The organism is Maricaulis sp. ABE4_448 (genome assembly GCF_056160825.1).
Window position 1 is genome coordinate 834,762 of the sequence record NZ_JBSWXX010000001.1, and the last position, 57,671, is coordinate 892,432.

Genomic DNA, 57,671 nt, shown 5'->3' on the forward strand with positions numbered 1-57,671 from the left:
AATAAAGAGCGGGCCGAGAGGCATGAGGATACTCCGGAAAGACGGGCCCGCTATCTGGTATTTTCGCCCACAAGGGATAAGTATGCGGCATCGAAGCTTTCTCTTTCTGATGAGGAATAAATGGACCGGATCGATGCCTTGCGCCTGTTCTGTTCGGTGGCCGAGCTGGGCAGTTTCACCAAGGCGGCCGATCGCGAGGCGATGACGCCCGGCGCCGCGTCCAAGCAGATCACGGCACTGGAGCAGCGTTTGCAGGCCCGCCTGTTCGAGCGCACGACCCGCTCGGTCCGTCTCACCGATGCCGGCGCGGCCCTGCTCGACCGTGTCCAGCCCTGGCTTGACGAGTATGACGCGATGGAAGAGGGCGTAGCGAGCGCGCGGCTGGCACCGGCCGGCGTATTGCGCGTCACCGCACCGGTGGATTTTGGCGCCCGCCGACTGATCCCGATCATTGCCGACTTCATGACCGAATGGCCAAAGGTCGATGTGCGCCTGTCGATGGCCGACCGCATGGTCGATCTGGTCAATGAAGGTTTCGATGTGGGCGTGCGGATCGGCAATCTGCCCGATAGTGCCCTGATTGCGCGGCGCCTGGCGCCAGCCTGCATGGCCTGCGTGGCGTCTCCCGCCTATGTCGAGCGCAACGGGATGCCGCAGCATCCGGACGACCTCACCCGCCACGACATGATCATCGACCGCAACAAGCCCAGCCCGCAATTGCTGAAGTTCGAGCGCGAGGGCGAGGAGGTCGAGGTCCGCGTCAATGGCCGCCTCTCCCTGAACGGTGCGGTGGCGGCTGTGTCGGCAGCCAAGGCGGGTCTGGGCGTGGCCTGCTCGCCGCGCTGGGCGGCCGTCGATGCGCTTGAGCGCGGCGAGGTGATCGATGTGCTGGCAGACTGGGCGCCGGAACACCGCTTCCTTTGGGCGGTCTTTCCCTCCAATCGCTACATGACGCACCGGGTGCGCGCCTTTGTCGACTATCTGGCCAAGCGGTTTGACGGTGTCGTCTAGCCGCGCAGGCGCTATAAGAACGCGTGTGGATCAGGCAGAGGGTACGGTATGAGACGACAGGTCACGGGATTTCTGGCGATGGCAGCGCTGGTGGTGCTGGCAGGCTGCGCGACAACCGGAAGCGACATGATGGGCGTGGGTGGCGGAACGGACGATGTTGCCGGTTCCGTCTTCGACCATCCGCGGGCCGACCGGCGCGGCGCGCCGCGGGGTTTTGGCTATCAGCTTACCGGCCAGTCGGGCTGGTCGGGCGATCTGACCTATCAGGACGATACCGGCGGTGCCATCCGTGTCGCGCTGGTTCTTGCCGATGCTGACGGGACCGAACAGGCAGCGGATCTGCAGATTGCCATGCCCTATCTGGAAGGTGGCGTCCGGCGTTTCCACGGCACAACGGCGTCGGGCGAACCGGCCGAGCTGCAGCTGCAGGCCGGCCCCTGCGAGGCGGCGGGTGAAACGGGCTTCACGCATTTCGCGGCGCTGCGGATCGGCGAGACGGTCCAGGCCGGCTGCGCCCGGGAGCAGGCGCAGGACGATCGCTGGTCGAACTATATCATCAGCTATCTACCGGCCATTGATGCCTGCCTGGCCGAGTTCGGCGACCGGCCGGCCCATGTCTCGCTGGCCTATACAATGAGCGGCGGGGCGACGGGGGTGCGTATCGTCGATCCCGACACGCAGACCTGGGAATGTGCGACGCGCGACGAGGGCCGGGCTATCAACTCGCTGCGCCCGCTCGACTCGGCGGATGCGCTGTTCGGGGAAGGTGATCCGATATTCGTGCGCGGTGTCTTTCCCGACTTCGGCGAGGGCTGTTATGTCTACGAGTCGGTTCGCGAAGCCGACGGAACGCTGATCGGTGCGCTGGGTTATGACGCCTGCAATGCCGTGCCGGTGACGACGGCGCAGGCCGCTGTAGCTGGTTAGACGCCGGGAGCAGGCTAGCGGGACGCGACAGGTTGAGGACAAGGACGCCATGTACAGAGCCCTGCTGATCTCCACGCTCTGCACCGGCGTGTTCGCCGGCCCGGCGAGCGCTGAACTGCGCGATGTCCTCACCCGTGCCGATGGCCTGAACGGTCAGGTCTGGCTCGCCTTCGACGAACAGCCGCGGTCGGTGGAACTATCCCAGGCGGCCGGGCGCGTCAGTCTGATGATCGGCGGCGTCGCGGTGCGCACCCGTGAGGTGTCGCCCTATCGCGCCAACCTCGTCAGCCGTGTCTCGACCATGCCGGTGGCTGATGGCGCGCTGGTGGAACTCGGTCAGGCTGCGGGCTGGCAGAATGTCCGCACCGAGCTGCGCCAGGGCGGCGTGCTTGTGAGTTTCAGCCTGGATGCGCCGGTCGCCGCTGCGACCCGACCGTCCGGGCCTTCTCACGCGCCTGCGACCGCTCCCGTGGCGGCATCGCCGGCGCGCGGCGACCACGGTGCCGGCACCGCGGCAGGCCATGGCCAGCCGGCTTCGGGGGCTGACAGTCATGTAGTGCCGGACGGGGTTGCAGCGACCGGTCATGCCCCGGCAGATCTCGCGCCGGCCGATGAGGCCGGGCATGCGCCCGCGCCTTCTGCCTCGGCAGCACCGGCCAATCCGGTGGCCGCCGCCGCTTCCAGTGTGACCGGTGAATGTGCCGAGACCGGCGCGGCTGTGGCTGAAAATCCCTGGGATGATGAAAGCCTGCACCGCCATGCGGCCTGCCTGACGCGGACCGGCGAGCTGCAGCCGGCGGCCATCATCTACGAACAGATGCTTGCCTTCGCTCCCGACGATTTCCGGGCGCTGATCGCCCTGGCAGAAGTACGCGCCGAACAGGGCGAGACTGCCGAAGCCCGCGAGCTCTATTCGCAGGCAGCGTCCTATGCCATCTCCGATGCCGAGGCCGCCCGGGCGCGGGCCCGGCTGCGCGAACTCCAGCAGCGCTGATCCTTCCAGCCAGTCAGGACATTCATCATGCAAGCAGACGAACCGGCCGGCCGGGTGCTCGTCATCGCCGGCTCCGACAGTGGCGGCGGTGCCGGTATCCAGGCCGACATCAAGGCGATTTCCGCCATGGGCGGTTATGCGGCGACGGCGATCACGGCGATCACCGTCCAGAACACGCTGGGTGTCAGCGCCATCCATCCGGTGCCCAATGCCATCGTGGAAGGCCAGATCCGGGCCGTGCTCGACGATATCGGTGCCGATGTCGTGAAGACCGGCATGCTCGCCACAGTGGAGATTGTCGAACTCGTCGTCGCGGCGCTGGAAGCGGCCGACCCGGCTCTGCCGCTGGTGCTCGATCCGGTGATGATCGCCACATCCGGCGACCGGCTGGTCGATGACGGCACCGAGGCCGCGATCCGCGACCGTCTCGTGCCGCTGGCCACGCTGGTCACGCCGAACGCAGCCGAAGCGGCGCGCCTGACCGGGCTGACGGTGGAGGATGTACAGGGTCAGCTGGCGGCTGCCGAAGCGCTGGTCGGCATGGGCGCCAAGGCGGCGCTGGTGAAGGGCGGGCATCTTGCCGGCGATGCCGTCACCGATGTGCTCGTCTCCACCCGTGGCATGGAATTGATGGAACGTCCGCGCATCCGCAAGAAGCACACCCATGGCACCGGCTGCACCCTGGCTTCGGCGATTGCCGCCCGGATGGCCGGCGGCGAGCCGTTACCGGAAGCCGTGCGAAAGGCCGGCGATTATCTGCACGAAGCCATTCGCCGCGCGCCGGGCTTCGGCGCCGGCCACGGTCCGGTCGATCATATGTGGGTGGTGCGGCCCTGACCTGGCGGGCCTGGTTCAGCGGGCCGGAGTGTCAGCGGCCCGTTTCCGGGCCAGCCACACACCGGTAAGGATGACGGCGAGGGCGAGCACGGCGTGCCAGCCAATGGTCTCGCCGATCAGCACGCCGGTGATCATTGCGGCGATCGGGGTGAGATAATTGGCGATGGCGAGGAAGTTGGGGCCCGCCGTGCCCGCCACCTGCATCAGCACGACCGAGGCCAGCGCTGTCGGTCCGGCGGCCAGCCAGATGACCGCCAGCCAGGCGGTCGGGGCGACGGGTCCGGCCTGTGCCAGTTCGACCAGTCCCACAGGCAGGGCGAAGAGCGCGCCGCAGATCAGCATGCCGGCACCGGAGACCGAGGGCGGGGTTGGCGGGATCAGCCGCGCCAGGATCGCATTGATACCATAGCACACCGCCGCGGCGACCACGCCCAGCTGGGCCCAGACATCGGCGCCGCCCAGATCGGTCAGCGCGGCCGGTCCCAGCAGCAGGACGACACCGGCAAACCCCGTGAACACGCCGGTCAGGCGTCGCAGGGTGAGGTGTTCGCCGGGCACGAAGACATGTGCCATCGCCACCGTGGCCAGTGGCATGATGGCGACCAGGATGCCGGCCAGCGCGCTGTCGATATATTGCTGGCCCCAGCTGACGAGATAGAAAGGCAGGGCATTGCCGAAAAAGCCCAGCCCCGCGAACCACAGCCAGCGCGTATCGCTCAGCGCTGGCAGGCGGTGACCGCGTAGCCGCGCCCAGCCCGCCAGCAACAGGGCCGCCAGGGCGATGCGCACGAAGATCAGCCCGCCGGGCGGCAGGGTTTCCACTCCGTGCTTGATAAAGGCAAAGGCCGATCCCCACAGCACGGTGAGCAATACCAGCGCAGCCCAGTCCATCAGGCCGGGCAGATGGACATGGGCGGGCTTCACGGGAGGCTCCGGCAAGGGCTCGCCCCGCTTGCGGGGGAGCTGCCGGCGCAGCCGGCTGAGGGGGCGACGCGTAGCGGCGCTGAGCGCGTCAGCGCGCATGGACTTACCCCCTTCGACCTCACCCGGCCCAAGGCCGGGCTCGGCCACTTCCCCCGCTGCGCAGGGGAAGCCTTGCGTTGGCTTCCCACCCTCACAACACGGCCCTCAGCCCGTCGGCGAAGGCGGCGATGTCGGTGTCGTCATTGAACAGGTGCGGGGTGATGCGCAGGCGGTCGCCGCGCTGGGAGATATGGATATTGCGCGCGGCCAGCCGGGCCAGAAGATCGTCCGGGGCACCGGCGGGCAGGCCCAGGGTGAGATAATGCGGCGCGCGTTCGACCATGTCGTCAGCCAGTCCGAGCGGCGCCGTCGCTGTGGCGATGGCGGCCGTGCGTTCTGCCAAAGCTCGCGCTATGGCGCCGACGCCCCAGTGGAGCACCTGGTCGAGACTGGCCAGGGCGGCCGGTGCCAGCTGCATCGCCGAGCGCTCGCCCATATCGAAGCGCCGGGCGCCGGGGGCGTAGGCCTCGGTGTAGTCGATCAGCCGGGTGAAATTGTCGGCGCCCTCGCGGGTGATCCAGTTCTGCTCCAGCGGTTCGCCTTCGTCATGATGGTGGGGCGCAACATAGAGCAGGCCGGTGGAATAGGGCCCCAGCAGCCACTTATAGCCCGCCGCGACGGCGAAATCGGGCTGGATCGCGGCCATGTCGAATGGCAGGGCGCCCAGTGATTGCGTGAGATCCAGCACCAGGGCGGCGCCCTGGCGGCGGGCCGTGTTGGAAATGTGGGCGAGATCCAGCTGGCCGCCATCGAGCCAATGCACATGCGGGCAGGCGACAATCGAAGTCGCCGGGCCGATGGCGCGGATCAGCGCTTCCGTCCAGCCCTGGCCGGGCTGGCGTTTCACGGTGACAAGCCGGGCACCATACTGTTCGGCCAGATCGCGCCAGACATAGACATTGGAGGGAAACTGGCCGTCCAGAACCAGGATTTCCGACCGGTTCTGCGGTGCCAGATTCCGCGCGGCTGTGGCGAGGCCGTAGGAGGCCGAGGGCACGAGCGCGATGTCGCCGGCTTGCGCCCCGAACAGGCGTGCTCCGCGCTCGCGCAGCTGTTCGGGCAGGCCGAAGAAATCCTGCTGCACGTCATAGGCCCAGGGCTGACCCTTGGCGGCATAGCTTTCCTGGCCGGCCGCGATGGCGCTTTTCGGCATCGGCCCCATATAGGCCGTGTTGAGATAGACGCGGTCGCGCGGGATGTCGAAAAGGTCACGCTGGGACGGGATCATGGCCTAGCCTCTTGCCCCGGCGGGAAGAGGGCGTCAACGTGCAGCCCGTCACGAATACCCCCTTGTTTCCCGCTGCCAGGAGAGCCCTGTGGCCGACGATACGCTGACCGCCCCCGCCCGCACCGACAATCCCAAGCCGATGCTGCGGCCCGCCGATCCGCGTTTTTCCTGCGGTCCGGTGAAGAAATATCCCGGCTGGAGCTGGGAGGCGCTGGCCGATGCGCCGCTTTCGCGCACCCACCGCGCCGGCACGGCTGTGCAGCGGATCAAGGAATCGCTGGAACGCACGCGGGCCCTGCTGGAACTGCCGGACGATTATCATGTCGCGCTGATGCCGGGCTCGGATACCGGCGCGATGGAAGCGGCAATGTGGTCGCTGCTTGGCGCGCGCGGGACCGACGTTTTCTCCTGGGATGTGTTCGGCAACAAGTGGACAACAGATGCGCGCGACGAGCTGAAGCTGGACGATCTGCGCACTTTCCAGACACCGGCCGGCATCCTGCCCGACCTCTCCAGGTATGACGGCAAGCGCGACGCGGTCTTCACGCTCAACGGCACGGCGGCCGGCGTGTGCATTCCGGATTATGACTGGATCGACGCGGATCGCGAGGGTCTGACCCTGTGCGACGCGACCTCGGCCGCCTTTGCCATCGATATCGATTGGTCGAAGATCGATGTGCTCACCTTCTCCTGGCAGAAATGCATGGGCGGGGAAGCTCAGCACGGCATGCTGGTGATGGGGCCGCGGGCCATCGAACGCCTCAACAGCTTCCGCCCTGACCGGCCGATCCCGGCGATCCTGCAGCTGCACAAGAATGGCAAGGCCGATATGGCGCTCTATGAGGGCTCCACCCTCAACACACCATCCCTGATGGCGGTCGAGGATTATCTTGCTGCGCTCAAATGGGGGTCACGCATTGGCGGCCTGCCGGAGCTGGTCCGCCGCAGCAAGACGAATTTCGAGACGCTGGATGCCTGGGTGCGCCAGTCCGACTGGATCGATTATCTGTGCGAGGACGGGGGTGCACGGTCGCCGATCTCGGTTGCGCTGAAATATGTTGCACCGGAAGCCGCCGCGCTGGATACCGAACAGCAATGGGCGCTGACCAAGGGCATCACGACGCTGCTGGAACGCGAGAATGCGGGGCTGGACGTCAACATGCACCGGGCTTCGGTACCGGGAATCCGTATCTGGTGCGGCCCGACCATCGAGGCCGACGATCTGGCGGCGCTTGGGCCGTGGCTCGACTGGGCCTATCGTGAAGCGCTGGACGCATTGTGAGCGGCGCGCTATCGCTGCGCCGGACACACTCTTGAGCGAGGGGATAATGATGACGCGTTTGGGACTGGCCGCACTGGCCGCAGCATGCCTGGCCGCTCCGGCCTTTGCCGATGAAGAGCGCGGGACGGAAATCCGTCTCGGCGTGACGGCCCACGATCTGGCCGACCATGTCGAGGACGGGCCGAACATCACGGTCGATGCCCTGTTCGAGTCGCCGGACTTCCTCGAATTCATCTGGTCGCCGCGGCCTTACCTCTATGGTTCGTTCAACACGAACGGGCTGACCAATTTCGGCGCGACCGGTTTCGCCTGGAGCTGGGAGTTCTCCGAGAACTGGAATTTCGAATTCCGCACCGGGCTCAGCTATAATGATGGTGTCAAGGATATTGATCCCAACTCTCCGCCGGACGATCCGACGCGTATCCGCCTCGCCACGACGCGCTCCCTGATGGGCAATGAGATCCTGTTCCACAATGCGATCGGGCTCGACTATGACCTCAATGATCACTGGTCGGTCGGCGCCTATTACGAACACATCTCCCACGGCCAGATCCTGGCCTCCGGCCGCAACCAGGCCCTGGACAATGCCGGCATCCGCATCGGTTATCGCTGGGGACAGTAGGTGAATTTCCTCCCCATTTCATGGGGAGGGGGACCCGCGAAGCGGGGGAGGGGCCGCCGTTGCCCTCAAGCCACCGCGATACTTCACATCTGCCGTCACCCTGACGAAGGTCAGGGTCCAGTTCACAAGACCGGATGGTCGCGAGTTCGCGCTTGTCTTGGATGACGCGAACTCGCACCGGAACTCATTCAGCCCAAATCCCGCTTTATGATCTGGGTCCCGACCTTCGTCGGGATGACGGTTTGGGGCATGAGGTCTGACAAAAGCTCAACCCGCCCGCGCCGCTTCGGCCTCATCCGCCCGCGGATCGTCTTCCACGCGCACATAGATGCCGGTGAACCAGTCGGCCCATTCGCCGTCTGCGCCCTGTTGCTGGAAGTGCTGGCGCACCGTGCCGTCCTCCCGGAGCGTCCAGGTGCCGCGGAAGGCCGCGCGTGTGCCATTGCCCGGATAGAAGATCTCGCCTTCCAGCACCATCGCGCCGGCCTCGTCCAGCCCGCCGGTATAGTCGATGAAGGCACCGGGGCTGACCCAGACCTGCCGCCAGGCGCCGGCCAGCGGGTCATAGGCATTCAGGCTCTCGCCCGTCGAGCCACTCGCGCCCTGCCAGCGCTCCGTGATCAGGCAGCCGCCCTGGGATTTCGTGATCGAGTTATGGCCCTGATAGGGCCCGCCATCGGGGGCGTAGACATTCCACTCGCCCAGCCAGAAATCGAAATCGTCGTGCACGTCCTCGACGCAGCCCGGTGGCGGGCCGGACTGGCCCCATGCCATCGTGACGGGCGCTGCAGCCAGTGCAGCCGCGCCCGCCAGTATCCGAAAGATCGTCATGCCGTGCCTCCCCGCTCGGTCCAGACATCACGCTGGCACGCGGGCTGGAGGCCGGCAAGCGGGGGCCCATCCGCTTACCGGCAAATCGGCGCGGCTTGTCGCAGAGACTATTCCGCGGCGGTCAGTTGCAGGGGCGCGGTCTCGTCGATCCAGTGACGCAGATGCCGGCGGTAGTTGCGGGCGGCACGCTCCAGCCCGGCCGGCTTCAGCCGGTTCGCCTCGTAGAGCAGGAAGGGCGCGGCCCAGCGCAACCGGCAACGCCGCGCCGTGGCCTGCAGCGGGGTGAGCAGGGTGTCCAGCGCAAACCCGTTCTGGCCGCTTGCGGAATAGGCGGAGGGCACATTGCCGGCCGTCGCGGCGACCAGCAACGGCTTGCCCTCGAGCCAGCGGCCCTCGGCTTCGGCGTTGATATAGAACATCCGGGTCAGGACGGCCGCTTGCCAGTCCTGCAGCAGGGCAGGCGGGGCATACCAGTGCACCGGGAATTGCAGCACCAGCCGGTCGGCGGCGAGCAACTCGGCGACCTCCCTGTCGGTATCGACACCGCTGCGGCCATAGCGGCCATACATGTCGACAATCTTGACCCCGGGCATGCTCCAGGCCGCCTCGGCCAGCGCGGCATTGGCGGTGGAGCGGGAAAGATCCGGATGGAAAAGCATGATCCGTGTATGCGTCATCGCAACCTCCTGTCTTGCGGACAGACTGGTCGCGGCTGCATAATCAATCCAATGGATATCCGGTATTGGGCACTATTCGTTTCATGAATTTACGGTCGATCGATCTCAACCTCCTGGTCGTTCTCGATGCTCTGCTCGACGAGCGGCATGTGTCGCGGGCTGCCCTTCGCCTGGGCATGTCCCAGTCGGCGGCGTCGAACGCGCTGGCACGCCTGCGCGACCTGTTCGGCGATCCGCTGCTGGAGCGCACGCGCAACGGCATGATGCTCACGGCCCGGGCCGAAGCCCTTCGCGCGCCGCTGAAAACCTTGCTCTGCGATGTCACCGGCGTGCTGGATCCGCCGCCGCCGGACCTTGAAACGCTCGAGCGGACGGTGCGCTTGGTGATGGCGGACATGCCGGCGCGCGAGGTGGTCTCGCCCCTGCTGGAGCGTCTGGCGGCGACCGCGCCCAGAATGGATCTGGTCGTCCTGCCCTGGCGCGGCGCCGACCGGACCCTGGACAGCCTGCGGCAGGGCGACACGGACCTGGCGCTTTCCGTCTTTGATTGCGAGGAACCGGACATTGCCCGTGTCGATCTGTTCGAGGAGCGTTACCGGGCGATTCTGCGCCGTGGCCATCCCGCTGCAGACGCGCTCACCCTGGAGCGCTGGCTGTCCTGGCCGCATGTCATGGTGTCCGGACGAGGCGAACGGCACAGCCATCTCGACGAGCGTCTCGCCGAACAGGGCCTGCAGCGGCGGATCGGTGTCGTCGTGCCCAGCTTCCTGGTCGTGCCCGACATTGTCGCCGCGTCCGACATGGTGGCGCTGCTGCCCAGCGCCTGCCTGCCGGGCCGGCCCGAGCGTGACCTCATTGTCTGCGATCCTCCGCTGGCGGTGCCCGGCTTCATGGTGAGTCTGGCCTGGCACCGGCGCAGCGATGCCGATCCGGGTATCCGGCATGTCGTGGAGACGGTGCGGGATATCGTGGCGGCCTACTATCCGCCGCCTGCGGATACCGGTGAAAAAGTCCGGGCATGACAGTGTCCGGCGCATCCGGCCGGGCCGGTCCATGCATCCAGGGTGGAAGGACAATGTTTGGAGACACCGGACGATGACATTCCGCTCGCGCCGCATATTCGAGACCGCAGGGCTCAATGTGAAGATGAGCTATTACGGACCCGGTCTTGCCATGCCGGCGCACAGCCACGACTTCCACCAGGTCTCCTTCCTGCTCGCCGGGGGGCTGAGCGAGGCGCATGGGTGTGCGGCGCGCGAGCTGCACCAGCAGGGCGTCGGCGTGAAGCCGGCGGGGCTCGTCCACGACAATCGCTATCACAGCCGCGACGGTGCGCTGATTCTGGCCATCAATTTCCGCCCTGGCGCGGGCGAGGCCAGGGCCGGGCTGACGCCGCAGGACTGGCATTGGGCGCCGCACATGCCGGCGGCGCGACTGGCCGAACTCCATGCCCTTCTGGCGGCGGACGGCGTGGCGGCAGGCGATGCGGTCGTCGACCTGCTGGCCCGGCTCGACGGGGCGCCGCCGAAGCGGCGTACCGATGCGCCGCCGTGGCTGGCGCGCGTGCGCGAACGCCTGGACGACCCCGCCGACGGGACGGACATCGCTGCGATCGCGGCCGAAGCGGGTCTGCACCGCGTCTATCTCTCCCGGGTTTTCTCCGCCCATTACGGCGCTTCACCCAGCGTCTACCGCCTGCGCCGGCGGGTTGGACGCGCGCTGTGCCTCCTGGCCGGCGGGATGAGCCTCAGCGAGGCGGCGGCGGATGCCGGCTTTGCCGATCAGGCGCATATGACGCGCAGCATGAAGCTGCAGACCGGGCTGACCCCGAACGTCATGCGCGGCTTTCTGGCCGCGGCCTGAACGGCAGGTTGCTTCCATTCAATACGGGCCGCCGCGTGCCGGGCTAAGCCATGCGGCAGGACCACAGGAGATCGTCATGCGTTTACATTCCGCCCTGGCCGCCGCGGCGGCCGCCCTTCTGAGCACGACCGGCACCCTGGCCGAAACACCCCAGGGTGCCGCCGGCCGCCTGGACGCTTTTCTGGACCGTTTCGAAGGTATCGAACCGGGCTATGCCGTGGTCGCCGTGACGGCCGACGAGGTCTTGCTGAACCGGGTGGAGGGCGTGCGCCACACCGCGACGGGCGCGCCGCTGACGACCGATACGCCGATCTATATCGCCTCGCAGACCAAGGCCTATATGGGCCTGCTGGCCGCCTGGCTGGACCGCGAGGGCATTCTCGCACTCGACAGCACGATCGCGGATCACTGGCCGGACATCGCCTTTCCCGAAGGCGTCGATCCCGCGGACTGGACGATGCGCGACCTGCTCACCCACCAGGTGCCGATCTCGGTCGACGAGCTGGTGATGCTGGAAGCCTATGTCACCCGCGTCGATCCGGCGGACTATCCGGCCCTCATTGCGGAATACGGCACGGCGCGTGAACCGGGCTTCGACTACGACAATCTGGGCTATAATATCTATGGCGCCATCCTGGAGACCGTGACCGGCCGCACCTGGCAGGCCTGGCTGGATGACGTGATTTTCGAACCGACGGGCATGGACCGCACCTCGGCGCGCACTTCGGACTTCCCGCTCGACGAGATCGCTTGGAACCATATCTGGCAGGGCGAGGCGAACGGCTGGTTCGACCTTCGGCCCAAGACCGACGGCATGATGCAATCGGCCGGCGGCATCGTGACCTCGTCCCGGGACATGGCCGCCTGGCTGCAGCTGCAATTGCGCGGGCACGGGCCGGCTGGCTCCGGGCTGACGGCGGACCTCGTGGACGCGACGCACGCTTCCGGTGTGCAGACCCATCAGGAAGACGGCCGCAATGCCTATGAACTGTCCTGTTCGGGCTATTCGCTGGGCTGGAATATCTGCGATTTCGATGGCCATGACCTGCTGATTCATGGCGGCGGCTATACCGGTTCGCGCTCGGTGATGGCGTTTTCGCCGGACCTGGGCGTGGGGATTGCCGTCTTTTCCAATTCCGACGCCATGACGGGCTGGCTGTCCGGACGGACGGCGGTGATGTTCCTGCAATTCTTCACCGAGCATGAGGATGCCGAACGCTGGGCAGACCGGCGGGTTGAATACTATCCCCAGCAGGTCGCCCGTCAGCTTGAGCGCAACACGGCACGCCGGGCCGAACGGCGCAGCGACGAGGCCTGGGGCGGCTGGAGCTGGCAGCCGGACGCGTTGGCGCTGGAGGCGTATGCCGGTCGCTATAGCCGCGGCGGGCGCTACGGCACGGTGGAGATCATCGTCGAGGACGGTATGGCGATGGCTCGATACGGCGACATGGCCCTGGCCCTCGAACCGGCCCGGCCCGACCTGTTCGGCGGCACGGTCCACCCCTTTTACGGACCCGACCGTTTTGCCTTCGAGCGCGACGCCTCCGGCACCATCGTCTCGCTCGACTGGGACGGGGATGTCTACGAACGTGTGGATTGATCCACAGGACGCCGGTTGCGGGGCTGATCCCTCTCTTGTGAGCCCCCGCAATCTGTTCTAAGCCTGCCGCCCGTTCGAGCCCGCCGTTTCATTGATCTGACGACTGACATCCGCCGCCTCGCGGCACCCGTCCGGACCGCGCGGTCTGGCAGGCGATGTCTCTCGGGCGGCGGGCATAGTCGCGGAGGCAGAAATGGCCAATGTTACCGTCGTGGGCGCCCAGTGGGGCGATGAAGGCAAGGGCAAGCTGGTCGACTGGCTGTCGCACCGCGCCGATGTGGTGGCGCGCTTCCAGGGCGGTCACAATGCGGGCCACACGCTGGTCGTCGGCGAGAAGGTCTACAAGCTCTCCTTGCTGCCCTCCGGCGTGGTGCGCGGCAAGCTCTCCGTGATCGGCAATGGCGTCGTCGTCGACCCCTGGGCCTTTGTGGCCGAGGTCGACCGGATCGCCGAACAGGGCGTGAAGATCACCCCGGAAGTCGTGAAGATCGCCGAGACCGCCGCGCTGATCCTGCCGATCCACCGCGAACTGGATGCCCTGCGCGAGAACCGCGATGACGGCGAGGCCATCGGCACCACCCGCCGCGGTATCGGTCCGGCCTATGAGGACAAGGTCGGCCGCCGCGCCGTGCGCGTCATCGACCTGGCCGACGAGGCGGCGCTGCGCGCCCGCGTCACCGAAATCCTGCACCATCACAACGCCCTGCGCCGCGGCCTGGGGCATGAGGAATATCCCGCCGACAAGCTGGTCGCGGAACTCCTCGATATCGCGCCGAAAATCCTGCCCTATGCGGCCCCGGTCTGGCGCGTCCTCAAGGACGCCAATGACAGCGACCAGAAAATCCTGTTCGAGGGTGCCCAGGGTGCCCTGCTGGACGTCGATCACGGCACCTATCCCTTCGTGACCTCCTCCAACACCGTTTCCGGCCAGGCCTCGGCGGGCACGGGCGTGGGTCCCAAGGATGTCGGCTATGTGCTCGGCATCGCCAAGGCCTACATGACCCGCGTCGGTTCCGGACCCTTCCCGACCGAGCTGTTCGACGCCGACGGCCAGCGCCTGGGCGAGAAGGGCCATGAGTTCGGTGTCGTCACCGGGCGCAAGCGCCGCTGCGGCTGGTTCGATGCCGTGATCACCCGCCAGACCCTGCAGGTCGGCGGTGTGCACGGTGTCGCCCTGACCAAGCTGGACGTGCTGGACGGGTTCGAGACGATCAAGGTCTGTGTCGGCTACGAGCTCGACGGCCGCCGCCTCGACTACCTGCCCGCCGGCAAGGAAGCCCAGGCCAAGGTGACACCGGTCTATGAAGAGCTGGAAGGCTGGCAGGGATCCACCGCCGGCGCCCGCTCCTGGGCCGATCTGCCGGCCGAAGCGGTGAAATATGTCCGCCGCCTGGAAGAACTCATCGAATGCCCGATCGCCCTGGTCTCCACCAGCCCCGAGCGCGAAGACGTCATCCTGATGCAGGACCCGTTCAGGGGATAGGGCAGCACCACTCGTTGTCATCCCGGATGAACGCCCCGCGCAGGCGGGGCAAAAGTCCGGGACCCATAACCCCGGCGATCATCCAGTTGTCGCTGACGGCAAGCCTGCTTCTGGCCAAAAGCGAGCGTATAGGTCCCGGCCCTGCGGCCCGCCTGCGCGGGCCATCCGGCCGGGATGACAATGGTTTGGGATCAAGCCAAGCCCCTAAACCGCCGCTACACGCACCTTCCGCCGCGGCTGCAGCCTGTCCTTCCAGGCCAGCGCCGGCTTTTCGACGGTTTCGCGCAGCAGCCAGCCGGCGAGGATGGCGGCGGGGGCCATGATGAGGGCGAGCTGGGTCGTGTTGAGGCCCGGCATCAGGGCGAAGGCAACGAGGCCGATGGGCCAGTGCAGGATGTAAATGCCGTAGGAGACGTCTTCCACATTGCGCACGGCTTGGCCGATCCGGCCGCCGATATGCGCATGGCCGAGCCACAGGAAGGCCGAGGCCAGGAAGATGTCGAGCATCATCCAGCCGATCGCCAGCTCGTGGGCGGCCAGCGCGGCCACGCCGGCCAGGGCGATGAAGGCCGGGGTTATGCGCACCAGGTCGCGGGCGGCGAAGAAGAAGGCGCCGATCATGAAGGCCGGGCCGAAGCGCGCCAGCGTGGTGATCGTGCCTTCGCCGATGCCGGTATAGCCGAAGGTCGCGACCAGCGCCCCGAAGACGCAGGCCAGGGCGGCCCAGAGCACGACCAGGCGCCGGTCGGAATACAGCCCGACCAGGGCCAGGATGCCGACACCCAGATAGGCCATCAGCTCATAGCGGATCGTCCAGAGCGGACCGTTGGCGCTGTGGCCGACGGGCGAGTTCTCGAACGTGCCCGGCAGGCCGGCCAGCGGATCGACCTGGCCGATCAGCTTCAGCGGGAAGGTCCAGGTTTCAGCGCTCGACCAGTATTCCGCCTGCGAGAGCGAGGTGAAGAAGGGGTAGACCGCAAACACGATCAGCACGGCCGCGATCAGGCCCGGGAAGATGCGGAAGATGCGTGCCGTGGCGTAGCGCGAGATCTCTTTCGTCTTCATCGCACTGGCGGTGATCATGTAGCCGGACAGGATGAAGAAACCGTCCAGCGCACACTGCACGACGAAGTCGACCGTCAGGCTCCAGCTGCCGGTATAGGGCTTGCCCAGCGGGATCAGGATGGCGTGTCCGTACAGCACCATCAGCGCGAAAACGATGCGCATCGCAGTGAAATTGTTGGACTTGTCTTCAAGACGGCCAAGGCCGTCGCGGAACAAAAAAGCGAGCTTGCTCATGTGATCCCACTCCCGGTTATCCCCGGTCGCGGTGCAAGCGGCGTGCGGGCTGGCGGGTCTCGCCAAATCCGTAAACGAAACATGAAGATAGCCCGGCGCATTCGAGGCTTTCCGGTAACCGGCTCTCAAAACAGGTCACCGCGCTGACCCAAAACGGGATGGAATGCCAAGGGCTTGGCCTTGCCTTCGCTCCGCGGCCCCCTAGACTTCGCGGCCAATGCTTTGGAGGGGATATGTCATGCGGGTTGATCGTTTCGGAGTGTCTGCGCTGGTTCTGGCTTTGGCCCTGACCTCAGCGCTGGGGGCGTGCGCGCCTGCCGGCGAGGAGCAAGCCGGAGCGCCGGCCGGAGAGGCGCCTGCTGCGGCGCCGGAGCCTGTCGCGGACAGCACCGCCACGCCGGCCTCGCCGGAGGGCAATGATTATCCCGTTTCGTCCGCGGCGCAGATCCATGACCGCATTTTTACCCTCGACACCCATGTCGATATCGGCGCGGGCTATGGCACTGACGCGCTCGATCCGGGTGAGCACACCCACGCCCAGGTCGACCTGCCGAAAATGCTCGAGGGCGGGCTCGATTCGGCGTTCTTCATTGTCTATGTCCGCCAGGGCGATCTGACCGAAGAGGGCTATGCCGCGGCGCGCGAGGCGGCCGAGGAGAAGTATCGCGGCATCTCGCGCATGCTGGCCAATGATCCCGACCGCATCGCCCTGGCGACCACTGCTGACGAGGCCGAAGAGATCGCCGCGTCCGGACGCCTGGTCGCCCTGATCGGTATGGAAAACGCCTATCCGCTGGGGCCGGGCATCGAGGGCGTGCCCCTGTGGGCCGGGCGCGGCGTGCGCTACATGTCGATCACCCATTTCGGCAATAACCAGTTCGGCGGCTCTTCCAATCCCGACACCGGGGCCGGCGAGCCGGCAGAGGATCCGGGCTTGAGCGATCTGGGCCGTGAACTGGTCGCCTCGCTGAACGATCACGGCATCATCATCGATGTCTCCCATGTCGGCAAACAGACCATGCTGGACGCCATCCAGCTGTCGCGGGCGCCGGTCATGGCCTCGCATTCCGGCGCCCGTGCCGTCTACGACAATGCCCGCAATCTGGACGATGAACAGCTGCGCGCGATCCGCGATAATGGCGGTGTGGCGCACATGGTCGCCTTCCGCCGCTATATCGGCGATGTGCCGCAGGCCGTGACCGACGGCCAGCGTGCCCTGGCCGCCGAGCTGGGTCTGGATACTGCCGAGGGCCGCGCCGCCGCCACGCCGGAAGTCATTGCCGCCTACCGCCAAGGTCTGGCCGCACTGCGTGCCGAGCATGGCGATGTCGATATTTCCGTGCTCGCCGATCATATCGACCACGCCGTCGAGATCGCCGGGATCGAGCATGTCGGCATCGCGTCCGACTTCGATGGCGGTGGCGGTGTCGGCGGCTGGGAAGATGCCAGCGAGACCGCGGCCGTGACCGAGGAACTCCTGCGCCGCGGCTACACGCCCGACGAGATCGAGATGATGTGGTCCGGCAATATCCTGCGCGTGATGCGGGTGGTCGAGGAGGCCGCGGCTGCGGCGGAGTAGGGCTCCCCTCTTCAGGGGAGGGCGTGTTGCCGGGCGGATGGCTAGTCTGGCCGCCGATGAAAGCCATGCTGAAACTTCTCCTGCCCGTCACGCTGCTGGCCGCCGTGATCATCGCGGTGCTGGTGCAGTCTGGGCAGGCACCGCGTCTCGCAGCGGGCATGGCGATGGGCGGACTGACAGGGGTCTGAGGGGATGAATCCAGCGATCGAGGCGGCCGTGCGGCCGGAACTGGCAGCGGGCGAAAAACTGTTGTGGACGGGGCGGCCGAATATCGTCCGGCTGGGCTGGCTGCGCGGCGGCAAGACGGCGCTCTTCGCCATTCCCTGGACCGCCTTCTCCATCCTGTGGACCGGCATTGCCTGGCTGTTCTCCGCCGGGCGCGAGGACAGCCAGCTCTTCTTCCGCGCGGCGATGGTGATCGGCCCGCTCTTCTTCCTGTTCGGCGTCTGGCTGTTCGTCTCCTCGCTGATCAAGGCCTTCGCCGTGCGCGGCACGCTCTATGCGCTCACCGACAAGCGGGCGATCGTGCTGACCGGTGGCGGCCGGTCGCGCAGTTTCGGCGCCGGCGATCTGGGCTCGCTGTTCCGGCGCGGCACCCGCCGCGGCGACATCATCTTCCGCGATGCCCTGCCGCGCGGCAGCGGCGATCCGGAAGAGCAGGCCGGCCATCTCACCGATTTCGGCTTCTTCGGCATCGCCGACCCGCGCGGTGTCGAACGCCTGATCCGCGAGCAGGTCGCCAAGGCCTGACCCGGTTGCCAAATCGGCCGCGCTTCTCCATCCTCGCCGTCAACAGTTCCAAGGGGTGTCCCGCCACAAGGGCGGGGCTGAGACTTCACCCTTAGGACCGGATCCGGGTCATGCCGGCGTCGGGATGGAGCAAGAGACGTGACGACCGCCCACACTCAGGCCGCCTTGCGCGGCGCGCTGGACTGCTTCGATGGCAAGGCTGTCAGCCTGTTGTCGGAGACGGCTGTGCGATGGTCTGATGCACCGGATTATCTCGACAGCCTGATCGCCCTGTGCGGCGACGATGCCCCCATGGTGGAGAGCGGCGCCAGCTGGCTGTTGCTCGACCATGCGCGCCAGGGCGGCCGGCTGACCGCGGGCCAGCTTGCCGCGCTGGGGACCCGGCTTGGCGGACTGCAGGACTGGTCGTGCGTGCTGCACGTGCTGCAGCTGCTGGAATACCAGCCCGTGCCGCCGGAGGCCGTTTCACCCTTCGCAGACCTGGCGCGGCAGTATCTCGATCATGACCGGCCCTTCCTGCGGGCCTGGTCGGTCAGCGCGCTGTGCCGCCTGGCCGCCCGCCACCCTCATCTTCTCGCCGAGGCCGAAGCTGCGCACCGCGCAGCGCTGGACGATCCGGCCGCCTCCGTTCGGGCCCGCGCGCGCAAGTGCGCCGTGCCTTCACCGTCAAACCAGCAAGAGACCGCCCCATGAACAAGCCCACCACCCAGTCCGAATTCGAGACTCCCAAGGTCACCACCGGGCCGCTGCCGGGCTCGCGCCGGGTCTATACCTCGCCGTCGACCGCGCCGGCGCTGAAAGTGCCGCATCGCGAGATCGACCTGCATCCCACGGCGAATGAGCCGCCGGTGCGCGTCTATGACACGTCCGGTCCCTATTCCGATCCCGATCACAAGCTGGATGTCGAACACGGCCTGCCGCGCCACCGCCTGGACTGGTATGCCGACCGCCAGGTCGAGACCTATGAAGGCCGCCCCCTCTCAGCCCTGGATAATGGCGGGGCGACCGGCAAATACCTCGCCCGCGAATTCCCGGTGCGCAACCAGCCGCTGCGCGCCCGCACCGAAGCGGCGCCGGTGGAAAGCGCCTCCTCGCCCTGCTCGATGGGCGAGGATACCAGCTGGGACAGTACGAAACGCGCGCCGCTCACCCAGTATGAATTCGCCCGCGCCGGCATCATCACGCCGGAAATGGTCTATGTCGCCGAGCGGGAGAATCTGGGCCGCAAGGCCGCGGTGGAAGGCGCTGCCGCACGCATCGCCGACGGCGAGAGCTTCGGCGCCTCCATCCCCGAACACGTCACGCCGGAATTCGTGCGGGACGAGATCGCCCGCGGCCGCGCCATCATCCCGGCAAACATCAACCACCCGGAACTCGAGCCGATGATTATCGGCCGCAACTTCCTCACCAAGATCAATGCCAATATCGGCAATTCCGCTGTTGCCTCCAGTGTCGAGGAAGAGGTGGAGAAAATGGTCTGGGCGATCCGCTGGGGCGCCGACACGGTGATGGACCTCTCCACCGGAAAGAATATCCACAACACGCGTGAATGGATCCTGCGCAATTCGCCCGTCCCGATCGGCACCGTGCCGATCTACCAGGCGCTGGAGAAGGTGAACGGCATTGCCGAGGACCTCACCTGGGAGGTGTTCCGCGACACGCTGATCGAGCAGGCCGAGCAGGGCGTCGACTATTTCACCATCCATGCCGGCGTGCGCCTGGCCTATGTGCCGCTCACGGCAGACCGCGTCACCGGCATCGTCTCGCGCGGCGGCTCGATCATGGCGAAATGGTGCCTGGCGCACCACAAGGAGAGCTTCCTCTACACGCATTTCGAGGACATCTGCGACATCATGCGCGCCTACGATGTCTCCTTCTCCCTGGGCGACGGGCTGCGTCCCGGCTCCATCGCCGACGCAAACGACCGCGCCCAGTTCGCCGAGCTGGAAACCCTGGGCGAGCTGACGAAGATCGCCTGGGCCAAGGGCTGCCAGGTGATGATCGAGGGGCCGGGCCATGTCGCCATGCACAAGATCAAGGCGAATATGGACAAGCAGCTGAAGGAGTGCCACGAGGCGCCCTTCTACACGCTCGGACCGCTCACCACCGATATCGCCCCGGGCTATGACCACATCACCTCTGGCATCGGCGCCGCGATGATCGGCTGGTTCGGCTGTGCCATGCTCTGCTATGTCACCCCGAAAGAGCATCTCGGCCTGCCCGACCGCGATGACGTGAAAGTGGGGGTGGTGACGTATAAAATTGCGGCGCACGCGGGGGATTTGGCCAAGGGCCACCCCGCCGCGAAGATCCGCGACGACGCCCTGTCACGCGCCCGGTTCGAGTTCCGCTGGGAAGACCAGTTCAACCTGGCGCTGGACCCGGAAACCGCCCGCGACTTCCACGACCAGACGCTTCCCAAGGAGGCCCACAAGGTGGCGCATTTCTGCTCCATGTGCGGCCCGAAATTCTGCTCGATGGAGATTACAAGGGAGATCCGGGATACGTTCGGGTCTGCGCGGGCGCCGAACCGGGCTGAGGCCGAAGCCGGGATGGCGGAGAAGGCCGAGGAGTTCAAGGCGCTGGGCGGGGAGATTTATTTGTCGGAGGACGGCAGCGTGCGGGAGCCGATTGATTGAGGGGGGTAAAACCCGCGAGTCAGTCCCTTAGTTGCAGGTTTTGGCTCGACCGAAGGTGGTTGATTGCTGCCCGAAACTCTGACAGCGTGTTGGCATAGTGGTTGGGTCGCACTAGTTTTCTTGAGGTGGGTCGTTGTTTTCTATTGCTTTTTTCAACAACAAAGGGGGCGTAGGCAAGACGACTCTCATTTGCAATCTTGCGGCGTACCTGTCTTTAAAGTTAGGCAAAAAAATTCTCGTTGTGGATGCCGATCCACAATGTAATGCCACTCAATTAATGCTGTCAGAAAATCGAGTTTTGGATATTTACGAGAACAAGAGTTCTTTTACTATCCACAGCATCATTCACCCATTGGCGATAGGCAAAGGTTATGCGGGCGAGATAGAGCCCATAACTATAAGGGATTTTGGCGTTGATCTTGTGCCAGGTGACCCTCGGCTCGCGCTCAAGGAAGACCTGCTGTCCACTGATTGGCAGTCAGCTATTTCAGGCGACATTCGAGGCTTAAGGACAACTTTTGTTTTTGCTGAGTTTCTGAAAAAATGCAGTGATTATGATCTTGTTCTTTTTGATGTTGGTCCTTCACTGGGGTCAATAAACCGCGCTGTATTGCTGGCGTGCGACTTCTTTTTAAGTCCTATGTCAATTGATATTTTTAGCGTAAAGGCGATAGAAAATATTTCTGTTGCTATAATGGAGTGGAAAAGCCGACTGGAAACGGGCTTAAAACACGCTGATAAAGAAATGATGGAAGACATCCCTAAGGTAAATAATTTTGATATCAAATTTCTTGGCTATGTCGCCCAGCAGTATAAGCAAAAAACCACAAGGGGCGAAAAAAGAGCTGTTGATGCATACGAAAAAATAATGAAACAAATTCCAAGAACTATAGAGCGATCTTTTGTTAAAAAATTTGATCAGGATAGAGTTGAGGTAGAGTACCGCATCGGATCAATTCCTAATCTGCACAGTCTGGTTCCGATGTCTCAATCGGCGCGCAAGCCAATATTTGAGCTTAAAGCGTCAGATGGTGTGAGGGGGGGGCACTTTAACCGAGTTCAGGAGGCCAGCGAGATATTTGGTCTCGTCGCGGATAACTTACAGTTCAATATCGAGCATTTGTCTGATGTCGATTGATTGGCCTGTTGATTTGGTGCGTGCGATTGCGAGGCGGCGTGCTGTAATTTTGATTGGGTCGGGAGTATCAGCAAACGCCAAAAATCAGCAAGGAGCCTCACCGCCGACATGGCGAGCGTTTCTTGAGGAGGCAAAGTCGGGTCTGAGCAAAACGACGCACATTGGCAAGGCGATTAAAGAGGGGCGGTATTTAGAAGCGTGTGACTTTCTCAAAACGGCGCATGGTGATGACAATTGGAAGCGCCTTGTCCGAGAAAGTTTTCAAACCCCCAATTATAGAGCTCAAGAAATTCATCAAGCAATTTTCGACCTTGATAGTCGTGTTGTTGCATCGCTAAATTTTGACCAAATATACGATAGGTACGCGATATCTCGGTCTCAGGGCACTTTTGTAATAAAGCGATATTGTGATGGAGATATTCGTCAAGTTGTGGCCGGTGAAGATAGATATTTGTTGAAACCGCACGGTTCTATTGATGATGCGGATAGAATGATATTCACGCTGAGTGATTATGCGGCTGCGCGTGTAGGTCATGCGCATTTCTATGAAACTTTGAACGCATTAATTCATACTCACACATTCCTGTGTTTAGGTTGCGGTTTGTCGGATCCTGATATGGCGTTGTTATTTGAAGACTATAGGTATAAGCACAACGAATCGCCACATTATATGACGCAACCAAGTCCTGTCTCTGGGCCAGAAAAGGACTTAATAAGAAATACTAGGGGGATAAATATTTTGACCTATTCACCGAAGGATCATCATAAGGCATTGACCGTTGGACTGCAGAACTTGGTTTCATTGGTGCGTCCGATGAGGGATGAAATTTCCGACGCGCAAAGTTGGTAGCATAACGACACGCTCATAGGTCCTATGTCTCCCCATAAACCCCATGCCGAGACCCAGCCGTATTGAATTCCCGCGGTCAAGGGCGGCGGAGCCGCCGCTTCGCGGTTCTCACCCTTGACCGCGGGAATTCAATACGGCCCCCTGCTGGCAAGGGCTTTATGGCTGGCTGCGCGCCGGGCGCGCGCTTCTTCACACACGCACCCGCTTTCCCCGGACCCGTCCCGGGGCCTCGTGAGCGTCGCGATTTCGCGATTTGGTGCCTGGACGGGTGAGGGCGGCGGGCCCCGGAACGGGGTCCGGGGGAAGTGGCGCTTTTTCCTTGAACATCACGGCGTGTCATCCCGGCCGGATGGCCTGCGGAGGCAGGCCGCAGGGCCGGGACCCATACGCGCCCGAGACAGCCGCAAGCAGGCTCGATATCCGCGACATCTGGATGAGCACCGGGCGTATGGGTCCCGGACTTGCGCCCCGCCGTCGCGGGGCATTCATCCGGGATGACAAGCTCACTCACCCCCGCCATCCCCCTTCGCGCGTCCCATCGCCAGGAAGATCAGCGTGGCGGTGATGCCGGCGCCGATGAGGCCGGCGACGGGCAGGAGTTCGGGGTCCCAGCCGGCGAAGGCCTGCATCAGGGCGAGCCCGGTCAGGACGGCGATCGAGGCCGCGGCTGCCAGGATGACGCGTTGCCAGGCGGCGGGGATGGATGCGGCGGGCGGGGTGGATGTCTCGGGCGTGGCCATGGCGGCGGGCTCCTCCGGTGTGTCGATCAGCTCCCGCAATTGCGCCGGGGAGAGGTCGAAACTGGCGGCCAGGGCGCGCACGGTTTCCAGGCTCGGGGTTTCGCCGCGCTCGGCCCGCTGGATCGTGCGGTCGCTCAGTCCGCTGATCGCGGCGAGCTGTTCCTGTGACCAGCCTTTCTCAAGACGCAGTGATTTCAGTCCCATCGGTCGAGCATTCCGTTCAATTGCGGCCTCGTCTTCTAGCCGCCGCGCCCCCTGTCGCCCACGACAGGCAGGCGACACGAAGGTGACAAGGACAGCCCGTCCAGGCAATGCGCCTTCTGTTTGTGGCCGGGAATGGCGCCCCTCAAGCCACCCGCACCTCGCGCACTTTCTCGCCCAGAATGCCATTGGCGCGAATCGCCTTGCCGCATTCGAAACTGCCCGCGCGGAAGGCGCGGCGCCTGCCCATCCTCCCAGACGCGGGGCGACGGGCGCCGGGCATGGCGATGAAGCCGGGGCCGGCCCACTTATCCCCACCCCCTCCGGGCCGTGCGATGCTGAGGCCGTTCTTTCTCAGTGCTGCACATCGAAAACGCGTCCGCTCGGGCGGAGGGAACCAATTCCGCCGCCGCGAATTTATTATGCATGCGCCGGCCTTCCCTGCCGGTCCCCCGGTTTCCGGCGCAGCAGCAGAGTACCGATCCCGGCGGCCGCCCGGCCGCTCATAAAGCCAGGAGGCGTACATGTCGGAAGAAATGCTGAAGCTGGCCATGCTGGCCGACAAGGTTGAACACGAAGACCAGCCCTGCCGCGCGGCGTCCGCGCCGGTCAGCCCGGTCGACACCTTTCTTTTCTGGACCGGACGCACGCCGGCCCAGCTCGCTGCCGCCGCCGAGGCCGAGCGCGAGGTCGAGCGCGTCTGATCCACACGCGTCTCACGAAGTCCCCCCCCGAAATCCCCCAAGGAAACGCCCGTGTCACTGGCTGTGGCACGGGCGTTGTCTTTATGGGGCATCTATCGGGCAGGTATGGAGCACCTATGGCTCCAGTGCGGCACCCTCGCGGCGCGGGTCTGCCCCGCCGGTCAGCGAGCCATCCTCCAGCCGTCGCACCGCGTGCAGGCCGGAGTTTTCCCCGCGATTGGCATCGATGCTGAAGCCCAGCTCGCGCAGCCCGTCCAGCACCTCTGCCGGCATCCCGTCCTCGATCCGCACCGTGTCGCCACGCGCCACGACATTGGGCAGGGCTACGGCGTCCTGCGGTGTCAGCCCCCAGTCCAGCATGCCGACCAGGCTTTTGGCGACATAGCCGATGATGGAGGAGCCGCCGGGCGAACCGGTGGCCAGTTCGAAATGGCCGTCGGCATCGAAGACGATGGTCGGCGACATGGAGGAGCGCGGCCGCTTGCCGCCATCCGGCGCATTCGGCACCAGGCGCCCGTCGGCATCACGCGGGTCGCGCGAGAAATCGGTCAGCTGGTTGTTGAGCAGGAAACCGCCGGCCATGCGATGGCTGCCGAAAATACTCTCCACCGTCGTGGTCATCGAGACGACATCGCCATCGCTGTCCACAATCACGAAATGGCTGGTCCCCGGCACGTCGGCCGTGGCATCGGCACCCGGCGCGTCGACGCCCTCGGGAATGCCCGGCACGGCCCGTTCGATCGCCGTATCCCGGTCGATCAGGGCCGAGCGGGTGGCGATATAATCCGTGTCCAGCAGGCCCTCGGAGGGCACGAAGACAAAGTCCGGATCGCCGATATAGGCGTCGCGGTCGGCATAGGCGAGGCGGCTCGCCTCGATGAAGCGGCGCCAGCCCTCCACCGTGTCCGGACCGGTCTCGCTCATATCATAGGGTTCCAGCAGGCCGAGGATCTCGTTGACCGACACCCCGCCCGAGGCCGGCGGCGGCATGCCGCAGACCGACCATTCCCGGTAATCCCGGCAGATCGCCTCGCGCCGCACCGGCGCGTAATTCGCCAGATCTTCCAGCGTCAGCGTGCCCGGGCGCGGCCCGGCCTGCACTGCGGCGACAATCTCCTCGGCGATGCGGCCGGTATAGAGATTGCGCCAGTCCTCGGCCAGCGCCCGCGTGGTCGCTGCATAGTCCGGATTGCGCAGCACATGGCCGACCGGCAGGGCCTCGCCTTCATCGGTGAAGAAGTAGTTCCGGGTGGCTTCCCACTCGTCCAGCGGCGTACGCGAGGCAACGCCGGCGATCAGCCTGTGCAGGCGCGGGGAGACCTCGAACCCGTTCTCGGCCAGATCCGTTGCCGCGGTAAAACCCTCGGCCCAGTCCAGCGTGCCGTGGTCGCCATGGGCCATGGCCAGCATCGCCACTGCGCCCGGCGCGCCGACCGAATGGCCCGAGAAGACCGCGTCGAAAAAGCCCAGCGGCTCGCCGGTCTCCGGATCGATGAAGAGATCGGGCCCGGCGGCGGCCGGCGCCTTTTCGCGGCCGTCATAGGCGCTCAGCTGGCCGGTCTGGGCGTCGTAATAGAGCATGAAGGCACCACCGCCCAGGCCCGAGCTTTGCGGCTCGACCAGGCCCAGAACCGCCTGGACGGCGATCGCCGCATCCACCGCATCGCCGCCATTGCGCAGCGCTTGCAGTCCGGCTTCCACGGCCAGCGGATTGGCTGCAGCCACCATGGCCGGTCCTTCAGCAGGCGCTTGCGCGGTGCTGTCCGGGGCCGGGGCCGGGGCAGGTGCAGCCGGTCCGGCGTCCTGTCCCGACTGGGAGCAGGCGGCCAGCAGCAGGCTGACTGTGATGGCAGTGGTGGTCTGGACGATACGCAACATGTGACTTGCCCCTCATTCTCTTCCGGTCACGATAGACACAGCGTTTGCAACAGGTAAGAGGCCAAACATGGCGATGCCAGGAAAAACCAACAGTTTGACAGATGTTTCCGGCATTGCCGTCGGCCAGGCCGAGGCCGCAGGCGCAAAGACCGGCGTCACTGTCATCCTGCCGGACAGCCGGGCTGTCTGCGCCGTCGATGTCCGTGGTGGCGGTCCCGGTACGCGTGAAACCGACGCGCTGGACGCCCATACGCTGGTCGATGCCGTCGATGCGGTGGTGCTGTCCGGCGGCTCATCCTACGGCCTTGCCGCGGCGGACGGTGTGGCGGCGGAGCTCGGCGCGTCCGGCCGCGGCTTTGCCCTGTTCGACATGCCCGGCGTTCCGCGCTCGCCGGTCGTGCCCTCGGCCATCCTCTACGATCTCGCCAATGGCGGCGACAAGGCCTGGGGCGCCAGCCCGCCCTATCGCGATCTCGGCCGCGATGCCCTGGCCGCGGTCTCGTCCGGACCGGTCGCCCTGGGCCGCGCCGGTGCCGGTTTCGGGGCGATGGCCGGCACGCATCCCGGCGGCACCGGCACAGCCAGCCTGGTGACGGGCGAGGGCTATACCGTCGGCGCCCTGGTCTGCGTCAACGCTTTCGGCTCGGTGACCATGCCGGGGCTGGACGATGTCTACTGGGCCTGGCCTCATGAAATCGACGGCGAGTTCGGCGGCGCCCGCCCGCCGGCCGGCTGGCAGGCCTCCCCGGCCGACTGGGGTGCGGCCAAGGTCAATCCCGGCGTGCGCGAAAACACGACCATCGCCGTCGTGGCGACCGATGCCGCCCTCTCGCCCGCCCAGGCCCGGCGCCTGGCCATCATGGCCCAGGACGGGCTGGCCCGCGCGATCCGGCCGGTGCACACGCCCTTTGACGGCGATGTGGTGTTTGCCCTGTCCACCTCGGCCCGCCCGCTGCCGGAGAGCGGTGCCGAGCTGGCCCTTGCGGCGCTGGGATCGGCCTGTGCCGACACGCTGGCCCGGGCCGTGGCACGCGGTGTCCACGCCGCCCGCTCACAGGCGGTATGACGCCGCTGCACACGGGTGTGCATTTGCCGCTTTGCAGGACTTGCATTCGGTGAAAGCCGCGGCTAGTTTCCGCGCCTCTTCGGGGCTCGCCCCCGACAGACGGCCTGCACCGGTAGCTCAGCTGGATAGAGCACCAGACTACGAATCTGGGGGTCGGGAGTTCGAATCTTCCCCGGTGCGCCATTTTTTCCTTTGTTCCCGCTCCGCTCGACCCGAGCCTGTCGCTGACTTCGGTGATGGGGTCGATGCTCACATGGAACGCGCTCAAGGCTGCAGGGTTTGAACCTGATCTCGCGAGGCGCGCCATTTCCCCGATCTCACGACGACGCCCACGGTAAGGTCCGCGATCGCGCTTGCAAAAACCGCGGGTTCGATCCGCACCCGCGCCTCTCGTCGCGCCCGGGCCGTCGTTCGTCGCAGGTTGACGCGTTTGCCGCAACGTCCCGTTGCCTGTCTCAAAGCGTTGGAAGTCACCGGCCGGGTTTGGTTTTTTCAATCTCGACAGCCGGGGGCGGCGCCGATCCAGGCGCCACGCTTGGCCGACCATGTTCGTTGCGGTGTTTATAAGGTCTGTATCCCTCCGAGTAGGCGCCAACGAAGAAGGGGGTTTTAGCCCCCGGATCTATGCGGCAGTGCTCACGACACTGCCGCATTCTTTTTTGGACGATGTTCGTTTTTGCTGCGGCTGTGAAAACAGCGTCGCGCAAGCTGCGGTCCGCACAATCCTGTCATAGCGCGTGCAGCCCTGCAGGGGCGGCTTCCGCTATGCCTTGAGCCCTGTTCGGGCGAATAAAATATGCCCTAACAGCAGGTTACCGCCGGAGGTCCGGAAAGGAAGGTTTAACCGTCTCGGTCGCTACTCGTTCGTGAACGCAGCCCGCTCACGCCGGTGTCCCGGACCGGCCCCACGCGTGGCGATGAACATGTTGCGAGAAGAAGGGGGCATAGCTCCGATGCTGACCAGTCTGAACCGTCTTTCCCTCAAGGCCCGCCTGTCGCTGCTCGCGGTGGCCTCCGTCGCGCTCATGCTGGTCTATGTCGGCGCGAACGGCGTTGTCCGAAGCGCCATGGCGAAGGCTGAAGCTGAAGCCGAGCAGGCGACGCTGACCCTGATCGCCGCCAATAATGTAGAGAAGGATCTCACCTCCCTTCTGCGCGATACCTATCTGATGACCGCGACACCGACCGCCGAACGCATCGAGGCGGCCCGCGGCAATCTCACCGATTTCGGGATATCGCTGTCGGACGCCGAGACTGTGGTTACCGACGCCGCCTATGCGGCGACCCTGTCGGAAATCCGTGCAGACTATGGCGATCTGGAAATGCTGATGAATGACCGCATGTCGCGCATCGCCGGAATGAGCGAGAGCGATTTGCAGGGCTTCATTGACCGGCTCGCCGTGTTCGACGATGCCATGGACACCGCGATCGAGAGCGTCCGCGACGGTGCCTGGGGCGATCTCGAGTCGGCCTGGGCGCGCCGTGATCGCATGGCGCAAGTCTCCTTCTGGGTGGCCGTGATTGCGGTGTTGCTGACGGCAGGCGGTCTCTATGGCCTGACCCAGGTGATCGGCGGCACCATCCGTGCGTCCGTGTCCCGGGTTCAGGACGTCGTCGGAGGTCTGGCCCGCGGTGAACGCGGTATCGAGGTTCCGGGCACTGAGCGGACCGACGAGTTCGGCAATCTCGCCCGGGCGCTGGACACGCTGCAGGGTGCGCTGACTTCTGCCGACGAAATGCGCGAGCGTGAAACGGTCGAGTCCCGCGCCAAGGCGGAACGTGCGGCGTGTACGGAAGAAGCCGTGGCCCGTTTCGAACAGGCCTCCACTGCACTCCTGGCGAGCGTGATGGAAGCGTCCGAACAGCTCTCCGCATCCGCGACCCAGATGCAGGCAACCTCCGGCGAGGCGGCTACCGTCTCCGGATCGGCCCGCGATGCGGCCAGCAACGCCGCCTCGAGCGTGCAGGCCGTGGCCGCGGCCTCGGAAGAACTCGCGGCCTCGATTGCAGAAGTCTCGACCCAGGTCACCAAGACGAGCGAGCTGTCGCAGGTGGCTGGCCAGGAAACCAGCGCCAGCGCCGAAGGCATCCAGGAGCTGGCGGAATCGGCCCAGGCGATCGGCGCCATTGTCGACCTGATCGACACGATCGCCAGCCAGACCAACCTGCTGGCGCTCAACGCCACCATCGAGGCGGCGCGTGCCGGCGAGGCCGGTCGCGGTTTCGCGGTCGTGGCGTCGGAAGTAAAGGCGCTGGCCGAGCAGACGACCACAGCCACGCAGCAGATCGCCGAGCGGATCTCCAAGATCCAGTCCTCCACGGAAGCCTGTTCGCTGTCGGCGTCCAAGGCTCTGGATGCGGTGTCGCAGCTGGGCGAGCTGGCCGTGGCCTCGGCCTCGGCGATCGAGCAGCAGCGTGTCGCAACCTCGGAGATCGCCCAGTCAGCCCAGAAGGCCCAGGACGGCACCACGCACGCCGCCTCCAATGTGGACCGCGTGGCCGAGTTCACCCGCCAGACCGATCAGGTTTCCAAGTCCGTGCTCAGCGCGTCCGAGGAAATGTCTGGCCGTTACACCGCCTGGAAGACCGACTTCGAAGCCTTCCTCGAGAATATTCGCGCGGCGTAGGGCTGCAGCAGGAGATGACCCCATGAAGACCATGACCGTTTCGTTTGCGGCCGCGCTGTTCGTTGGTGCTGCTGCAACGCCGCTCGCTGTGGCCGATGACAGCCTGCCGGGCGATATCCTCGTCGACATGCGTATGCGCTACGAAAATGTGGCCCAGGACGGCAAGCTCGGCGCCGACGCCATTACCCTGCGCACCCGCCTCGGCTGGACGTCGCCGGAATGGAATGGTTTCACCTTCCTCGGTGAAGTCGAGAACGTCACGGACGTCGATGGCGATGACGACTATAATTCCGGCCTTAACGGGCTGGGCCAGTATGCCGGCATCAAGGATGGCGGGTTCACCGAGCTCAACCGTCTGCAGGTGGCTTTTTCGCCGTTCGAGAATGTCTCCGTGACGGTGGGCCGGCAGTATCTGCAGTTCGACGACGGCCAGTTCGTCGCCTCTGCCGGTCACCGTCAGGACAAGAACTCGCATGACGCGATCCAGTTCGGCTGGGCGCATGGCGCGTTCGACGCCAGCTATGTCTACCACGACCGCATCAATCGCGGCCCCGGCGATGATTCAGACTGGCAGAGTGACAGCCATCTCTTCCATGTTGGCTACGCGATCAATGATGCGCTCGACGTCTCGGGTTTCGCCTATTTCATCGACATCACGTCGGCCGGCGGGCGCGATCGCTCGAACACGACGCTCGGCGGCCGTCTGGCCGGAGAGCGCAGCTATGGCGATCTGGGTGTCGAATACGCCGTCATGTACGCCCACCAGAGCGACTATGGCTCGGCGACAATCGACTTCAATCTGGCTTATTTCGCCGGCGATCTCGCCTTCAGCTATGGCGGCGCTGAACTGGCGCTCGGCTATGATGTGATCGAGGGCAATGGCTCGACCGGCTTTGCCAATCCGCTCGGCAAGAACCATGGCGTTCTGGGCTGGGCCGATGTGTTCTCCGGCGGTGGCCGTCAGGGCACGGTCGACGGCGTCGAGGACTTCAACATCATGCTGTCCTGGGGCCGCGAATGGGAGGCGGGCTTCATCCGCGGCCTGTCCACCGGTGTGCGCCATCACGAATTCGAGGCCGAGCGCACGGGGGCCGACCTCGGCAGCGAATGGGACGCTTTCGTCGAATTTGACCTGCCGCAGGGCCTCTCTCTCGCCCTGGAAATGGCGGATTATGACGGGCCGGGCGTTGCACCGGCGCCGGCCGATGTGTCCAAGACCTGGGTCGTTCTGAGCTACCGCCGCTAGCGCGTGATCAGGTGAAGTGGGAATCGGTTCACCGGTTCGATCACGCGACCGCTCAAGTCGAGCGTGATCAGGTGAAGTGGGCACCGGTTCACCGGTTCGATCACGCGCCCGTCAAGGTTTCGCGAGCAGAACCGTTTCTGCTCGCGGCGGAGTGCATCGGGCACAGAAAAAGGGGCATCGCGGTTTCGCGGTGCCCCTTTTTTGTTGTCAGCGGCCGCCTGCGTCAGGCGCCGGCGCGCTCCAGCTGATGCGTGTCCTGCAGCGTTTTCAGCTTTTCGGAAATGGCCTCGAGGATCTTCCAGTCGGCATCGTCATCGGTGACTTCATAAAGATCGCCCTCGACAATGGCCGAAGCCGTGTTCTCGCCCGGACCGGTATCATTACCGGAGATTTCCGACAGTAGCGGCGCGCTGCCGGTGAGGGCGACGACCGGCTTGCCGGCATCGCCGAAACGCTTGGCGAGCTTGGTTGCACTGGGTGCCAGCTTGGCAGCCCCTTCCATCAGCACCAGGGCGTCATACGCGTTCGGCTCGATGTTCTCCGTCGTTTCGGCGACCGCGAAATTGATCTCGGCGGAGCCATTGTAACCGCGCAGCAGGGCGTGCTGGTCCGAGACCAGGACGGCGCGGCGGTTGTGGCGCTGCAGTGCTTCGGATGTGGTCTGCAGCTGGCGGACATTGACGGATTCAGCGACGAAAGCGGCGACCCTGCGCGGGCGATGGGAATGTCTCATATAGTTTATCGTACTCCGTTTACAGAAAATGGGGCGTGAAGGTCACGCAGAAGTCAATTTGTCGATAGGGATAGTCTTTTTGCACCGATAATCAAGGTCGCACGGTGCGCATAAAATAGAATCCAGCCGTAATGGAACCTTTTTCGTTTGAAAAGAGTTGTGACGACAGGCCGCGTATTATGCGCTGACTTGGCGATTGCTCTCGACTGCGCAGAACGGGGCCTGCAATGCAGATTTAATACAGGGGGTAATATAGCATGTGCGGGATCGCCGGCGACTTGTCGTTCCAGAACTCTCCTTCTGACTCCCAAGCACTCGAGCGGATGAGTTGGGCCATGCGCCGGCGCGGGCCGGATGGCGGCGGTATGGTCATTCGCGACGGGGTCGGTCTGGCCCATCGGCGCCTGAAGATCATCGACCTCACCGAAGCCGGTGCCCAGCCCATGCATGATGCCCAGCTGGGCCTGACGCTCGCCTTCAATGGCTGCATCTACAATCACCGCGAACTGCGCGCCGAACTGGAAGCCAAGGGCTATCGCTTCTTCTCCACCAGCGACAGCGAAGTGATCCTGAAGGGGTATCACGCCTGGGGGCTGGATGTAGCGAAACGCCTCTCCGGCATGTTCGCCTTTGCCATTGCCGAGCGCGACAGCGGCAAGGTCGTGCTCGGGCGCGACCGTCTGGGCATCAAGCCGCTCTACCTGTCCGAAACGCCGGGCCGGCTGCGTTTCGCCTCAAGTCTGCCGGCTCTGCTGGCCGCCGGCGATGTGGAGCGCGAGCTCGACCCGGTCGCCCTGCATCAGTATTTCAGCTTTCATGCCGTCGTGCCGTCGCCGCGCACCCTGTTCAAGGGCGTGCGCAAATTGCCGCCGGCCACGCTGATGGAGATCGACCGCGACGGCACGCGCCGCGAGCACCGCTACTGGTCCTGTCCCTACGACATGCGCGAGGAAGAGCGCGGGCTCGATGCCGATGGCTGGCGCGAGCGGATTGCCGAAGCCCTGCGCGGGGCGGTGAAGCGGCGCATGGTCGCCGACGTGCCGATCGGCGTCCTCCTGTCCGGCGGGCTCGACAGCTCGCTGATCGTGGCCCTGCTGGCCGAAGCCGGCGTGAAGGATCTCAACACCTTCTCCATCGGCTTCGAGAGCGTGAATGGCGAGGCCGGTGACGAGTTCCACTATTCCGATATCGTCGCCAAGCATTTCGGCACGCAACACCACAAGATCGAGATCCCGGCCTCGCGCGCCCTGCGGGCTCTGCCGGAGGTTATTGCCTCCATGTCCGAACCGATGACCAGCCATGACTGCGTCGGTTTCTTTCTCCTGTCCGAGGAAGTGTCCCGCCATGTGAAAGTGGTCCAGTCCGGCCAGGGCGCGGACGAGGCTTTCGCGGGATATCACTGGTACCCGCCCATGGCCGGTGCCAACGACGCCTTCGGCACTTATCGCGACGCCTTTTTCGATCGCTCCCATGACGAGATGGCCGAATTGCTGCAGCCCTCCTGGATGGGCGGCGATCATGCCGGCGATTATGTCCGCGACCATTTCCAGACGCCGGGCGCGGCTTCGCCGCTCGACAAGGCCCTGCGGCTGGACACCCATGTCATGCTGGTCGACGATCCGGTGAAGCGGGTCGACAATATGACCATGGCCTGGGGGCTGGAGGCGCGCGTGCCCTTCCTCGATCACGAGGTGATCGAGCTGGCGGCCCGCTGTCCCGCCGGGCTGCATCTCGAGCAGGAGGGCAAGGGCGTGCTCAAGCATCTGGCCCGCCAGGTCCTGCCGCACGCGGTCATCGACCGGCCGAAAGGGTATTTCCCCGTCCCGGCCCTGAAATACCTGCAGGGCGATTTCCTCGACATGGTGCGCGATGCGGTGCGCAGCCGGTCCTTCCGGGATCGCGGCATCGTGCAGGAGACCTATGTCGATCATCTGCTGAAGGACCCCGAAGCGCACATCACCAAGCTGCGCGGTTCCAAACTCTGGCAGATCGGCGTGCTGGCATTGTGGCTACAGACCCATGATGCACCGGTGAAGCCCGCACGGACCGAGGTGGCCGCATGACGCGGACGGGGACCCGACCGCCGGCCGGGGCGATTTCGCACCGGTTGCGGCGCAAGCGTGAACAGGCCCTGCTGCCGGCCGACGAGGCCATCCCGCCCACCGAAGGCGAGGGCGAGGCGATTGTCAGTGACGCGGCGATCGATTGCGGCTGGGGCCAATTGCTGTTTGCCCATACTTTCCGCGACCAGAACACGCTGATCGACCGTTTGCTTGCGGAAAAGCCGGACCGGCGCGATATCGCCTTCTATGTGCGCGATCCGCACGTCCTGCTGGCGCTGGCGCCGCAGGAGATTTTCCTCGACCCGTCACACACCTACCGGCTGGAACTGCCCACCTATCGCGATGCCGGCGATCCGCCGCGCGGTTTCCAGGTGCGGCGCATGGCAACCCGGTCGGATGCCGATGCGGTGAACCGTATCTACGCGGCTTGCGGCATGGTCTCGGTCGATCCGGAGTTTTTCTGGCAGCACCGCGACAGCCGCGAGATCGTTTATTTCGTCGCTGTCGACGAGGCGAGCGGCGAGATCATCGGCTCGGTGACGGGGATCGATCACGCCCGCCTGTTCAACGACCCGGAATGCGGTGCCTCGCTGTGGTGCCTGGCGGTCGATCCGCGTGCCAATCACGCGAAGGTCGGCGAAGCGCTGACCCGGCATCTGATCGCGCATTTTTCGGCGCGCGGCTCGCGTCATGTCGACCTGTCGGTGATCCACGACAATGAGTCCGCAATCCGCCTCTACGAACGCCTCGGCTTCGAGCGCACGCCCTTCTTCACGGTCAAGCGCAAGAACCCGATCAATGAAAAGCTCTTCACCGGCGGCAAGTCGCTGGAAGACGGGCTCAACCCCTATGCCGAGATTATCGTCGCCGAGGCCCGCCGCCGGGGCATCGCGGTGGATGTGCTCGACGCAGACGGCGGGTTCTTCCGTCTGACTTTCGGCGGCCAGTCGGTCGTGTGCCGGGAATCCCTGACCGAACGCACCTCGGCCATCGCGATGAGCCGGTGCGACGACAAGGCCGTGACGCGCCGCCTGATGACCGAGATCGGCCTGGACGTGGCCGAAGCGGTTGACGGTAATGATGCCGACGCGGCGCAGGCGTTGCTCGCGAGGGCCGGGTCCGTCGTCGTAAAGCCGGCGCGCGGTGAGCAGGGCAGGGGCGTGGCCGTCGATATCCGCGACAGCGACAGCCTGGACGCCGCCATTGCCAATGCCCGCAATTACTGTCCCGACGTGCTGGTGGAAACCTATGTGCCCGGCGACGACCTGCGCGTGATCGTGATCGACCGGGCCGTGGTTGCCGCTGCCCTGCGCAAACGGCCGGTCGTGGCCGGCGATGGGCGCAAGACCGTGCGCGAACTGGTCGAGGGGCTCAGCCGCCGGCGGGCGGCTGCGACCGGCGGCGAAGCGCGCATTCCGCTGGATGCCGAGACCGGGCGCTGCATCGCAGCCGCCGGCTATGGCTGGGACGATGTCCTGCCGTCCGGCGAAACGCTGGAAGTGCGTCTGACCGCCAATCTCCACACCGGCGGCACGCTGCACGATGTGACCGACCTGCTTCACCCGCAGATCGTCGAGGCCTCGATCGCGGCTGCCAAGGCGCTGGATATTCCGGTCGTCGGGCTCGACTTCATCGTTAAGGCGCCGGTGCTGGACGAGTTCGTTTTCATCGAGGCGAACGAACGTCCGGGACTGGCCAATCACGAACCTCAGCCCGTGGTGGAGCGTTTTCTCGACCTGCTTTTCCCGCGCTCCGCCCGTATCGAAAACCTCCGTCCGGGAGCTGACCGTGTCCGAGCTTGAAATCGACGAAACCTATCTGCGCGAAACCCTCAAGACGCTGCTCACCATCCCCAGTCCGAGCGGCTATACCGACAAGATTGCCCGCTGGTGCTGCGAGGAGCTGGAGCGGTTGGGGGTCGAGTATGAGCTGACCCGGCGCGGCGCGATCCGCTCCCGCTTGGCCGGGCGCGAGGAACAGCCGGCCCGCGCCATCATCTCCCATGTCGACACGCTGGGCGCCCAGGTCTCCTACATCAAGGATAATGGCCGCCTGTCGCTGGCACCGATCGGGCACTGGTCGGCCCGTTTTGCCGAGGGTGCGCGCTGTACCCTGTTCACCGAGCATGGCAGCTATCGCGGCTCCATTCTGCCGCTGAAGGCCTCGGGCCATGTTTACAACAAGGAGATCGACACCCAGCCGGTCGCCTGGTCACAGGTCGAACTGCGTATCGACGCGCCGGTGCATAATGACATCGATGCGGCCGCGATCGGTGTGGCCTCCGTCAGCATGAATTCGCTGGGGATTTCCGTCGGCGACTTCGTGGCGATCGACCCCTGTCCGGAGTTTCTGGGCAATGGCTTCATCGTTTCGCGCCATCTGGACGACAAGGGCGGGGTCGCCGCCATGTTCGCTGTCCTGAAGGCGCTCAAGGAAAGCGGGGCCGAACTGCCGGTCGACACGCTTTTCCTGTTCTCGATCTCCGAAGAGGTCGGTGTCGGCGCGTCCTCCATCCTGACCCACGACGTGGCCTCGATGGTGGCGGTCGATAATGGCGCCGTCGCGCCCGGCCAGAATTCCAAGGAGACCGGCGTTACCATCGGCATGGCCGACATGACCGGTCCGTTCGACTATCATCTCACGACCAAGCTGATCCATCTCGCCAGAGACCGGCAGATCCCCTTCCAGCGCGACGTGTTCCGCTATTACCGCTCTGACGCGGCGTCGGCTATCGAGGGCGGGGCGGATGTGCGTACGGCGCTGGTGACGTTCGGCATCGACGCATCGCACGGCTATGAACGCGTGCACGAGAACGCACTCATTTCGGTCGCGCGCCTGTTGAAGGCCTATGCGCTGAGCGCCGTCGAGATCGAGCGCGATGCCGAGCCGTCAGGCGATCTGGAAGGGTTCACCGACCAGCCCACCGAGCCGGCTGAAGCGGGCGAATAGGACCCGGCATTTTCAGCAAAAGTGGGAACCGGCTTTGCGGTTCGAAAATGCGACCACAGAAGAGCCAGGGCCATTTCATCGATGCTGAGGTCGATGAAATGGCCCTAGGAGCGCCAGTATCCGTCTTCCTCGTCATCATCATCGAGGGCGTCGTCGTCGATATCGTCCTCGTCATCCATGACCAGGCCGGAATCGGCGAAGGCCATGGCGGCATCGTCCTCCTCTTCGGCCTCGGCCTCTTCGCTGGCGATCTCCGTGAGATCATAGACCGAGACACTGGTCGCCGACGTCGCCTCGAAGTCGGACTTGTCGGTCTCGCTGACCGGCGCTTTGCCGGTGCGCCGGAAGAGCATGGCGCCGAACAGGCCGAACAGGACAAGCGCGGCATAGAGAAAGAGGCCGGATGTGCCGATCAGGCTCATCGTGGCACCTGCCATCAGGGGGCCGATCATGGCGCCGGTGGCATAGATCGTCAGGATGCCTGACATCATGTTGGTTGCCTGGCCCTCGTCGGCCCGGTCGGCAGCGTGCGCTGCGGCAATACCGTAGTAGGACTGGGCGCCCGCGCCCCAGAAGCCGGCCACCGCGAAGATCGCGATCATCGGGAGAACACTGGAGAACAGGCCCAGCACAATGCCGGCAATTCCGGCCGTCAGCGCGAGGGCCGCGATGACCAGACGCCGGTCGATCCGGTCGGAGATCATCCCCGCGGGCCATTGCGCGATTACGCCGCCTCCCACCATGAAGGCGGAGAAGACTGCTGCCGTGGCCGCGACGGACTCGGTCCCCATCCCGCCGATATAGACAGCGTAGAGCTGCGTCACAGCGCCATTGACCAGGCCTGCGCAACCTGCAGCGATCACAGCGGACGGCGCTGTTTTCCAGATGCGCAGCGGGCCAAAGGGTTCGGCCGATGGCGCGGCCGGCTGGGCGCGGTTGGTGGCGGTCGCGGGGATCAGGCTGGCGGTGTAGAGCGCGGCCACGATCATGAAGCCCAGGGCGGCGCCCGGCGGGACGGACGCGACCAGGAAGGGGCCGATGATGAAGCCGATCTTGGCGGTGACCAGGTAGAAGCTGAGAATGGCGCCGCGCTTGTCGCTGGGGGCAGCATCCGCCACCCAGCTTTCACCCGAGGCCAGGAAGCCGGCGACACACACGCCCATGACGAACTGCATGATCATCCACCAGGCCAGTGCGTCGCTGACGTAAAGAAGGGCGGCGGCAATCGACGTCACGCCGGCAAAGGCGGCGACAGCACGGATATGGCCGATGCGGCGGATTTCGCGCGGGGCGAAGTGTGCACCCAGCAGAAAGCCGAAGGCATAGCCGGACACGATGGTACCGATCTTGAGGGTCGAGGCGCCTCCGGCGATCAGCGCCAGCGGTCCGACCACGGACAGGGCGCCGGACGCCATCTGCAACATCGCCAGGGCGATGACGATCGCGGCAACATTGCGGTAGCTTTCGCCGCGGCGCCTGTGCTCCGGGCCCAGGTCGGTATCGTCAGTCAGATCGGTCATGATTGGTATCGCGGGGTCAGCTCTCGGACAAGGCGAAGCTTCGCCCATCGCGTGCCCCGTATCAAGCATGCCAAGTGCCCGTCAAATGGGAAGTTTTGTCGTGTTCTTGATCGCTTCCATGGCGAAGCTGGCGCTGACATCGGACAGGGGCGCGATGGCGATCAGCTTCTTGTAGACCTCATCATAGGCCCGCACATCGGGCAGGCAGAGCTTGATCAGATAGTCGATGTCGCCACTCAGGCGGTAGAATTCCACCACTTCGGGCATGCGGCGGACGCCTTCGGCGAAGCGTCCGAGCCATTCCGCATCATGGCGGCTGGTGCGCACGGCGATGAAGAGGGTGGCCTGCAGGCCCAGCGCTTCCGGGTCCAGCAGGGCGACATGTTTCTGGATAATGCCGGCCTCCGCGAGGCGCTTCAGGCGCCGGGCGGTCGGCGTCGCGCTGAGACCGATCAGGTCGGCCAGTTCCTGTACGGTCCGGTCGGAGTCGCTCTGAATTTCGCGCAAAAGCCGGCGGTCATAGTCGTCGATCTCCACAAATAGTCTCCTTGCTAGTGAAAATCACCATATTGGCGCCCGGGGCCGGTTTCAATTGGCGAAAATAGCCCCGGAAAACATGGTCTAGTTGTTCCTCAGCCAGACGGGACCCCAGCCATGTTCGACGAAAGCCGCACCGACACCCTCATCGACCGGGTCCGGGCCGGACTTGCGGGCGGCGATGTGCGACTGGAAACGCCTTTCGGCTCGCGACCGCTCTTCTATGCCGACTACACGGCATCCGGCCGAGCCCTGGCGGACATCGAGGCGGTGATGCAGCGCATGGCGTCGGACTATGCCAATCCCCATACCGAGGACAGCGCGACCGGCCGGGCCAGCAATGCCTGGATGCGCGAGGCCGAGCGGATCATCAAGTCGGCCGTCAATGCCGGCCCCGGCGATTGCCTGATCCCGTGCGCCGCCGGCGCGACCGGCGCGATCCACAAGCTGCAGGAAATCCTGGGCCTGGCCATTCCGCCTGCCACCCGCGCCGCGCTGGGCGGTCTTGATGATTACGAGCCTGACACCGTTGTCTTCGTCGGTCCCTATGAACACCACTCCAACGAGCTGACCTGGCGCGAGAGCCTGGCCGAGACGGTCACCATTCCTCTGGCTGCCGATGGCGGGATCGACCTGTCGGCCCTCGCCGCTGCCCTCGCGGATCCGCGCCATGCCGGCAAGCGCAAGATCGGCGCCTTTTCCGCAGCGTCGAATGTCACGGGAGTGCGCACCGATGTCACCGCTCTGGCGCGCTGTCTGCACGCGCACGGTGCCATTATGTGTCTGGACTGCGCCGCCAGTGCGCCCTATCTGCCGATCGACATGCACCCGTCCGATCCGGAAGCCGCGATCGACGCCGTGTATTTCTCACCCCACAAATTCGTCGGCGGTCCGGGCAGCTGCGGCCTCCTCCTGTTCAACAGTGCGCTTTATCCCGAACACCTGCCCCCGACCCTCTCCGGCGGTGGCACGGTGCGCTATGTCTGGCCGGGCGGGCATGATTTCATCGACGATATCGAAGCGCGCGAGCGGGCCGGAACGCCGGGCCTGCCGCAATTCGTGCGCGCCGCTCTGGCTTTGAAACTGCAGGCCGAAATCGGCCATGAGAGGATCGCGGCGCGCGAACATCGAGCGCTGGAAACGGCCCTGCCCCGCTGGACGGCCAATCCGCAGATCGAGGTTCTCGGTCCGGCCGATCCCACCCGCCGCATCGGTATTGTCTCCTTCAACCTTTTGAGCCGGAACGGACATCGCATTCCGCCGCGCCTGGTGACGGTGCTGCTGAACGATCTGTTCGGGATCCAGTCCCGCGCCGGCTGTTCCTGCGCCGGCCCCTATGGTCACCACCTGCTCGGCATCGGGGATGACGAGACGATGGCGATCCGCGAGCGGGTTCTGGCGGGTGAAACCGGCGCGCGTCCCGGCTGGTGCCGCGTCAGCCTGCACTGGACAATGAGTGCGGACGATGTCGATTTCCTCGTCTCCGCCGTCGAGTTTCTCGCCGAGCATGCCGACGTGTTTGCGCGTTTCTATGATTGCGACGAGCGGACGGGCAGCTGGGCCTGGGGAGGCGACATGCCGGTGCGTCAGGAGACAGGCTTTCCCAGGCGTCTTCTGTCAGCGCCGCAGATAGCGCGCTCTTTTGAAGCCGTGCGGGATGTGGTCGCGCTCCGGCGGGAGGCCTTCGCGATCGCGCACGAGGTGCTGATGCGGTTCAGCGACCCGGTCCACTAGACCTCGACAGGGCGCCGGTACTGCAAAACGCGCTCGCTTGCCAGCAGCCGGTCGATGGTCTCGCGCTGGCCAGCCGTCGCCGGTGTTCGCCGCGGATAGAGCGGTGAGCCGCTGTCACGGTCATCGATCCAGGGCGCATCCCACAATTCGGTGTTGCGGATGAAGGCCCGGGCCCGGGCCGCGCCGCCGGTTTCCAGGCAGCCGACCAGACAGGTGTCGACATAGGATTGCGGGATGGGGTGGCTGGCGTCGGCCCGGACCTGTTCGCGGTTAACCACGATCCAGTAGCGGCCGTCGGGCAGGGCGCCGTTTTCGGGATCGGCCGGCAGCACCGTGTCGCGCGGCAGTTCGGTAAAGACATAGCCGCGCTCGCGGTGACGCAGGGCATCGGTTATCTCCGTGGGCACGAGAGCCGCATCCAGCGCGTGGCCCGGCGCTGCACGGACGCCGGCATAGGTCGCTGCCTCGTCGGTGTATCGAACCGTCCAGCCCCGGCGCCAGCCCAGCGCGATCACGGGTCGCGCCTGTTCGGTCAGGCCGGAATAGGTGGTGCGGCTGTAGCTGGAAAGCAGGCTGCCATAGCCGACGACATAATCTCTAGCTGACATGGTCGTGTCCCGGTCTGCTGCGGCCTGAAACCGCGAACGGCGCGAGCTTGCGCCCGCGCCGTTCATCTTGGGTCCGGTGCCCCCCGGATCCAGACCCTAATTGCAGTCCGTGCGCGTTAATGCGCCCGGCGGCTGGTGCGCGTGGAGTAGGAGGCCTGTGCCACCGGAACTTCTTCCGAATAGCTGCCGTCCTGCACCTGCACGTCCGTGCCGTAGAGATAGGTGTTACCGCGTTGCGCTGCCGGAGCGGCCCGGTTGTGGGCGACGGCGGGCACTTCGGTGCTGGTCGGCGGATTGTAGCCCGGCAGCTCGATGTCCTCGCAATCCATCAGACGCCATTCCCAGCGCTCTTCGGTGCGCAGGGAGTAGCGGGTGACGGTTTCCGTCTCCATCGGCACGACATGGCTGTCTACCGAGGCGTGCTGGTCGATGACCTGGATGTTGTAGGTGTCGCGCAGTTCCTCGATCGGCACCTGTTCGAAGCGCGCTTCCTGCACGAGCACATCCCGCGTGATGGTTGAATACTCCGCCGGGTGCTCGACTTCGCGGATCTGGGCCGGCTGCACCACGATATTGCGGGTGACCGTACGGTACTCGCCCTCTTCCTCAACCAGACACCAGACTTCGCCGGTTTCGCTGTCAAAGCGGGTCATCTGGGCACCCGGGGTGTAGCCCCGGCGCCAGACCATGCGCGGCTCGCGCACCATGACGGTTTCGGTCACCGTGTCGTGGACTGCCGGCTCGACGACGTATTCCACATAGGCCGGGCGGACCTGCACCGTTTCGGTGACGGTCTCATAGACCGGCTCGGTGACGATGTACCGCATTCCCGCTTCGCGGGAGATGTATTCGCGGCGCTCGTCGCGCAGGCGCGGCGGGGCCACATTGTAGCGCTCATAGCTGTCCTGCGTGGTGACCTGTTCGGAATAGGCGTCGTATTCCGGCGCGATCCTGACGCGGGCATAGCACTCGCCGGCGGCCGCACTGTTCGGCGGATCCGGCGGGAACCATTCAGCATCACCGGCAAAAGCGGCGGACGCCGAGATGAGTGCGGCGGTGGAGCCGCACAGGAGCGTGTGTCGGAACATGTGATTCCCCCTCTGTCGACACTACGGCGACCGCTCTCACGGCCTCGTAAATCGAAGACATGCTAGCGCAAACTACACGCATCGTTAAGGAATATTAACTCAGTTCACCGAAGAAACACCCAAGAGGGGAATTCTGTTCAAGTGTTCTCCGACGGGTTGTTGACCTGTACTATGGTGTAACGGTCGCTCCCACCATCGTCATCATGATATAGCCGGTAAGCATCGCCGCGCCTGTGCCGACGATATAGCCCACCACGGCCAGCATGACACCGACCGGTGCCAACGAGGGATGGAAGGCTGAAGCGACAACCGGTGCCGAGGCAGCGCCGCCGATATTGGCCTTGGAACCGACCGCGATGAAGAAGGTTGGTGCCTTGATCAGCCAGGCGACAGCGAGCAGCAGGATGACATGCACGGCCATCCAGATGAGGCCGATGACGAAGAATTCGGTGTTCCGGAAAATCGCCGTGATGTCCATGCGCAGGCCGATGGTGGCCACGAGTATGTAGATAAACACCGAGCCGACTTTCATCGAACCGGCACCGGTCAGCTGGCGCGCCCCTGTGAAGGACAGGATGACGCCGGCGACCGTGGCCGTCAGCATCAGCCAGAAGAAGCCGGAGTCGAGCCCGAAATCGACCAGGCCCGGCATGTTGGCCCCGATCCAGGGACCCATGATGTCGGCGATGACGTGCGCCAGGCCGGTCATGCCCAGACCGATGGCGATGATGATGATCAGGTCCTTGAGCTCGGGCACGCGCGCGTGCTCCTGCTCGAATTTTTCGGCCTTGGCGCGCAGTTCGTCGACAGCGCCGGCATCGGCCTTGAGGAAACCATCGATCTGCTTGGCATTGGCAACGCCCAGCAACAGAAAAGCCATCCAGATATTGGCGACGATGATGTCGACGGCAATCCACGCGGAATAGACTTCGCTGCCAGCGCCGAAGAATTCGTACATCGCGGCCTGGTTCGCGCCGCCGCCGATCCAGGTTCCGGCCACCGTCGCCATGCCCCGCCAGACAGCATCCGGTCCGGTGACGCCGATCGCATCGGGGAAAAGGATGCTGGCGATAAAGAGTGCGACAGGGCCGCCGATCACGACACCGATCATGCCGGTGAAGAACATGATCAGCGCCTTGGGTCCCAACCGCATTGTCGCTGGGAGGTCGGCAGACATGGTCAGCAGGACCAGGGCGGCCGGGAGAAGATAGCGCGAGGCGACGAAATAGGTCTGCGACTCTTCCGGGTCGACAATGTTGAAGAGGTTCAGCAGCGAGGGCAGGAAGTAGCAGAGCAGAAGCGGCGGAAAGATCCGGTAGAAGGTCTTTGCGGCCTTGTTCTGGAGGCTGGAGGTCCAGAAGATGGCGCCCAGAAGCAGGGCGAGCAGGCCCATGACAACGGCATCATTGCTCACCAGCGGTGCGGTTTCGGCTTCCATGATCTCCCCTCGCGGATCGCGTCTGTTCTATGGGGCGGATAAGACCGGGTTTGAAACTTGCCGGCAAGGGCGCAACGCAAAACGGCCCGGTCTTGCGACCGGGCCGTTTCGTGACTGCCGTCAACCGCCTACCAGATGGAGACGCGCTGTTCCGGGGGCAGGTAGAGGTCGTGCGCCTCGGTCACGCCGAAGGCCTCGTACCAGATGTCCATATTCCGCACGACGCCATTGGTCCGGTACTGGCCGGGGCTGTGCGGGTCGGAGAGCAGTTGCGCCCGGGCCGCATCCTCCAGCTGCAGGACGCGCCAGACCTGTGCCCAGGACAGGAAGAAGCGCTGGGCCGGCGTGTAGCCGTCGAGCTCTTCGGGAACATCATGCTCGGCGGCATACATCTGGAAGGCCCGCCAGGCCATCGAGAGACCGCCGATGTCGCCGATATTCTCGCCCAGGGTGAGACGGCCGTCCACATTCATGCCCTCAACCGGCGAGAACTGCTCGTATTGGGCCACGATCTGGTCGGTGCGGGCATCGAACTGCTCGCGCGAGGTGTCGGTCCACCAGTTGCGCAGCACGCCGTCGCCATCGGACTGGCTGCCCTGATCGTCGAAACCGTGACCGATTTCGTGACCGATCACCGCGCCGATACCGCCGAAATTGACCGCCGGGTCGGCATTCGGGTCAAAGAAGGGACCCTGCAGGATGGCGGCCGGGAAGACGATCTCATTGCCGGTGGAGTTGTAGTAGGCGTTCACTGTTTGCGGCGACATGCCCCACTCCCAGTGGCGGATCGGCCCGCGCAGACGGTCGCGGCTGTCCGCACGGAACCAGGCATTGACGCGCTCGGCATTGCCGAACAGGTCATCCTCGCGGATCTCGATGCTGGAATAGTCGGGCCAGACATCAGGATAACCGATCTTCGGCAGGAAGGTTTCCAGCTTGGCCAGCGCTTCGGTCTGGGTCTCCTCGTCCATCCACTCGAGCGTTTCGATACGCTCACCCAGGGCGGCACGAAGATAGCCGACCAGTTCTTCCATCTGGGCCTTGTGCTCAGCCGGGAAGTACTGCTCGACATAGATCTGGCCGATGGCCTGACCCAGATTGCCGTTGACGAACTGGATCGCCCGGCGGTCGCGCGGCCGCGGCTCCGCTGTACCGCTCAGCGTGCGGCCCCAGAAGTCGAAGGACCGTTCATAGACCTCTTCGCTCAGGAGATTGGCCGTCGCGTTGAGATAGCCGAAGGTCAGATAGTCCTGCCAGGTCTCGACCGGCGTGTCCTGGAAGATGGCGGCCGCGGCGTCGATGGCGGACGTCTGGGAGACGATGAAATTCGTCTGGTCGGCAAAATCGCTGCCCTCGAGGAAGGCGGTCCAGTCAAACTCCGGCGCAAACTCGCGCAGCTCGTCCAGCGTCATCGGGTTGTAGGTCGCAACGCGGTCCCGGGTCTGGGCGGGTGTCCAGTAAACCTCGGCCAGCGCCGTTTCCAGCGCGATGATCCGGTCGGCCCGGGCTTCGCCATCCTCATAACCGAGGAAGCCGAACATGTCGGCGATATAGGAGTGGTAGGCTGTGCGGTATTCCACGAAACGCTCGTCGTCGAGCAGGTAATAATCGCGCGTCGGCAGGTGCAGACCGCCCTGATTGATGTAGACGATGTAGTGGCTTGGATCGCCTTCATTGCGCGAGATACTCGTGCCGATCATCGAGGGATAGCCCGGCAGGCCGAAGAGGCGCGCGATATCGGCATGCGTTTCGGCGTCGGCGATCGGGGCCAGGCCGGGCCGCACCGGATCGATGCCGCGGGCATTGATCGTGTCGACATCCATGTAGCTGGCATAAAGATCGCCGACCTGCTGGGCGAGCGTACCGGCCTCGGCGTCGGAGGCAGCGGAGTCCTGGATGATCCCCTCGATCCGGTCTTCTGAACGCAGATAGAGCTCGTGGAAGGCGGTGTAGGACGAGAAGCCGGCCGGGATTTCGGTGTTCTCGAGCCAGCCTTCATTCACATAGCGGAAGAAGTCATTGCCGGGATGGACCGTGGTCGAGATGTGCCGGGTCTCGACGCCCCACTCCCCCAGTTCTGCGTCCTGGGCCTGGGCCCAGCCGGACACTGCAAGGCAAAGCGCAAGGCCGGCCGTGCCGGCGCGCAGGATGGATTTCATGGATTTTCCCCATTTGAAACTAGACAGCATGGGGAAGATGCCGGGCGAATCCCGTCGGCCGTGTGGGGATTTCCTTACGGTTCAGCAAGAAAAAGGCCCGGTCTGGAGACCGGGCCTGATCCTGTGAGCCTTGGCTCGCTTACCAGATGGAGACGCGCTGTTCCGGCGGCAGGTAGAGGTCGTCATCTTCGGTCACGCCGAAGGCTTCGTACCAGACGTCCATGTTCCGTACGACGCCGTTGACGCGATATTGCGACGGGCTGTGCGGGTCGGTGGTCAGACGCGAAACCAGGGCATCCTCCGTGTAGAGGCGGCGCCACACCTGGCCCCAGGCCAGGAAGAAACGCTGGTCCTGGCTGTAGCCGTCCAGTTCGGCCGGGACCTCATTGTCCGCGGCGTACAGCTGGAAGGCCCGGTAGGCCATGGAGAGACCGCCGATATCGCCGATATTCTCGCCGAGCGTCAGACGGCCGTCGACATGCATGCCCTCAACCGGCGAGAACTGCTCGTATTGGGCCACGATCTGGTCGGTGCGGGCATCGAACTGCTCGCGCGAGGTGTCGGTCCACCAGTTGCGCAGCACGCCGTCGCCATCGGACTGGCTGCCCTGATCGTCGAAGCCATGGCCCATTTCGTGACCGATCACGGCACCGATACCGCCGAAATTCACGGCCGGGTCGGCATAGGGATCGAAGAAGGGACCCTGCAGGATCGCAGCCGGGAAGACGATTTCGTTGGAGGTGGAGGAATAATAGGCATTCACCGTCTGCGGCGACATGAACCATTCCCAGTTGCGGATCGGGCCGCGCAGGCGGTCGCGGCTGTCGGCACGGAACCAGGCATTGATCCGCTCATTATTGCCCCACAGATCGCCTTCGCGGATCTCGATGCTGGAGTAGTCGGGCCAGACATCGGGATAGCCGATCTTCGGCAGGAACTTGTCCAGCTTGTCGAAGGCTTCGACGCGCGTCTCGTCGTCCATCCATTCAAGCGTCTCGATGCGTTCGCGCAGGGCAGCGCGCAGATAGCCGACCAGCTCGTCCATCTGCTCCTTGTATTCCGGCGGGAAGTAGCGCTCGACGTAGATCTGGCCGATCGCCTGACCCAGATTGCCGTTGACGAACTGGATCGCCCGGCGGTCGCGCGGACGCGGCTCTTCGGTGCCGTTCAGCGTGCGGCCATAGAAGTCGAAGGAGCGGTCGTAGAAGGCTTGCGTCAGCTGATCGCGATGGCTCTCTATCCAGTGGAAGGCGAGATAGTCCTTCCAGGTCTCGACCGGGATTTCGCTGAACAGCTGGGCTTGCGACTGGATCGCCGTGTTCTGGCGCACCACGAACTCTTCCTGGTCGGCAAAGTCGAGGGCCGAGAAGAAGCTCTCCCAGGGGAAGCCGGCCGCATAGCCGCTGACATCCTCGGCGGACATGAGATTATAGGTCGCGACGCGGTCACGGCTCTCGGCACGCGTCCAGTGGATTTCCGCCAGCGCCGTTTCCAGGTCGAGGATCGCCTGGGCCCGTTCGGCGCCATTGTCCATGCCGATCATCCCGAACACGTCGGCGATGTATTCCAGATAGGCCGTGCGGTAGGTCTCGAAGCGCTCGGTGTCCTGGAGATAGTAGTCGCGGTCCGGCAGGCCGAGGCCGCCCTGGCTGACCGAAACGATATAGCGCTGGGGATTGCCCGGGTCGCGGCCGACATAGGCCCCGAAGATCGACTGGGTGCCCGGCGCGCCCATCAGGCCGGCAATGTCGTCGTGCGACTGCGCAGCGGCGATGCGCTCGAGGCCGGGACGGGCCGGGTCGAGACCCAGTTCTTCCAGGCGTTCGGTGTCCATGTAGGAGGCGTAGAGATCGCCCACCTGCTGCGGCAGGGTGCCGTCGGCGGCGTCGCTCTCGGCGGATTCCAGGATGATGCCCTCGATCCGGTCTTCGGAACGCAGATAAAGTTCGGTGAAGGAGCCGAAATTCGAGAAACCGGCCGGGATCTCGGTCGTGTCGAGCCAGCCTTCATTGACGTAGCGGAAGAAATCGTCGCCCGGATCGACGGTGTCGGAAATGTGCTGGGTCTCGACGCCCCAGTCGCCCAGTTCCGGAGAATGCTCATTGCTCGCGGTTTCGGTCGCGGCATCATGGCTCTCGTTGGATGCGCCGGTCTCGGCGGCTGGCGTTTCGTCTTCCGGCTGTTCGCTTGCCGGCTGGCAGGCGGCGAGCAGAGCAAGGCACGCCGTGCCCAGAAGCAATTTCTTCATGGTGACACTCCCCAATCGGTCTGATTCACAAAACTTGCAGGAACACTAGGGCGGGACGGCCGGGCCGCAAAGGCATGGCCTGTGTTTTCCGGCGGACGCACAAAGAAAAACGGCCCGGCTTGGGGAAGCCGGGCCGTCAATTCTCTACCAGATGGAAACGCGTTCCTCGGGCGGAAGATAGAGGTCGTCGTCTTCCGTTACGCCGAAGGCTTCGTACCAGGCATCAAGGTTCCGCACGACACCGTTGGTGCGGTATTGCGACGGGCTGTGCGGGTCGGTGGTCAGGCGCGAGATGAGATTGTCCTCGCGATAAAGACGCCGCCACACCTGGGCCCAGGCGAGGAAGAAGCGCTGGTCGCCGGTAAAGCCGTCGATCACCGGGGCTTCGCCGTCACAGCAGGCGTCGAGATGACGGTGATAGGCGGTGTAGGCCATCTGCAGGCCGCCCAGATCGCCGATATTCTCGCCCATGGTGAAAGTGCCATTCACGAAACGGCCTTCAATCGGAGAATACCCGTCATACTGGGCGCCGAGCCGGTCGGCCCGTTCCTCGAACCGTTCATTCGTCTCGCTCGTCCACCAGTCGCGGATCGCGCCGCTCTCGTCGAAGCGGCGGCCCTGATCGTCAAAGCCGTGGCCGATCTCGTGACCGATCACCGCGCCGATGCCGCCATAGTTGATGGCCGCGTCGGCGTGCGGATCGAAGAAGGGCGGTTGCAGGATGCCGGCGGGGAAGGTGATTTGGTTCATCAGCGGGTTGTAGGACGCGTTCACCGTCTGCGGCGGGTAGGGCCATTCGCCCCGGTCCACCGGCCCGTCGAGATCCGCGACCTGCTCGTTCCAGCCGAACTCGCGCAGGCGCACGATATTGCCGAAAATGTCGTCGGCGCGGATTTCCAGCGCGGAATAGTCCTGCCATTCATCGGGATAGCCGATGCGCGGCTCGAAGGTGGACAGCTTGGTCAGCGCATTGGCGCGGGTCTCGTCATCCATCCACTCGAGCGATTGCAGGCGCTCTTCGAAGGCGGCGGTCAGGTTTGCGACCAGTTCTTCCATCGCGTCCTTGGACGAGGGCGGGAAGTGGCGCTCGACATAGATCTGGCCAACGGCTTCGCCCAGCTGGCCGCCGACAAGGTTCACGCCGCGGCGATCGCGCGGGCGCTGTTCCTCGGTGCCGTTCAGGACCGCGCCATACATGTTGAAGCTGGCCTGGTCGAAAGCGGCCGGCAGCTGGGCCGCATTCGAGCGGAGGAAGTGGAAGGTCATATAGTCCTTCCACACATCGACCGGCGTTTCCTCGAAGATCGCGCCGGCGCCCTCGATGGCGCTGGGCTGGGCGACCAGATAGGTGGCAACACCGTCGAGGCCGAGCTGGGCCATCGCCTGCGGGAAACCGAATTGCGGTGCCAGGGCGTCGAGCTGGTCGATCGGCATGGGATTGTAGATTTTCTGGATGTCGCGGCTGTCTGCCTGGGTCCAGTGGACCTCCGCCATCCGCGTTTCCAGTTCCACGATCGCGTCAGCCCGCGCTTCGCCACCATCAATGCCGGCAAGCTCGAACACTTCCGCGATGAAGGCGCGATAGGCGTCCCGGTATTCCGCGTTTTCGTCTTCCAGATAGTAGTCGCGGTCGGGCAGGCCCAGGCCGCCCTGGCCGACGAACACGGTGTAGCGCGTCGTGTCGGCCGGATCGGGGATGATGCCGACGCCGAACGGGCTTTGGTGGTGGATCGTGGCGAACAGCGCATTGATATCGTCATGATTCGATGCTGCGGCGATCTCGTCGAGATAGGGCTGGGCCGGGGCCAGTCCGCGTTCCTCGATTGCTGCCGTGTCCATCCACGAGCCGTAGAGGTCGCCGACCTTCTGTTCGACCGTGCCGTCCGCGGCCTCACGGGCGGCCAGCTCGGTGATGATTTCCTGCACGTGCACTTCTGCTTCCAGCGCGAGCTCGGTGAACATGCCGTAGTTCGAGCGGTCGGCCGGGATCTCGGCCTCGTCCAGCCAGGTGCCGTTGGCGTACTGGTAGAAGTCGTTGCCGGCCTCGATCTCGGTGTTCATGCCCGCGAGATCGAAACCCCATTCGCCGATCTCGGGCTGACCGGCTGGTTGTGTGACGGCGGCAGAGTGTTCCGGTTGTGCGGTATCGGTCTGGCCACAGGCGGCGACCAGCGCCAGCACCGTAGTACCAAGCAGCAGCTTCTTCATAGGATGCATCCCCAAAATACGCTTCGCGAAAATGTTTCGCCCCGCGTTGTGTACAACGCGGGGCGAGACTTGGCTATTCAGCGGATGTGTTGTCCGCGGCCTATTCGGCAGGCGTTTCTTCCAGATGCCCCGGAAGCTCGCCGTGTGCGAAGTCGGTATCGGTGTAGTGCTCCCCCAGCCGCGGCTGGCGCTCGCCGGTCCACATGGCGCGGAACAGGCGGGCGATATCGACCCCGATTGCGTACATGGCCGGGACCAGCAGCAGGGTCAGGAAGAGCGCGAACACCACCGCAAAGCCCAGAGCCACGACCATCGGCTTGAGGAACTCGGCCTGGGTCGAGGTTTCCGCCATCATGGGGAAGATGCCCAGGAAGGTGGTCACCGAGGTCAGCAGGATCGGACGGAAACGCTGCACGCCGGCGTCGACCAGGGCTTGGAAGGCACCCACACCGTTGGCCCGTAGGCGGTTCACGAAGTCCAGCAGCACCAGGTTGTCGTTGATCACGACCCCCGCGGCTGCCCCGACACCGAAGTAGGAGAACAGGGCGATCGGCATGTCGAACAGGAAGTGTCCGAAGATCGCACCCGTCAGGGCGAACGGGATCGCCACCATGATGGCCAGCGGCTGGAAGTAGGACTTAAAGGCCACGGCCAGCAGGATGTACATCGAGCCCAGGGCCAGGATGAGCAGGTTGATCAGCTCGGCAACGAACTCGCGTTCGCCTTCGGCCTGACCGATCTCGTCGCGCGACAGGCTTGAGAATTGCGCGTCAAAGGTCGGGAAAAAGTCCTCGTTCAGACTCTGGTTGATGTCGCCGCGTGCGGCTGGATCGGACAGTTCGGCCGACACGGTGACGGTGCGCATGCCGTTGCGGCGGTTGATCCGGTTCAGACCCGGGGCGAAATGCGCCTCGGCGATCGAGGACAGCGGTACTTCGCGGCCGTCGCTGGTGCGGATGCGGATCTCCTGCAGCGTATCCAGCGAACGGCGGGAGGCTTCGTCCATGCGGACGATAACCCGTACATCCTGGCCGTCACGCGGCAGGCGCTGGGCCTCTTCACCGTAGAAGGACTGGCGCACCTGGCGGGTAACGTCCTGCAGGGTCAGGCCCAAGGCTTGTGCGTTCGGGCGCAGGCTGAACTGCAACTCCTCGGTCGAGGTCTGCAGACTGTCCACCACGTCATAGAGCGTGTCATAGCTGCGCAGTTGCTCTTTCAGGACATCTGCCGCTTCCCGAAGGGTCGCCAGATCCGGGTGGGACAGGGCGAAGGTCATGCGGCTGCCGCCATCATTGATGGTGGAGTCCAGGCGCACTTCCTCAGCATCCGGAATCGGGCCCAGGAATTCGCGGATTTGTTGAGCGACCTCTGCCGTGGGCAGATGGCCCGGACGTTCGGCCGGCGTGGCCAGCTCGATCCAGGCACGCACTCGCCCATCCGACGCGATAGTGGAACGGCTTTGGACCATGTCGGTCTCGCCGGGGTACTCCTGGCGATAGTATTCCAGAGCCTCTGCCTGAGCATCGTCCAGCTGCTGGCGAACCTGTTCGGTCCGGTTCCAGGGCGTGCCCTCGGCCAGCTGGATATTGACCTGGATCGTTTCGTTCTCGATCTGCGGCATGAAGACGGAACCCACGCGGTTCGTCATCAGCAGGGCGATCGAAACGAAGAAGATCATGAAAAAGCCGACCAGTGTCGCATACCGGTTACGGATCGCCAGTTTCGCGGTCGGCCGGTAGACGTTGCGGGCGAACCAGATCAGCGAGTTGGCGATCGACCGCTGGAACTTGATCAACGGGCCGAAGAAGCCTTTCTCGGACTGCGGCTTAATGTGCGACAGGTGGGCCGGCAGGATCAGCAGGGACTCGATCAGCGAGAAGGCCAGGGCGGCGATCACGACCAGCGAGATCTGACGGGTGAACTGCACTTCCGGACCGGTCAGCAGCATCCATGGCGAGAACATCATGATCGTCGTGATGACAGCGAAGACGACCGGTTTGGCCACCATCTGGGCGCCGATGATCGAGGCCGTCAGGCCCGGTTCGCCGCGTTCGACCCGGTCGTGGATGTTTTCCCCGACCACGATGGCGTCGTCGACCACGATCCCGATCACGATCAGGAAGGCAAACAACGACAGCATGTTCAGGGACACGCCCATCATCGGCAGGATCAGGAAGGCGCCGCCGAACGCGGTGAAGATGCCGATCGTCACCCAGAGCGCCACGATGGGGCGCAGGAAGAGGAAGAGCGTGATCAGAACCAGGATGCCACCGAACAGGGCCGAGCTGGAAATGGTCTCCATGCGGTCGGAGTACATTTCCGAATTGTCCCACCACAGCGAGATGCTCACGCCTTCGGGCAGTTCGGCCTGCTTGCGTTCGATGTAGCCGTGGACAGCGGCGGCAGTGTCGACGACGTCGATGCCGGGCGACTGCTCGACCACGATCAACACCATGGTCTCGCCGTTGTAGGTGGCTTCCATATTGCTGTCGACGAAGCCGTCGGTAACCCGGGCAACGTCATTGACGCGCAGCGTGCCGCCGGCGCTGGTTTGCCGGATGATGATGTTCTCGAACTCGGGTGCGGTATCGGCCAGCTGGCGCGCCGTCAGGCCGAATTCACCCAGCTCGGTCCGCACGGTGCCGGCGGAGGCGTTGAGGGACGACGCCCGCACCGCCCGCACGATCTCGTCGAAGGACAGATTGTAGCGGCGCAGGTTTTCCTCTGAGATCTCGATCGAGACCTCTTCGCCCCGTGATGCCCAGAGATTGACGATGGAGGCGCCGGGCAATTGGGCAACTTCGTCGCGGACTTCGCGGCCGATCGCCTGCAGGTCACGGCGGTCGATATCGCCGTGGACGGCAAAGCCGACGACCTGTTCCTGGTTGCGCCACTGCGACACGATCGGACGGTAGGCCGATGGCGGCAGGTTGTTCACCGAGTCGACTTCAAGCTTGATGTTGTCGATGAACTCGCCGATGTCGACGTTGCGCTTGCCCTCGATATTGACGAAGCCGACGCTTTCACGGGCGGTCGAGGTGATCGTCTCGATCCCGTCCATGTCCGCGAGGGCTTCCTCGATACGGACGACAATCTGTTCTTCGATATCCTGCGGCGAGGCACCCGGCCAGGAGACCGAAACCGTTGCACCGTTGAAGGACGCCGTCGGGAAGACTTCCCGGTTGAGCATGTTGTAGCCTAGGAAGCCGCCGACGATGGCGACGATCATCAGGAGGTTGGCGGCGACGGAATTGCGTGCCCACCAGCTAACGATGCCCCCGGGCACCTGGTCGTGTGTCTTGTTGGGATCGGTCATGACCGCTTCCTCTCCTGCCTTCGGGCCTAACCGGCGCTCGCCACGGCGTTCTCGCCGTCGGCAATGCTTTCACCGGTTTCCTCGCCTTCCGGCGCTTCCTCATAATTGGCCGAGTAGTCGGCGAGCTGTTCGCCACCGGCATTGTAGGTGTGAACACGCATGCCCGTGCTGGCGCCGCGGATCGGCGAGACCACAACCAGGTCGCCCGCTTCGACACCGCTGGAAACGATGACGCGCTCGGGGCTGGAGTCGATGATGTCGACCGTGTGGATTTCCAGCGTGCCGCCCTCGCGGACGATATAGACGCTGTCCTCGCCGCGCAGGGCGTTGCGCGGGATGATGTAGGCACTGTCGACTTCGCGACCCTGGATGGCAGCGTTGACGAACAGGCCGATCGCCAGCGGAGCGCCATCATCGGCACCCGAGCCGTAAGGATCGGTCACTTCCGCGATCGCGTACAGGACGCGGGTCTGCGGATCGATGGCACTGTCCGTGCGCGTGATGCGGCCTTCCCACTCGTGATAGCCGCCGGCAACGGTCGCAGACAGGACCACCGGGACGCCGCCGCGTTCATCATTGGCGGCGTTGTAGGCGACGGGGATGCCCAGCAGTGACAGGTCATGATCGGTCAGCGGCAGGCGCACCATCACGGTGTCGGTCGCGAAGACTTCACCCAGATTGGTGCCCGGCGAGACATACTGGCCAAGGCCGGCATTCTTCGAGCGGACCCGTCCGGCGAACGGTGCAGAGATGCGCGTGCGCTGCAGGTCCAGGCGGGCCGATTGCAGGGCTGCCTGGGCCGCGGCCAGCTGGGCGCGCGCTTCCGCGAGTTGCGGCTCGCGCAGGGTCAGGGCCGAAGCCTGGCCTTCGCCCAGCTCTTCCCACTCGCTGGCTGCCAGTTCGGATTCGGCCTGTTCGCGTGCCAGCGCCTGCTGGGCCTGGGCGACCTGGGCAGAGGCCCGGGTGACCGCCAGACGGTAGTCGGCATCATCGATCTGGATCAGGGTTTCACCGGCTTCGAAGAAACCGCCCTCGATGAAGTCGGGGTTCACGAATGTGATACGGCCCGCCACCTGCGGCACGAGGTTGATCTGGTTGCGCGGCTGGGCCTCACCCTGGGAGTCGACAGTGAGGGCAATTTCGCCCCGCTCGGCTTCCGCGACAAAAACGGCGACCGGCCGCGGCGCCGAATTGGCCCGCTGCGGCTGCGGTTGCGTTGCGAACAGCATGAAGAGAACTGCAACACCGACGACGGCAACACCGCCGATGATGACGAAACGTCCGATGAGCTTACCCATGATTATTCTCCTGTCGGGGCGGCCGGGTCTGCGGACTGGGCCGCGGAGAAATCGCCGGCGATGGCGAGATAGAGGTCGACACGATTGGCCGCGCGCTCGCGGCGTGCCGAGATGTACTGGCTTTCGGCGCTGATACGCCGGGACTGGGCGTTGAGCAGGTCGAAAATCGTGGCTACGCCGCTTGCATACTGGCGGATCACGAGATTTTCGGCCTCGGCGGCCTCTTCATAGGCCTGGCGCAGATTATCCACGCGCTGGGCCAGGATCGCGTCCGCGTCGATCGCGTTTTCGGCTTCCTGCCAGGCGGTCAGCACGGTCGAGACGTAGCTGGCCAGCTGACCTTCGGCATTCGCCTGGGCCTGGTCCCGGGCGCCGCGCAGGGCGCCGCCATTGAAGATCGGGCCTGTCAGGTTGGCCGTCAGGCTGGAAACCAGCGAGTCGAGGTCGAACATGTCGTCGACATCCGCGCCGGCCGTGCCCGAACTGCCATTGAACGACAGGCTGGGATAGAGCGCCTTGCGAGCGGCATCGGCGCGCAAGCCGGCTGACTGCAGGCGGCGCTCGGCGGCGCGCACGTCGGGACGGCGCGTCAGCAGGGCTTCCGGCGTACCGATAGCGCCGACCAGGCCCAGTTCGGGGAAGTCGCCTTCCGGAGCGAGGCGGGCAGCGGGGTAGCGGCCGAGCAGCGCTTCGAGGCTGCGCGAGGCCGCCGCTTCGGCGCGGCGGCGCGAGGCCAGGGCCGCTTCGGATGATGATAGGGCCGAGCGGGCCGTGCGCACGTCGGAGCTGCGGACCAGGCCACGGGCAAAGCGGCGTTCTGTGAGGTCGAGCGAGGATTGGCGGGTTGCCAGGTCGCGTTCGGCCAGTTCGGTCTGGAGATGCGCCTCGATCAACGAGAACCAGCCCTTGGCAACCAGGCCGGCCACGGACAGCTGCGAGGCGCGAACATCGTCGGCGGCCGCTTCGGCGTCCAGCGCACTGGCGTTCGCGCCGTCGGCGACCCGGCCCCACAGATCGGCTTCCCACGCGGTCGACAGACCCAGCGAAAAGCTGTCACTGCCCGAGCCGGTGTTGCGCTCGGTGCGGGTGTAGTCCATCCCGCCGTTCAGTGAAGGCAGACGGTCGGAACCGGCAATCCGTGCCGAAGCCCGCGCCGCGCGATAGCGGGCGAAGGACTGGTTGAGGCTCGGATTGGCGTCAAACGCCTCGTCGATGAGTGCGGACAGCCGGGCATCGCCCAGCTCGGCAACCCAGTCCTGGGAAGCCTGCGCACCCGTATCCCTTGGTGCTGCGGCCCATTGCGCCGGTGCGTCCGGAAGACCATCCCCGGCCTGGTAGGCCGGAAGGCTGGCGCAGGACGCCGTGGCAAGGGCTGTAGCCAAAACTAACAAACTTTTACGCATGCGTTGTCCCCGCACGTCACGATCTCGATGATTTTTGCATCCTAGAAAGGGCATCTCGAAAGTCAACAGATTTTTATCGAAAAACACTAAATCTATAGCGAATGGCATGAAAACTCTCTCGATTCTCGAGATGCAATCCTGGTGCGTCCCGGTTTCCGGTGGCGTGACGGCTTCGCGTGGCACTGCGAATATGCGATAGAGCTTCACCTAGCCCGTGGGCACTTATTTTTTTGTTAGATGCCCCGGCTTGCCGGATCGGATGCAAACGGAGTCAGAATGAGGCAGCCTTCTGCAGACGAACGGCCCCTGATCCGGATCCGGCGCCGGGATACGGCAGCCGTTGCCGCCCTTGGCGCGATCGTCATCCTCTTGTTCTGGATGTTCGGTGAGCTCGGCTTTGTCGAAACGATCGCTGCCATCGCGACTATAGCAGGATTGTCGACCTTTTATTACCTGACCGTGTCGACCACGCTGAACCCTGCGCGGGCTCCGGACGTGGATGACAATGCGCCGGCACCGGTGGATCCGCAGGCGCGTGCCCAGCACATGCTTGACAGCCTGCCGATCCCTGTCCTGCTGATCGGGGCAGGTGGCCGGATCGAGCTGGCCAATCCTGCCGCGCGGGAATTCCTCGGTCTTGGTTCAGCGGCGGGACACCTGTCGGCCGTGCTGCGTCAGCCGCAGGTGCTTGAAGCGGTCAGTACGGCGCTGCGCGGCCAGGCCGTCGACCCCGTCGAATACTCCATGATGGCGCCGGTCGAGAGTCATGTGCGGGCCTTCGTGGCACCACTGCGCGCCGAGGATGACCGGGTGATGCCCTGGCGGGCCATGCTGGTCCTGTCCGACGAAACCTCAATCAAGCGCGCCGACCGCATGCGGGCGGACTTTCTGGCCAATGCGAGCCATGAATTGCGTACGCCTCTGGCCTCGCTCGCAGGCTTCATCGAGACCCTGCGCGGGCATGCGCGTGATGACAGCGAGGCGCGCGAGCGCTTTCTGGGCATCATGTTCGACCAGACCGAGCGCATGCAGCGTCTGATCAACGATCTCCTGTCCCTGTCTCGCGTCGAGATGGACGAGCACGTGCCGCCCAGCCGCGAGACGGATCTGTCGGCCCTGGTCGAGGATGCCCGCGACCATCTGCGTCCGCAGCTGGAGGAGAAGGCGATCCGCCTTACCGTCAGCAAGCCCGCCTCGGCACCCGCCATTGGCGACCGCGATCAGCTGATGGAAGTGCTGCTCAACCTGATCGAGAACGCGATCAAATACTCCCC

The 57,671-nt window shown here is 64.8% G+C and carries 46 protein-coding genes, 1 tRNA gene and 1 riboswitch (2 of these 48 cut by a window edge); of the genes, 27 read left to right on the forward strand and 20 right to left on the reverse strand.

Features of this window, described 5'->3' with window-relative positions:
* Window positions 1-24 carry the beginning of a DODA-type extradiol aromatic ring-opening family dioxygenase gene (locus ACXAJV_RS04015; RefSeq protein WP_475082187.1) on the reverse strand. 801 nt of this gene lie to the left of the window's left edge, so the window shows 24 of its 825 coding nt (coding positions 1-24); its start codon is at window positions 22-24; its stop codon lies off the left edge, out of view.
* A gap of 96 nt (window positions 25-120) precedes the next feature.
* On the opposite strand from ACXAJV_RS04015, the gene ACXAJV_RS04020 reads away from it, so the two are divergent.
* Genes ACXAJV_RS04020 through thiD form a run of 4 tightly spaced genes read left to right on the forward strand, consistent with a single transcriptional unit; the run spans window position 121 to window position 3,769 of the window.
* Window positions 121-1,011 (forward strand): LysR family transcriptional regulator, encoded by an 891-nt coding sequence (locus ACXAJV_RS04020; protein WP_475082190.1) that lies wholly within the window; start codon window positions 121-123, stop codon window positions 1,009-1,011.
* A gap of 48 nt (window positions 1,012-1,059) precedes the next feature.
* Window positions 1,060-1,938 (forward strand): hypothetical protein, encoded by an 879-nt coding sequence (locus tag ACXAJV_RS04025; RefSeq protein WP_475082193.1) that lies wholly within the window; start codon window positions 1,060-1,062, stop codon window positions 1,936-1,938.
* Between the two features lie 49 nt (window positions 1,939-1,987).
* Window positions 1,988-2,932, forward strand: a complete 945-nt coding sequence (locus ACXAJV_RS04030; RefSeq protein WP_475082197.1) for a tetratricopeptide repeat protein — start codon at window positions 1,988-1,990, stop codon at window positions 2,930-2,932.
* A gap of 27 nt (window positions 2,933-2,959) precedes the next feature.
* Window positions 2,960-3,769, forward strand: coding sequence for a bifunctional hydroxymethylpyrimidine kinase/phosphomethylpyrimidine kinase (thiD, locus tag ACXAJV_RS04035; RefSeq protein ID WP_475082200.1), 810 nt, complete (start codon window positions 2,960-2,962; stop codon window positions 3,767-3,769).
* 15 nt (window positions 3,770-3,784) lie between these two features.
* Here the strand turns inward: thiD and ACXAJV_RS04040 are convergent, their stop codons facing one another.
* Window positions 3,785-4,693 (reverse strand): DMT family transporter, encoded by a 909-nt coding sequence (locus tag ACXAJV_RS04040; RefSeq protein ID WP_475082202.1) that lies wholly within the window; start codon window positions 4,691-4,693, stop codon window positions 3,785-3,787.
* Between the two features lie 190 nt (window positions 4,694-4,883).
* Window positions 4,884-6,020 (reverse strand): aminotransferase class V-fold PLP-dependent enzyme, encoded by a 1,137-nt coding sequence (locus ACXAJV_RS04045; RefSeq protein ID WP_475082204.1) that lies wholly within the window; start codon window positions 6,018-6,020, stop codon window positions 4,884-4,886.
* An 88-nt stretch (window positions 6,021-6,108) separates the two neighbouring features.
* Between ACXAJV_RS04045 and ACXAJV_RS04050 the strand changes: the two genes are divergently transcribed.
* Together ACXAJV_RS04050 and ACXAJV_RS04055 are read left to right on the forward strand one after the other, a co-directional pair.
* The gene (locus ACXAJV_RS04050; RefSeq protein ID WP_475082207.1) at window positions 6,109-7,302 is read left to right on the forward strand and encodes a phosphoserine transaminase; all 1,194 of its coding nucleotides are present in this window, start codon (window positions 6,109-6,111) and stop codon (window positions 7,300-7,302) included.
* Between the two features lie 49 nt (window positions 7,303-7,351).
* A complete protein-coding gene (locus ACXAJV_RS04055; RefSeq protein ID WP_475082209.1) occupies window positions 7,352-7,924 on the forward strand; it encodes an acyloxyacyl hydrolase in 573 nt (190 codons plus the stop codon).
* Between the two features lie 267 nt (window positions 7,925-8,191).
* Here ACXAJV_RS04055 and ACXAJV_RS04060 read toward each other — a convergent pair whose 3' ends face one another.
* Both ACXAJV_RS04060 and ACXAJV_RS04065 read right to left on the reverse strand, forming a co-directional pair.
* Window positions 8,192-8,755, reverse strand: coding sequence for a hypothetical protein (locus tag ACXAJV_RS04060; protein ID WP_475082212.1), 564 nt, complete (start codon window positions 8,753-8,755; stop codon window positions 8,192-8,194).
* A 107-nt stretch (window positions 8,756-8,862) separates the two neighbouring features.
* On the reverse strand, window positions 8,863-9,432 hold the full coding sequence (locus ACXAJV_RS04065) for an NAD(P)H-dependent oxidoreductase (protein WP_475082214.1): 570 nt from the start codon (window positions 9,430-9,432) through the stop codon (window positions 8,863-8,865).
* An 83-nt stretch (window positions 9,433-9,515) separates the two neighbouring features.
* Here ACXAJV_RS04065 and ACXAJV_RS04070 point away from each other — a divergent pair, with 83 nt between their 5' ends.
* From ACXAJV_RS04070 to ACXAJV_RS04085, 4 genes are all read left to right on the forward strand, one after another.
* Entirely contained in the window at window positions 9,516-10,454 is a 939-nt protein-coding gene (locus ACXAJV_RS04070) for a LysR family transcriptional regulator (protein ID WP_475082217.1), read from the forward strand.
* Between the two features lie 73 nt (window positions 10,455-10,527).
* Entirely contained in the window at window positions 10,528-11,295 is a 768-nt protein-coding gene (locus ACXAJV_RS04075) for an AraC family transcriptional regulator (protein ID WP_475082221.1), read from the forward strand.
* 76 nt (window positions 11,296-11,371) lie between these two features.
* The gene (locus ACXAJV_RS04080) at window positions 11,372-12,895 is read left to right on the forward strand and encodes a serine hydrolase (RefSeq protein ID WP_475082223.1); all 1,524 of its coding nucleotides are present in this window, start codon (window positions 11,372-11,374) and stop codon (window positions 12,893-12,895) included.
* A 193-nt stretch (window positions 12,896-13,088) separates the two neighbouring features.
* Window positions 13,089-14,378, forward strand: coding sequence for an adenylosuccinate synthase (locus ACXAJV_RS04085; RefSeq protein WP_475082226.1), 1,290 nt, complete (start codon window positions 13,089-13,091; stop codon window positions 14,376-14,378).
* Window positions 14,379-14,582: 204 nt separating this feature from the next.
* Here ACXAJV_RS04085 and ACXAJV_RS04090 read toward each other — a convergent pair whose 3' ends face one another.
* Window positions 14,583-15,677, reverse strand: coding sequence for an acyltransferase family protein (locus ACXAJV_RS04090; RefSeq protein ID WP_475082229.1), 1,095 nt, complete (start codon window positions 15,675-15,677; stop codon window positions 14,583-14,585).
* A 238-nt stretch (window positions 15,678-15,915) separates the two neighbouring features.
* Between ACXAJV_RS04090 and ACXAJV_RS04095 the strand changes: the two genes are divergently transcribed.
* The 7 genes from ACXAJV_RS04095 to ACXAJV_RS04125 all read left to right on the forward strand — a co-directional run bounded on the left by ACXAJV_RS04095 (window position 15,916) and on the right by ACXAJV_RS04125 (window position 22,633).
* Window positions 15,916-17,256 carry a dipeptidase gene (locus ACXAJV_RS04095; protein WP_475082232.1) on the forward strand — a complete coding sequence of 447 codons (1,341 nt, stop codon included), beginning with the start codon at window positions 15,916-15,918 and terminating at the stop codon, window positions 17,254-17,256.
* 65 nt (window positions 17,257-17,321) lie between these two features.
* Window positions 17,322-17,444, forward strand: coding sequence for a hypothetical protein (locus ACXAJV_RS04100; protein ID WP_475082235.1), 123 nt, complete (start codon window positions 17,322-17,324; stop codon window positions 17,442-17,444).
* 4 nt (window positions 17,445-17,448) lie between these two features.
* Window positions 17,449-18,006, forward strand: a complete 558-nt coding sequence (locus tag ACXAJV_RS04105) for a hypothetical protein (protein WP_475082237.1) — start codon at window positions 17,449-17,451, stop codon at window positions 18,004-18,006.
* A gap of 41 nt (window positions 18,007-18,047) precedes the next feature.
* A riboswitch (TPP riboswitch) is annotated at window positions 18,048-18,148 on the forward strand.
* A complete protein-coding gene (locus ACXAJV_RS04110; protein WP_475082240.1) occupies window positions 18,145-18,699 on the forward strand; it encodes a hypothetical protein in 555 nt (184 codons plus the stop codon). It overlaps the preceding riboswitch by 4 nt.
* Entirely contained in the window at window positions 18,696-20,645 is a 1,950-nt protein-coding gene (thiC, locus tag ACXAJV_RS04115) for a phosphomethylpyrimidine synthase ThiC (RefSeq protein WP_475082242.1), read from the forward strand. The genes ACXAJV_RS04110 and thiC overlap by 4 nt, the downstream gene beginning before the upstream one ends.
* Before the next feature lie 133 nt (window positions 20,646-20,778).
* Complete coding sequence (locus ACXAJV_RS04120; RefSeq protein ID WP_475082244.1) at window positions 20,779-21,783, forward strand: ParA family protein; 1,005 nt, start codon at window positions 20,779-20,781, stop codon at window positions 21,781-21,783.
* Window positions 21,773-22,633 (forward strand): SIR2 family protein, encoded by an 861-nt coding sequence (locus ACXAJV_RS04125; protein ID WP_475082247.1) that lies wholly within the window; start codon window positions 21,773-21,775, stop codon window positions 22,631-22,633. The genes ACXAJV_RS04120 and ACXAJV_RS04125 overlap by 11 nt, the downstream gene beginning before the upstream one ends.
* Window positions 22,634-23,136: 503 nt before the next feature.
* On the opposite strand, the gene ACXAJV_RS04130 is transcribed toward ACXAJV_RS04125, so the two are convergent.
* Window positions 23,137-23,577, reverse strand: a complete 441-nt coding sequence (locus tag ACXAJV_RS04130; protein ID WP_475082250.1) for a helix-turn-helix domain-containing protein — start codon at window positions 23,575-23,577, stop codon at window positions 23,137-23,139.
* 521 nt (window positions 23,578-24,098) lie between these two features.
* Here ACXAJV_RS04130 and ACXAJV_RS04135 point away from each other — a divergent pair.
* The gene (locus tag ACXAJV_RS04135; protein ID WP_475082253.1) at window positions 24,099-24,278 is read left to right on the forward strand and encodes a hypothetical protein; all 180 of its coding nucleotides are present in this window, start codon (window positions 24,099-24,101) and stop codon (window positions 24,276-24,278) included.
* A 114-nt stretch (window positions 24,279-24,392) separates the two neighbouring features.
* Here the strand turns inward: ACXAJV_RS04135 and ggt are convergent, their stop codons facing one another.
* Window positions 24,393-26,156, reverse strand: coding sequence for a gamma-glutamyltransferase (gene ggt / locus ACXAJV_RS04140; protein WP_475082255.1), 1,764 nt, complete (start codon window positions 26,154-26,156; stop codon window positions 24,393-24,395).
* 67 nt (window positions 26,157-26,223) lie between these two features.
* On the opposite strand from ggt, the gene ACXAJV_RS04145 reads away from it, so the two are divergent.
* The 4 genes from ACXAJV_RS04145 (at window position 26,224) to ACXAJV_RS04160 (ending at window position 31,095) form a co-directional block, all read left to right on the forward strand.
* Window positions 26,224-27,222 carry a P1 family peptidase gene (locus ACXAJV_RS04145; protein WP_475082257.1) on the forward strand — a complete coding sequence of 333 codons (999 nt, stop codon included), beginning with the start codon at window positions 26,224-26,226 and terminating at the stop codon, window positions 27,220-27,222.
* Between the two features lie 106 nt (window positions 27,223-27,328).
* Window positions 27,329-27,405 (forward strand) — tRNA-Arg (locus tag ACXAJV_RS04150).
* A 770-nt stretch (window positions 27,406-28,175) separates the two neighbouring features.
* Window positions 28,176-29,849: a methyl-accepting chemotaxis protein gene (locus ACXAJV_RS04155; RefSeq protein ID WP_475082259.1), complete on the forward strand. Its 1,674-nt coding sequence runs from the start codon at window positions 28,176-28,178 to the stop codon at window positions 29,847-29,849.
* 22 nt (window positions 29,850-29,871) lie between these two features.
* Window positions 29,872-31,095 (forward strand): alginate export family protein, encoded by a 1,224-nt coding sequence (locus ACXAJV_RS04160; protein ID WP_475082262.1) that lies wholly within the window; start codon window positions 29,872-29,874, stop codon window positions 31,093-31,095.
* A 223-nt stretch (window positions 31,096-31,318) separates the two neighbouring features.
* On the opposite strand, the gene ACXAJV_RS04165 is transcribed toward ACXAJV_RS04160, so the two are convergent.
* Entirely contained in the window at window positions 31,319-31,828 is a 510-nt protein-coding gene (locus ACXAJV_RS04165; protein ID WP_475082265.1) for a DJ-1/PfpI family protein, read from the reverse strand.
* A gap of 257 nt (window positions 31,829-32,085) precedes the next feature.
* On the opposite strand from ACXAJV_RS04165, the gene ACXAJV_RS04170 reads away from it, so the two are divergent.
* From ACXAJV_RS04170 to ACXAJV_RS04180, 3 genes are read left to right on the forward strand one after another with little or no spacing between them, the layout of a single operon-like run.
* Window positions 32,086-33,891, forward strand: coding sequence for an N-acetylglutaminylglutamine amidotransferase (locus ACXAJV_RS04170; RefSeq protein ID WP_475082268.1), 1,806 nt, complete (start codon window positions 32,086-32,088; stop codon window positions 33,889-33,891).
* Complete coding sequence (gene ngg, locus ACXAJV_RS04175; protein ID WP_475082270.1) at window positions 33,888-35,693, forward strand: N-acetylglutaminylglutamine synthetase; 1,806 nt, start codon at window positions 33,888-33,890, stop codon at window positions 35,691-35,693. The genes ACXAJV_RS04170 and ngg overlap by 4 nt, the downstream gene beginning before the upstream one ends.
* Window positions 35,680-36,840 carry an osmoprotectant NAGGN system M42 family peptidase gene (locus ACXAJV_RS04180; RefSeq protein ID WP_475082272.1) on the forward strand — a complete coding sequence of 387 codons (1,161 nt, stop codon included), beginning with the start codon at window positions 35,680-35,682 and terminating at the stop codon, window positions 36,838-36,840. The genes ngg and ACXAJV_RS04180 overlap by 14 nt, the downstream gene beginning before the upstream one ends.
* A gap of 104 nt (window positions 36,841-36,944) precedes the next feature.
* On the opposite strand, the gene ACXAJV_RS04185 is transcribed toward ACXAJV_RS04180, so the two are convergent.
* Window positions 36,945-38,360 carry an MFS transporter gene (locus ACXAJV_RS04185; protein WP_475082275.1) on the reverse strand — a complete coding sequence of 472 codons (1,416 nt, stop codon included), beginning with the start codon at window positions 38,358-38,360 and terminating at the stop codon, window positions 36,945-36,947.
* An 81-nt stretch (window positions 38,361-38,441) separates the two neighbouring features.
* Entirely contained in the window at window positions 38,442-38,891 is a 450-nt protein-coding gene (locus tag ACXAJV_RS04190) for an Lrp/AsnC family transcriptional regulator (protein WP_475083284.1), read from the reverse strand.
* Between the two features lie 123 nt (window positions 38,892-39,014).
* On the opposite strand from ACXAJV_RS04190, the gene ACXAJV_RS04195 reads away from it, so the two are divergent.
* Complete coding sequence (locus ACXAJV_RS04195) at window positions 39,015-40,631, forward strand: aminotransferase class V-fold PLP-dependent enzyme (protein ID WP_475082277.1); 1,617 nt, start codon at window positions 39,015-39,017, stop codon at window positions 40,629-40,631.
* On the opposite strand, the gene ACXAJV_RS04200 is transcribed toward ACXAJV_RS04195, so the two are convergent.
* From ACXAJV_RS04200 to ACXAJV_RS04240, 9 genes are all read right to left on the reverse strand, one after another.
* On the reverse strand, window positions 40,628-41,239 hold the full coding sequence (locus ACXAJV_RS04200) for a gamma-glutamylcyclotransferase (protein ID WP_475082280.1): 612 nt from the start codon (window positions 41,237-41,239) through the stop codon (window positions 40,628-40,630). The genes ACXAJV_RS04195 and ACXAJV_RS04200 overlap by 4 nt on opposite strands.
* Before the next feature lie 116 nt (window positions 41,240-41,355).
* Entirely contained in the window at window positions 41,356-42,327 is a 972-nt protein-coding gene (locus tag ACXAJV_RS04205) for a hypothetical protein (protein WP_475082282.1), read from the reverse strand.
* A 169-nt stretch (window positions 42,328-42,496) separates the two neighbouring features.
* Complete coding sequence (locus ACXAJV_RS04210; RefSeq protein WP_475082285.1) at window positions 42,497-43,765, reverse strand: DUF819 family protein; 1,269 nt, start codon at window positions 43,763-43,765, stop codon at window positions 42,497-42,499.
* Between the two features lie 128 nt (window positions 43,766-43,893).
* Window positions 43,894-45,924, reverse strand: a complete 2,031-nt coding sequence (locus tag ACXAJV_RS04215; RefSeq protein WP_475082287.1) for a M13 family metallopeptidase — start codon at window positions 45,922-45,924, stop codon at window positions 43,894-43,896.
* A 139-nt stretch (window positions 45,925-46,063) separates the two neighbouring features.
* Window positions 46,064-48,172, reverse strand: a complete 2,109-nt coding sequence (locus ACXAJV_RS04220; RefSeq protein WP_475082290.1) for a M13 family metallopeptidase — start codon at window positions 48,170-48,172, stop codon at window positions 46,064-46,066.
* Between the two features lie 144 nt (window positions 48,173-48,316).
* Window positions 48,317-50,380, reverse strand: coding sequence for a M13 family metallopeptidase (locus ACXAJV_RS04225; protein ID WP_475082292.1), 2,064 nt, complete (start codon window positions 50,378-50,380; stop codon window positions 48,317-48,319).
* 100 nt (window positions 50,381-50,480) lie between these two features.
* Complete coding sequence (locus tag ACXAJV_RS04230; protein WP_475082294.1) at window positions 50,481-53,696, reverse strand: efflux RND transporter permease subunit; 3,216 nt, start codon at window positions 53,694-53,696, stop codon at window positions 50,481-50,483.
* 26 nt (window positions 53,697-53,722) lie between these two features.
* Window positions 53,723-54,994, reverse strand: coding sequence for an efflux RND transporter periplasmic adaptor subunit (locus tag ACXAJV_RS04235; RefSeq protein ID WP_475082297.1), 1,272 nt, complete (start codon window positions 54,992-54,994; stop codon window positions 53,723-53,725).
* 2 nt (window positions 54,995-54,996) lie between these two features.
* Window positions 54,997-56,397: an efflux transporter outer membrane subunit gene (locus ACXAJV_RS04240; RefSeq protein WP_475082299.1), complete on the reverse strand. Its 1,401-nt coding sequence runs from the start codon at window positions 56,395-56,397 to the stop codon at window positions 54,997-54,999.
* Between the two features lie 276 nt (window positions 56,398-56,673).
* Here ACXAJV_RS04240 and ACXAJV_RS04245 point away from each other — a divergent pair, with 276 nt between their 5' ends.
* On the forward strand, window positions 56,674-57,671 hold the 5' portion of the coding sequence (locus ACXAJV_RS04245; RefSeq protein ID WP_475082301.1) for a sensor histidine kinase. The gene runs 397 nt beyond the window's last position; only the first 998 of its 1,395 coding nucleotides appear in the window; it begins with the start codon at window positions 56,674-56,676; its stop codon lies off the right edge, out of view.

Bases quoted from the DNA above. Each gene is read 5' to 3' on its own strand.
- ACXAJV_RS04225 (WP_475082292.1), bottom strand. From the start codon at position 50,380: ATGAAGAAGCTGCTGCTTGGTACTACGGTGCTGGCGCTGGTCGCCGCC.
- ACXAJV_RS04135 (WP_475082253.1), top strand. From the start codon at position 24,099: ATGTCGGAAGAAATGCTGAAGCTGGCCATGCTGGCCGACAAGGTTGAA.
- ACXAJV_RS04165 (WP_475082265.1), bottom strand. From the start codon at position 31,828: ATGAGACATTCCCATCGCCCGCGCAGGGTCGCCGCTTTCGTCGCTGAA.
- ACXAJV_RS04020 (WP_475082190.1), top strand. From the start codon at position 121: ATGGACCGGATCGATGCCTTGCGCCTGTTCTGTTCGGTGGCCGAGCTG.
- ACXAJV_RS04200 (WP_475082280.1), bottom strand. From the start codon at position 41,239: ATGTCAGCTAGAGATTATGTCGTCGGCTATGGCAGCCTGCTTTCCAGC.
- thiC (WP_475082242.1), top strand. From the start codon at position 18,696: ATGAACAAGCCCACCACCCAGTCCGAATTCGAGACTCCCAAGGTCACC.
- ACXAJV_RS04075 (WP_475082221.1), top strand. From the start codon at position 10,528: ATGACATTCCGCTCGCGCCGCATATTCGAGACCGCAGGGCTCAATGTG.
- ACXAJV_RS04145 (WP_475082257.1), top strand. From the start codon at position 26,224: ATGGCGATGCCAGGAAAAACCAACAGTTTGACAGATGTTTCCGGCATT.
- ACXAJV_RS04205 (WP_475082282.1), bottom strand. From the start codon at position 42,327: ATGTTCCGACACACGCTCCTGTGCGGCTCCACCGCCGCACTCATCTCG.
- ACXAJV_RS04210 (WP_475082285.1), bottom strand. From the start codon at position 43,765: ATGGAAGCCGAAACCGCACCGCTGGTGAGCAATGATGCCGTTGTCATG.
- ngg (WP_475082270.1), top strand. From the start codon at position 33,888: ATGACGCGGACGGGGACCCGACCGCCGGCCGGGGCGATTTCGCACCGG.
- ACXAJV_RS04090 (WP_475082229.1), bottom strand. From the start codon at position 15,677: ATGAGCAAGCTCGCTTTTTTGTTCCGCGACGGCCTTGGCCGTCTTGAA.
- ACXAJV_RS04085 (WP_475082226.1), top strand. From the start codon at position 13,089: ATGGCCAATGTTACCGTCGTGGGCGCCCAGTGGGGCGATGAAGGCAAG.
- ACXAJV_RS04080 (WP_475082223.1), top strand. From the start codon at position 11,372: ATGCGTTTACATTCCGCCCTGGCCGCCGCGGCGGCCGCCCTTCTGAGC.
- ACXAJV_RS04170 (WP_475082268.1), top strand. From the start codon at position 32,086: ATGTGCGGGATCGCCGGCGACTTGTCGTTCCAGAACTCTCCTTCTGAC.
- ACXAJV_RS04100 (WP_475082235.1), top strand. From the start codon at position 17,322: ATGCTGAAACTTCTCCTGCCCGTCACGCTGCTGGCCGCCGTGATCATC.
- ACXAJV_RS04060 (WP_475082212.1), bottom strand. From the start codon at position 8,755: ATGACGATCTTTCGGATACTGGCGGGCGCGGCTGCACTGGCTGCAGCG.
- ACXAJV_RS04220 (WP_475082290.1), bottom strand. From the start codon at position 48,172: ATGAAGAAATTGCTTCTGGGCACGGCGTGCCTTGCTCTGCTCGCCGCC.
- ACXAJV_RS04185 (WP_475082275.1), bottom strand. From the start codon at position 38,360: ATGACCGATCTGACTGACGATACCGACCTGGGCCCGGAGCACAGGCGC.
- ACXAJV_RS04055 (WP_475082209.1), top strand. From the start codon at position 7,352: ATGACGCGTTTGGGACTGGCCGCACTGGCCGCAGCATGCCTGGCCGCT.
- ACXAJV_RS04065 (WP_475082214.1), bottom strand. From the start codon at position 9,432: ATGACGCATACACGGATCATGCTTTTCCATCCGGATCTTTCCCGCTCC.
- ACXAJV_RS04155 (WP_475082259.1), top strand. From the start codon at position 28,176: ATGCTGACCAGTCTGAACCGTCTTTCCCTCAAGGCCCGCCTGTCGCTG.
- ACXAJV_RS04095 (WP_475082232.1), top strand. From the start codon at position 15,916: ATGCGGGTTGATCGTTTCGGAGTGTCTGCGCTGGTTCTGGCTTTGGCC.
- ACXAJV_RS04070 (WP_475082217.1), top strand. From the start codon at position 9,516: ATGAATTTACGGTCGATCGATCTCAACCTCCTGGTCGTTCTCGATGCT.
- ACXAJV_RS04025 (WP_475082193.1), top strand. From the start codon at position 1,060: ATGAGACGACAGGTCACGGGATTTCTGGCGATGGCAGCGCTGGTGGTG.
- ACXAJV_RS04125 (WP_475082247.1), top strand. From the start codon at position 21,773: ATGTCGATTGATTGGCCTGTTGATTTGGTGCGTGCGATTGCGAGGCGG.
- thiD (WP_475082200.1), top strand. From the start codon at position 2,960: ATGCAAGCAGACGAACCGGCCGGCCGGGTGCTCGTCATCGCCGGCTCC.
- ACXAJV_RS04160 (WP_475082262.1), top strand. From the start codon at position 29,872: ATGAAGACCATGACCGTTTCGTTTGCGGCCGCGCTGTTCGTTGGTGCT.
- ACXAJV_RS04130 (WP_475082250.1), bottom strand. From the start codon at position 23,577: ATGGGACTGAAATCACTGCGTCTTGAGAAAGGCTGGTCACAGGAACAG.
- ACXAJV_RS04105 (WP_475082237.1), top strand. From the start codon at position 17,449: ATGAATCCAGCGATCGAGGCGGCCGTGCGGCCGGAACTGGCAGCGGGC.
- ACXAJV_RS04240 (WP_475082299.1), bottom strand. From the start codon at position 56,397: ATGCGTAAAAGTTTGTTAGTTTTGGCTACAGCCCTTGCCACGGCGTCC.
- ACXAJV_RS04230 (WP_475082294.1), bottom strand. From the start codon at position 53,696: ATGACCGATCCCAACAAGACACACGACCAGGTGCCCGGGGGCATCGTT.
- ACXAJV_RS04195 (WP_475082277.1), top strand. From the start codon at position 39,015: ATGTTCGACGAAAGCCGCACCGACACCCTCATCGACCGGGTCCGGGCC.
- ACXAJV_RS04030 (WP_475082197.1), top strand. From the start codon at position 1,988: ATGTACAGAGCCCTGCTGATCTCCACGCTCTGCACCGGCGTGTTCGCC.
- ACXAJV_RS04215 (WP_475082287.1), bottom strand. From the start codon at position 45,924: ATGAAATCCATCCTGCGCGCCGGCACGGCCGGCCTTGCGCTTTGCCTT.
- ACXAJV_RS04045 (WP_475082204.1), bottom strand. From the start codon at position 6,020: ATGATCCCGTCCCAGCGTGACCTTTTCGACATCCCGCGCGACCGCGTC.
- ggt (WP_475082255.1), bottom strand. From the start codon at position 26,156: ATGTTGCGTATCGTCCAGACCACCACTGCCATCACAGTCAGCCTGCTG.
- ACXAJV_RS04235 (WP_475082297.1), bottom strand. From the start codon at position 54,994: ATGGGTAAGCTCATCGGACGTTTCGTCATCATCGGCGGTGTTGCCGTC.